Here is a 57,084-nt window from a genome sequence, read left to right as displayed (position 1 = left end):
ACGCGAGGAAGACGCGGGGCCGGAACGCGTCGATTGTATGTCAAAAGGCGCAAGGCGCGCCGGGGTGCGGCGCGCGGCACCAGCGGCTTTCCCCTACAATGGCCCGCGCCGTCCTGGCGCCCTGCCATATAAAGAAACTAGAGAAATACGGAGACACCGAGCCATGCCCTTCCCGTTCGCCCGCGCCGTCCTTGCCACCGGCGTCCTGTTCGCCGCCGCGGCCACCCCCGCCGGCGCCGCCGATGCCTTCCCCGCCAAGCCGATCCGCTTCGTGGTGCCCTACGCCGCCGGCGGCACCACGGACCTCGTCGCCCGCACCGTCGGCCAACGCGTAGCCGAGAAGCTCGGCCAGCCGGTAGTGGTGGAGAACCGCCCCGGCGCAGGCGGCAACATCGGCATGGAAGCCGTGGCCAAGGCGCCTGCCGATGGCTACACCATCGGTTTCGGGGCGATTTCGACGAACGCGCTCAATCCCCATATCTATAAGCACGTGCCGTTCGACCCCCGCAAGGACTTCACGGCGATCAGCCTGCTGGGCACCTCGACCATCGTGCTGGAGGTCAGCGAAAGCCTGCCCGTGAAGACCGTGCCGGAGCTGATTGCCTATGCCAAGGCGCACCCGGGGCTGACTTATGCCACGGCGGGGACCGGCACGTCGATGCATCTGGCCGGCGCGATGTTCTCCCAGATGACCCAGACCGGCCTGACCCACGTGCCTTACAAAGGCAGCAGCCCGGCCATCAACGACCTGCTGGGCGGCCATATCCAGGTGATGTTCGATAACCTGCCCGCCTCGCTGCCCCATATCCAGGCGGGCAAGCTGCGCGCGCTGGCAGTGGCCGGCAAGACCCGCGCGCCGTCGCTGCCCAACGTGCCGACCCTGGCCGAAGCCGGCCTGCCCGGCTACGCCGTGGAGCCGTGGTTCGGCGTCTACGGCCCGGCTAACCTGCCGGCGCCGGTGGTGCAGGCGCTCAACGCGGCCTTCGTGGAGGCGCTGGCCCGCCCCGAGGTGCGCGACAAGCTGCAGCAGGCCGGCTTCAATCCGAAGGGATCGAGCGCGGCCGAACTCCAGACGCTGACGCTGACCGAGTACGAGCGCTTCGGCAAAGTGGCGAAGTCGGCGGCCATCACGGTGGACTAAGGCGGGACGAGWTCAAAGGCGGGGCCCGGCGGCCCSRATGGTGGCGGAGATGGCCGCGTGGAGCGGGGCGGCATCCATTACAATCCCGCTGCATCGGGCGCCGCGCCGGCCTTGCCAKGCCCGCGCGCCCACCACCCTCCGCCGAGCCTGCCGCCGCCATGAAACAAGATCCGCGTTTCCCCAATCTGTTCATCCTCAATCACCCGCTGATCCAGCACAAGCTCTCGCACATGCGCGACAGGGACACGTCCACGCGCACGTTCCGCGAGCTGCTGCGCGAGATCACGCTGCTGATGGGCTACGAGATCACGCGCAACCTGCCGCTGACCACGCGCCGCATCGAGACCCCGCTGGTGCCGCTGGAAGCCCCGGTCATCGCCGGCAAGAAGCTGACCATCGTGCCGGTGCTGCGCGCCGGCGTAGGCATGAGCGATGGCCTGGTCGAGCTGATTCCGTCGGCCCGTATCGGCCATATCGGCGTGTACCGAGACGAACAGCATCGCCCGGTGGAGTACCTGGTGCGCCTGCCGGACGTGGAAGACCGCAGCTTCATCCTCTGCGACCCGATGGTCGCCACGGGCTATTCGGCCGCGCACGCGGTTGATGTGCTCAAGCGGCGCGGCGTGAAGGACGAAGCCATCACCTTCGTGGCACTGGTCGCCGCGCCGGAAGGCGTGGAAGTGTTCCAGAAGGCCCACCCGGGCGTGCGGCTATACGTGGCATCGCTGGACAGCCATCTGGACGAGCACGCCTACATCATCCCGGGCCTGGGCGATGCCGGCGACCGGCTGTTCGGCACCAAGAACTGATGTGAAATGTGAGGCGCTTGATGCGCCTYATRCGCCATATTTAATGAGGATGGGCCGCGCTGAGCGSCCCTACTTCTTTCGCCCGCCGCCGCCCAGCAGGCTGCCCAGCACGCCACGGACCAGTTCCCGGCCGACTTGCGAGGCGAGCGTCCGGCCGGCGGACTTGGCCATCGATTCGAGGATGGAGTCGCCGCGGCCGGTCTTGCCGGTGCCCTTGGTCAGCGAGCCGAAGATTTCGCCGGCCCAGCTGCTACCGCCCTCCTCGGCCTGCGGCTGGGGAGTGCCGGGTTTCTGTGCCTGTGTCTGGCCATTGCCGGCGGTCGCCACGCTACCGCGCAGCTTCTCGTAGGCCGATTCCCGGTCYACGGTCTTYTCGTAGGTGCCRGCCACGAGCGAATTGGCGATCAGGGCCTTGCACTCGTCTGGCGTGGCCGGGCCGATGCGGCTGCCCGGGGGCAGCACCCATGCGCGCTCGGTGACGACTGGCGTCCCCTTGGCGTCCAGGCATGAGACCAACGCCTCGCCCACGCCCAGTTCGCCAATCGCCTGTTCGAGATTGAGCTTCGGATTGGGACGCATGGTCGTGGCGGCCACCTTCACCGCCTTCTGGTCGCGCGGCGTGAACGCGCGCAGCGCGTGCTGCACGCGGTTGCCAAGCTGGCCCAGGACGGTATCGGGAATATCTACGGGGTTCTGCGTCACAAAGTACACGCCGACACCCTTGGACCGCACGAGCCGCACCACCTGTTCGATCTTGTCCAGCAGCGCCTTGGGGGCGTCGTTGAACAGCAGGTGCGCCTCGTCGAAGAAGAAGACCAGCTTGGGCTTGTCGAGGTCACCGGCCTCGGGCAGCCGCTCGAACAGTTCGGACAGCATCCACAGCAGGAAGGTAGCGTACAGCCGGGGCGCATTCATCAGCTTGTCGGCGGCGAGGATGTTGACGACGCCCTGCCCCTTCTCGGTCTGGATGAAGTCCTCCAGGYTCAACATCGGCTCGCCGAAGAACTTGTCCGCGCCCTGCGACTCCAGCGCGATCAGCCCGCGCTGGATCGCGCCAATGGAAGCCGCCGAGATATTGCCGTACTCGGTGGTGAACTGGCTGGCGTTGTCGCCCACGTGCTGGAGCATCGCGCGCAGGTCCTTGGCATCGAGCAGCAGCAGGCCGTTGGCATCGGCAATGCGGAACACGAGGTTCAGCACGCCCTGCTGGGTGTCGTTGAGTTCGAGCATCCGCGACAGCAGCAGCGGCCCCATGTGCGAGACCGTCGCGCGCACCGGATGCCCCTTTTCGCCAAAGACATCCCAGAGCGTGGTCGGGCAGGCGCCCCAGACCGGTTCGGGCAGCCCGTGTTCCGCCAGGCGGGCCTTGAGCTTGTCCGATGGCTTGCCGACCTGGGAGATGCCTGACAGATCACCTTTGACGTCCGCCATGAACACCGGCACCCCCAGCCGCGAGAAGCCCTGCGCCAACGTCTGCAGCGTGACGGTCTTGCCGGTACCCGTGGCGCCGGTGATGAGACCGTGCCGATTCCCCATCTCGGGCAGCAGGACGAGCTCGCAGTCGGCGTTCTTGGCGATGAGGATGGGGTCGGCCATGATGGTCTCGTGGTGATAGCGGCGGTATCCGGGATCGGAAGGCGGGGGCCGCGTGATAAAATCCTGCGCTGATTATAGCCAGCAAATTGGCACATCCATCACATGGCGTGGCCGCCAGAAGCGCCACCCAGCACGCTGCACCACAGCTATTCCGCCTCGGAGAGAATCATGGCCGGTCACTCAAAATGGGCCAATATCAAACACAAGAAAGCCGCCGCTGAYGCCAAGCGGGGCAAGATCTGGACGCGCCTGATCAAGGAAATCACCGTCGCCGCCAAGCTCGGCGGCGGTGATGCCGACTCCAACCCGCGCCTGCGCCTGTCGATCGACAAGGCCATGGACGCGAACATGCCCAAGGACAACATCCAGCGCGCGATCCAGCGCGGCGTGGGTGGCCTGGAAGGCGCGAACTACGAGGAAATCCGCTACGAAGGCTACGGCCTGGCCGGCGCGGCGATCATCGTCGACTGCCTGACCGACAACCGTACCCGTACCGTGGCCGAAGTCCGCCACGCGTTCTCGAAGCACAACGGCAACATGGGCACGGAAGGCTCTGTGGCCTTCATGTTCACCCACTGCGGCCAGTTCCTGTTCGCGCCGGGCACGCCCGAGGACAAGCTGATGGATGCCGCGCTCGAAGCCGGCGCCGATGACGTGCTGACCAACGACGACGGCTCGATCGAAGTGACCTGCCCGCCGAACGACTTTTCGACGGTCAAGTCCGCCCTCGAAGCGGCCGGTTTCAAGGCCGAGCTGGCCGATGTGGTGATGAAGCCGCAGAACGAGGTGAGCTTCACCGGCGACGACGCGGTCAAGATGCAGAAGCTCCTGGACGCCCTGGAAAACCTGGACGACGTACAGGAAGTCTTCACCAACGCGGTGATCGAGGACTAAGTCCTCCGCCGCGCCCCATGGCGGCAGCCCGGCCCCGGCCAGCTGCCGCTTTTCGCATGCGTTTCTTTTCTGGCAGTGGATCATGAAAGTATTGGTTGTCGGTTCGGGCGGACGTGAGCACGCGCTAGCGTGGAAAATGGCCCAGTCCCCCAAGGTGCAAGTGGTGTACGTGGCGCCGGGTAACGGCGGCACGGCGCTCGACAAGCGCCTGCAGAACGTGCCGCTGACCGATCCCGAGGTGCTCGCCGCCTTCGTGGAGCGCGAAGGGGTGGCGTTCACCGTGGTCGGCCCCGAGGCCCCGCTGGCCGCCGGCATCGTCGACGTGTTCCGCGCCCGTGGCCTGCGCATCTTCGGGCCCACCCAGGCCGCCGCCCAGCTGGAGTCCTCCAAGGACTTCGCCAAGGCGTTCATGCATCGCCACAACATCCCCACGGCTGCCTACCAGACGTTTGCCGATGCGGCCGGCGCGCACGCCTATATCGACGCCCAGGGCGCCCCGATCGTGATCAAGGCCGATGGCCTGGCCGCCGGCAAGGGCGTGGTCGTGGCGATGACGCTGGAAGAAGCGCACGACGCCGTCGACATGATGCTGGCCGACAACAAGCTCGGCGATGCCGGCGCGCGCGTGGTCGTCGAGGAATTCCTGGAAGGCGAGGAAGCCAGCTTCATCGTGCTGGTGGACGGCAAGAACGTGCTGGCCCTGGCCACCAGCCAGGACCACAAGCGCCTGCTGGACGCCGATGCCGGCCCCAACACCGGTGGCATGGGCGCTTACTCGCCCGCCCCGGTGGTCACGCCGGCGCTGCACGCCCGCGCGCTGCGCGAGATCATCATGCCGACCGTGCGCGGCATGGAAAAGGATGGCATCACGTACACCGGCTTCCTGTACGCCGGCCTGATGATCGACAAGGACGGCAACCCGAAAACGCTCGAGTTCAACTGCCGCATGGGCGACCCGGAGACGCAGCCGATCATGGCGCGCCTGAAGACCGACCTCGTSGACGTGATGGAAGCGGCCGTGGACGGCAAGCTCGACCAGGTGGAGCTGGACTGGGACCGCCGCACCGCGCTGGGCGTGGTGATGGCTGCCCACAACTACCCGGAAGAGCCCCGCAAGGGCGATGCCATCACCGGCATTCCCGCCGAGACGGCCGAGGCCGTGACGTTCCACGCCGGCACCACGCTCAAGGACGGCACCCTGCTGACCTCGGGCGGCCGCGTACTCTGCGTGGTGGGGCTGGCTGACACCGTCAAGGCCGCGCAGCGCGCCGCCTACGCGGCCGTTGAGCAGATCCGCTTCGACGGCGCGCAGTTCCGCACCGACATTGGCTACCGCGCCATCAAGCGCTGATGCGCGCGCCGGACACCCGCGCGCCACGTTCCAAGGCGCGGCGGGAGTCCAGCCGGTACAATCATGACAGCGCCATGACGGCCGCGCCCTCCGGGCGGCGGCCGTCGCGCTACCGGCCCATCCGATTCCGCCCATCATGATCGACTCCCAGGCAGTCCGCGCCTACCTGCTCGGCTTGCAAGACCGCATCACCGACGCCATCGCCGCCGTGGACGGCCAGCCATTCCTGACCGACGAATGGGAAAAGCCGCCGACCGAGCGCCTGCGCGGCAGTGGCCGCACCCGCATYCTGGAAGGCGGCGCCGTGATGGAGCGCGCCGGCGTGGGCTTCTCCCACGTGCGCGGCGACACCCTGCCCCCCTCGGCCAGCGCCAACCGGCCCGAACTGGCCGGGCGCAGCTTCGAGGCCATGGGCGTCTCGCTGGTGTTCCATCCGCGCAATCCGTACGTGCCGACGGTGCACATGAACGTGCGCTGCTTCGTGGCCGTGAAGCCGGATGCGGACCCGGTCTGGTGGTTCGGCGGCGGCATGGACCTGACGCCGTACTACGGCCATGCCGATGACTGCGCGCACTTCCACCGCACCTGCAAGACCGCGCTGGCACCGTTCGGCGACGACCTGTACCCGCGCTTCAAGCAGTGGTGCGACGAGTATTTCTTCCTGCGCCACCGGGGCGAGGCRCGCGGCATCGGCGGRGTGTTCTTCGACGATTTCGCCGCGCTGGGCTTCGATCGCAGCTTCGCGATGATGCAATCGGTCGGCGACGCCTTCCTCGACGCCTACCTCCCTATCCTCGAAACCCGCAARGACACGCCCTACGGCGCGCGCGAGCGCGACTTCCAGGCCTACCGGCGCGGGCGCTATGTGGAATTCAACCTGGTATTCGACCGCGGCACGCTGTTCGGCCTGCAATCGGGCGGCCGCGCCGAATCCATCCTGATGTCGATGCCGCCGCAGGTAACCTGGCGCTACGACTGGCAACCCGAGCCGGGCAGCGCGGAGGCCGCGCTGTACACCGACTTCCTGCCGGCACGCGAGTGGGCCTGACGGCGAGTGTGATGACTGTTCCCGAAGATTCCCGCGCCACCGACCCCGCCCCGTCCACCGGCCGCCCGTACCGCCTGGGTATCCTGGGCGGCACTTTCGATCCGCCGCATCGCGGCCATGTCTCGCTGGCGCAGCTTTGCATCGACCATCTGGCGCTCGACGAGCTGGTCTGGATTCCGACCGGSGAGTCCTGGCAGAAGGGCGACCATGTGACGCCCGCCGCCGACCGCTTCGCCATGACCGAGCTGGCCGCCGCCACGCTGGACAGCCCGCGCGCCAAGATACGAGTCAGTCGCATGGAGGTGGACCGGGCCGGCCCGAGCTATACCATCGACACGGTGCGCCACCTGCGCGACGAATACGCCCCGGATACCTCCATGGCCTGGCTGATGGGCGCCGACCAATTGCTGCGCCTGCACACCTGGCACGGCTGGGAGGCATTGTTCGAACAAGTGCACCTGTGCATCGCCACCCGCCCCGGTTTCGACCTCGCCGCGCTGGACGGTCCGGTGCTCGCGGCGATGAACCAGCGGCTGGCGGACACGCACCTGATACAATGCACGCCCTCCGGCCGGATGTGGATCGACCAGACCCTTGCCGTCGATCTTTCCTCCACCGGCCTGCGCCAGCGCCTGGCTGAGGGCCAGGCGGCGGATGACCAACTGCCTGCCGGCGTGGCACACTACATCGCGAGTCGCGGGTTATACCGCAATCCCTGACCGGCTCGCCCCTATCCCGAACGAAGCTGAACAAGAAAGACACCATGGATATTCGTAAACTGCAACGCGCCATCGTCGACGGGCTCGAGGATGTCAAAGCGCAGGACATCAAGGTGTTCGACACCACTCACCTGACCGAACTATTCGACCGGGTGGTGATCGCCAGCGGTAGTTCGAACCGCCAGACCAAGGCGCTCGCCGCCTCTGTGCGGGATACGGTGAAGGATGCCGGCGGCCATATCATTGCCGTCGAGGGCCTGGAGACGGGCGAGTGGGTGCTGGTGGACTGCGGCGACGCCGTGGTGCACATCCTCCAGCCGCAACTGCGCCTGTACTACAACCTCGAGGAAATCTGGGGCGACAAGCCGGTGCGCGTGAAGCTGACCGGCGCCAGGAGCCTGGCCAAGGCCAGCGAGCCGATGGACGACGACGAAGCCGAGGCTTCGGCGCCGGCACCGCGCTCGCGCCGTGCCTCGAGCCTGCGCCCGGCGCTGGCCAAGCTGCCGGAAGGCATGAAGGAGCCTTCGCCGCCGATGGGCCACGAGGACACCGATCCGGACGCCATCGCCACGATCCGCAAGCCGGTGCGCAAGACCAGCACCGGCGCCGCCACCAAGACGGCGGCTGCCAAGACGCCGGCCCGCAAGTCCCCGGCCGTGAAGGCGCCGGCCCGCAAGGTGGCGACCAAGACGGCCACCAAGCCGGCGACCAAGACTGCCGCCAAGGCCCCCGCACGCAAGGCGCCGGCCGCCAAGAAGGCTGCGACCAAGACCGCCGCGCCGCGCAAGCGCTCGGCCTGAGTCGACTGCGTCGACTTAAGCCGTTCGCACCGATCCACCCGGTATCGCCAGATCGCCCATGCAACTCGTGATCGTGGCCGTCGGCCACAAGATGCCCGGCTGGATCGAAACCGGCTTCGGCGAGTATGCCAAGCGCATGCCGCCGGAGCTGCGCATCGAACTTCGCGAAGTCAAGCCGGAAGCCCGTTCGTCGAGCAACAACGCCGCCACGGTGATGCAGCGGGAAGCCGCGCGCATCGACGCCGTGCTCGGTTCGCTGTCCAAGCAGTGCCGGATCGTCGCGCTCGATGAACGCGGGCGCGACTTCACCACGGTGCAGCTGGCCGACCAGCTGACCGGCTGGCAGCGCGAAGGCGGCGACGTGGCTTTCCTGATCGGCGGCGCAGACGGGCTCGACCCGGCCCTCAAGGCACGCGCCACCACCCTGATCCGGCTCTCCAGCCTGACGCTGCCCCACGGCATGGTGCGCGTGCTGCTGGCCGAACAGCTCTACCGCGCCTGGTCCGTCACGCAAAACCACCCGTATCACCGGGTCTGAGTTCCCGCCGCCGACGGTTACAATCGCCGCATCGATTTTCCCGATGCGCGCCGTGACCCACGACCTCCTCTACCTCGCCTCCCAAAGCCCGCGCCGCCGCGAATTGCTGACGCAGCTCGGCGTCTCCCATGAACTGCTGCTCGCCGATGACGACGAGGATGCCGAAGCGCTCGAAGCCGTGCTGCCCGGCGAGATGCCCGACGCCTACGTGCAGCGCGTCTGCGCGCTCAAGGCCGAAGCCGCCCTGCGCCGCCGCGAGCGCCGCGCCCTGCCCGACCATCCGATTCTGACCTCCGACACCACGGTATGCCGGGGTGGCGACATCCTGGGCAAGCCGGCCGACCCGGACGATGCCGCCGCGATGCTGGCCGCGCTCGCCGGCACCACCCACCGCGTGCTGACCGCCGTGACCGTGGTTTCCACGCTCGGCCAGCGCCATGCGCTGTCGATCTCGCACGTCACTTTCCGGCCGATGAACGCCGCCGAGATCGCCCGCTACGTGGCCAGCGGCGAGCCGCTCGGCAAGGCTGGCGCGTACGGCATCCAGGGCCGCGCGGCCGAGTTTGTCGAACGAATCGACGGCAGCTATTCGGGTATCATGGGCTTGCCCTTGTTCGAGACCGCGGCCCTGCTGCGCGAGGCCGGGCTGCGCTTCTGAGCGCCCCGTCCCGCAGCCATCCCGCCCGGCGCCGAACGACAACAACAAGCCGCCGACAACACGGCAGCGCGCATCCATCGCTATGACTGAAGACATCCTCGTCAACATCACGCCGCAAGAGACGCGCGTTGCCATCGTGCAGCAGGCCGCCGTGCAGGAACTGCATGTCGAGCGCACGCTGACGCGCGGGCTGGTTGGCAATATCTATCTCGGCAAGGTCGTGCGCGTGCTCCCGGGCATGCAATCCGCATTCATCGACATCGGCCTCGAGCGCGCGGCCTTCCTGCACGTGGCCGACATCTGGCATCCGCGCGACCCCGACAAGAACGGCGCCCCGCCGCTCGCCATCGAAAAGACGCTGTTCGAGGGCCAGGCCCTGATGGTGCAGGTCATCAAGGACCCCATCGGCACCAAGGGGGCGCGGCTGTCCACGCAGATCAGCATCGCCGGCCGGACGCTGGTGTACCTGCCCCAGGACCCGCATATCGGCATCTCGCAGCGCATCGAGGGCGAGGTGGACCGCGAGGCGCTGCGCGCCCGCGTGCAGGGGCTGGTGCCGCGCGACGAGCGTGGCGGCTTTATCGTGCGGACCATCGCCGAGGAAGCCAGCGACGACGAGCTCGGCAACGACATCGCCTACCTGCGCAAGATCTGGGCGTCGATCCGCCTGAACGCGACCACCCAGCCGGCCACCAGCCTGCTGTACCAGGACCTGAACCTGGCCCAGCGCGTGCTGCGCGACTTCATCAACGACGCCACGGGCGTGATCCAGATCGACTCGCGCGAGAACTACCAGAAGCTGGTGGAGTTCGCCCAGGAGTACACCCCGGCCGTRCTGCCCCGGCTCTCGCACTACACCGGCGAGCGGCCGATCTTCGACCTGTTCAACATCGACGCCGAGATCGAGAAGGCGCTGTCGCGGCGGGTGGACCTGAAGTCCGGCGGCTACCTGATGATCGACCAGACCGAGGCGATGACGACGATCGACGTCAACACGGGCGGCTACGTCGGCGCCCGCAACTTCGACGACACGATCTTCAAGACCAACCTCGAGGCCGCGCACACCATCGCCCGGCAACTGCGGCTGCGCAACCTCGGCGGCATCATCATCATCGACTTCATCGACATGGAGAACGTKGAGCATCGCGACGCGGTGCTCTCCGARCTGAAGCGCGCGCTGTCCCGTGACCGCACCCGGATCACCGTGAACAGCTTCTCGCAGCTCGGGCTGGTGGAGATGACCCGCAAGCGCACGCGCGAGTCGCTGGCRCACGTGCTGTGCGAGCAGTGCCCGGTCTGCACGGGCAAGGGCCAGGTCAAGACGCCGCGCACGGTCTGCTACGACATCCTGCGCGAGATCATGCGCGAGTCCCGCCAGTTCAATCCGCGCGAGTTCCGCATCCTGGCCTCCCAGGAAGTGATCGATCTGTTCCTCGAGGAAGAAAGCCAGCATCTGGCGATGCTCAACGACTTTATCGGCAAGCCGATCTCGCTCCAGGTGGAATCCACGTTCCATCAGGAACAGTACGACATCATCCTGATGTAAGTGCATTGGGCGTCACGCGCCCAATGCCTCACCCCGCAGACATTCACCCCTCACTCTCCCGCCCAGCGTCATCGTTCTGTCATCCACTCCCCCCAGAATGCGCCAAGTCATTCAAGCAAGGGAGTCGACATGACGCATGCAATCGAAGTCCGCGGACTCAGCAAATCGTTCCGCGCGGACCGCAAGGCGCTTGACGATGTCACGCTGCACGTCGCGCCGGGAGAAATGGTGGCCCTGCTGGGCGCCTCGGGTTCTGGCAAGTCCACGCTGCTGCGCCATGTGGCCGGTTTCGTGTCCGGCGATGCTGGCGAGATCCTGGTCAATGGCCGATCCATCCAGCGCCATGGCCGCCTGGCTGGCAACGTGCGCAAGGTGCGCGCCGAAATCGGCTTTGTTTTCCAGCAGTTCAATCTGGTGGGCCGCCTGCCGGTGATCACCAACGTCCTCGTCGGCATGCTCACCCGCATCCCGGCCTGGCGCAGCCTGTTCCGCCTGTTCAGGGCCGATGAAGTGCAGGCCGGCCTCGACGCCCTCGCCCAGGTTGGTATAGACGACTATGCGTTTCAGCGTGCCTCCACGCTCTCCGGCGGCCAGCAGCAGCGCGCCGCCATCGCACGGACGCTGGTGCAGAACGCCAAGGTCATCCTGGCCGACGAACCGATCGCCTCGCTCGACCCGGAATCGTCGCGCCGCGTGATGACGCTGCTCTCGCAGATCAACCGCACCCGCAAGGTGGCCGTGGTGGTGTCGCTGCACCAGGTGGACGTGGCCATGCGCTACTGCCCCCGCGTGGTGGCGCTGCGCCAGGGCAAGGTGGTCTACGACGGCCCGTCCGCCGCACTCACCCCGGGCATGCTGCGCGACCTGTACGGCACCGAGGCCGAGGAACTGCTCCACGACTCGGTTCCCGACGAAGCCGACACCGCCAGCGGCATGCCGGCGCCGGCCATGGTCACGATGAATCTCGCGGCCGCCTGATCGCCACCGCGCCCCCCTTTTCGCTTTCCCGCTGTATTGCCGTCATTTGCCGTTATCCACAACGACTCATCCGAAACGGAGTCACACATGCTTCGCAGAACCTTTCTCGCCGTGGTCGCCTCGGGCGTCGTGGCCCTGCCCGCTTACGCCCAGGACGCCAAGACCCTGAACATCGGCTTTATCTCGACGGAATCGTCGTCGAACCTGAAGACCGCCTGGCAGCCGCTGATCGACGACCTGAGCAAGGCGCTCGGCGTGCAGGTCAAGCCGTTCTTCGCCTCCGACTACGCCGGCATCATCGAGGGCATGCGCTTCAACAAGGTGCAGCTCGGCTGGTTCGGCAACAAGTCGGCCATGGAAGCCGTGGACCGCGCCAACGGCGAGGTGTTCGCGTCCGTGATCGACAAGGACGGCAACCCGGGCTACTGGTCGCTGCTGGTCGTGCGCAAGGACAGCGACCTGAAGACGGTGGAAGACGTGATCAAGCGCGGCAAGGAGCTCTCCTACGGCGCCGGCGATCCGAACTCCACCTCGGGCACGGCCGTGCCGGGCTACTACCTGTGGGCCGCCCACAAGGTGGAGCCGAAGACGCTGTTCAAGGCCGTGCGCATCAGCAACCACGAGACCAACCTGCTCTCCGTGCTGAACAAGCAGGTGGACGTGGCCGTGAACAACACCGAGAACTTCGAGCGCTATCGCATCAACACGGGCAAGAACGCCTATGACGAGGTGCGCGTGCTGTGGAAGAGCCCGCTGATCGCCGCCGACCCCATGGTCTACCGCAAGGACCTGCCGGCCGAGACGAAGAAGAAGATCCAGGACTTCTTCGTCAACTACGGCAAGGGTGCCGACGCTGCGCGCGAGAAGCAGATCCTGACCACGCTGACCTACCAGGGCTTCCGCGTCTCGTCGGACGCGCAGCTGCTGCCCATCCGCCAGATCGAGCTGGCCAAGCAGAAGTCCAAGATCGAGACCGACACCACGCTGGCCGCCGCCGACAAGGAAAAGCAGCTGGCTGACGTATCGCGCCGCCTGGCCGAGATCGACAAGGCCATCAGCGCCCAGTAAGCCGTACCCCGCCCAGGGCCGATGGCGCGYTGCCATCGGCCYTGSGCCATCTTCACCGTATTCCATCCGATGCCCCCCATGACCGCCACCGCCAAGCCCGGCCTCCCGCCCCCGTCCCCCGCGCCGCACAGCAACGTCCGCCCGCCGCGCACCTCGCTGTCCATGATGCTGGTCTGGGCGATCGTGCTGGCCTTGCTCGCCATGTCCTGGCAAGGCGCCGACATGCGCCCGATGGACCTGCTGCGCGACTCCGGCAACATGGCGAAGTTCGCCGCCGACTTTTTCCCGCCCAATTTCCGCGACTGGCGCAACTACCTCGACGAGATGCTCGTGACCGTGCAGATCGCGCTCTGGGGTACCGCCATCGCCGTGTTCATGGCCGTGCCGCTCGGCCTGCTGTGCTCCGCCAATATCGTGCCGGTGTGGGTCTACCAGCCGGCGCGCCGCATCATGGACGCCTGCCGCGCCATCAACGAGATGGTCTTCGCGATGCTGTTCATCGTGGCCGTGGGCCTCGGCCCGTTCGCCGGCGTGCTGGCGATCTGGATCCACACCACCGGCGTGCTGGCCAAGCTGTTCGCCGAAGCCGTGGAAGCCATCGACCCGCGTCCCGTGGAAGGCGTGCGCGCCACCGGCGCCGGCCCGATCGAGGAGATCGTCTACGGCGTGATCCCGCAGGTGCTGCCGCTGTGGCTGTCCTTCGCGCTGTACCGATTCGAGTCGAACGTGCGCTCGGCGTCGGTGGTCGGCATCGTCGGCGCCGGCGGCATCGGCACCGTGCTCTGGGAGATCATCCGCAGCTTCCAGTACGCGCAGACCTGCGCGGTGATGATCATCATCATCCTGTTCGTGACCGGCATCGACATCGTGTCCGCCCAGATCCGCAAGGTGCTGGTATGAGCGCGGACCGCCTGACCCTGGCACGCATCGAGACGCTGTTCGCCAACCACGGTAAGGACTGGTATGGCGGCGAGGCGATCAGCCAGACCGCCCACGCGCTGCAGTGCGCGCAGCTGGCCGAGCAGGCCGGCGAGCCGGCGGCGCTGGTGGCTGCCGCGCTGCTGCACGACGTGGGCCATCTGATGCTGGCCGAGAGCAGCACCACCGACATGCGCCACCAGGAGGCCGCCGCGCAGGCGCTGGCCGACCTGTTCGGCGCGAACGTGACCGAGCCCGTGCGCCTGCACGTGGCCGCCAAGCGCTACCTGTGCGCGATGGACCCGGCCTACTTCGCCACACTCTCGCCGGCCTCGGTCCACAGCCTGGCCCTGCAGGGCGGCCCGTACGACGCCGCGCAGGCAGACGCCTTCATCGCCAGCCCGCACGCCGMAGCGGCGGTGCGGCTGCGCCGCTACGACGATCTGGCCAAGGTAGTGGGTTTGCCGACGCCGGCGCTGGCGCACTATCTGGACATCGCCGCCGGCTGCGCACGGCACGCGTAAGCCACGCGCCCAGGGAAAAAGCCCGGGAGTCCCGGGCTTTTTCTTTGCTGTCGACGATCAACAACTCAGTCGTGCCTCACCCCGATCAACCGGGCGAACGACGCCGCCGAGTCATCCAGCGCCCCGCTATTGTCGATCTCGACCAGCTTGCAGCCGGCCGGCACGTCGAACGCCTGCCCCGCGCGCGCCAGMCGTTGCGCGATCGCCGCTTCGGACTCCCGCCCCCGCTGGCGCAGGCGCGCCGCCAGGGCCTCGGGCTTCACGCGCACGTGCACCGCGCACAGGCCCGGATAGCGGGCGACGGCCGTCGGCAGGTACTCGCGCGAGCCATTGACGATGACCTTGAGCCCGCGCGCGAGCCAGTCCTCGATCTCCACGCCGATGCCGTAGTCCAGCCCATGGCTGTGCCAGTGCAGCGCCATGCAGCCGAGCGCCCGGCGGCGCGCGAACTCGTCCGTGGACAGCGCCACCGAGGCCTCGTTGGCATCGGCGGCGCGCGTGATGTAGCGATGGGCCACCACCACGCGGTCCTGCGGGCCCAGCCGCTCGCGCAGCGCGCGCAACAGCGAGTCCTTGCCGCTGCCGGAGGGGCCCATCACGTAGAACAGGCCGTGGCCGTCCGCGTGGGGATCAGTGTGGGGATTGGCGCGGGTATAGATCGTCATGATGCGAGCCAGGCTGCACCGGCGCCATCGCGCGTGCTGCCGTTAAAGCCATAGTGGCGCGCGACGAGGAAGTCGGCGCCGGGCTCGGGCTGCACGAACACGGCGATGCCATCGACATGCATCGGCGCGCTGCAGAGCTGCTGGCTGGCCGGCGCRAGTTGCGCGAKCGCGGCGGCTTCCGCAGCAGCGTCGAGCATGCCGGTGAGCGTGATATGGAAGGTGAAGGTCTCGAACACGTAGGGGTAGCCCCACGCCTCGAGCATGCGCCGCTGGGCGGCGCTCAGTTGGTCCGGCTTGCGCTTGCGCAGCTCCGCCTCGGTGGGCGGCGCGCGGAACGGTTCGAAGGCCAGCACGCAGCCATCGGCCAGCGCGTGCATCTGGCGGGCGCCTTCGTGGCTCTCTGTGCCGTCATCGAGACACCACGCGAGGAAGCCGCGCAGCGCGCGCAGCGTCAGCCGGGCGTGGAAGGCATCGACGCCATGCGCGAAGTCACGCGCGGCGGCATCGAGCATCGGGCCATCCGTGCCCGCCGCCAGCCGGAACGGCGGCTTCAGCGTGGCGTGGAGGCCGTAGTGGGCGGGCGCCGCCACCCAGGCGTCCGGGCGCGGCCCGAGGTTCTTYGGCAGTGGCAGCGGCGCGCCGGTATCGGCATCGCGCCCCAGCCACTGCGCGCCGAACGTGCGGAACGGCTCGGCCGGCGCCAGGTAGATCGCGAAGCGCGGTGCGGCCATCGTCATGCGGCCAGACTGCCTTCGTCGCCGTCCGCCGTGTAGCGGGCCTCGGCGATGTCGATCATCGGCAGCACGCGCGTGGCGTGCTTCAGCTCACCGTTGACAATGGTGCCGCACACGCGTGGCAGGCCCGGCACGCTGTCATCGACSAGGATGGCGTCGGCGCGCAGCCCCGGCGCGAGCACGCCCCGGTCGCGCAGGCCAGCCGCGCGGGCCGGGTTGCGCGAGACGAGGTGCCACGCCTCGGCCAGCGAGACCACGCCAAGCTGCGCGAGCTTGAACGCGGCCTGGATCGGCGCGGGGTAGTAATAGTCAGAGGCCAGCACCGTGCACAGGCCCGCCGCCACCATCTCGGTGGCGTTGGGGGCGCCGGTGTGGCTGGTGCCGCGCACCACGTTGGGCGCGCCGAACACGGTTTCGTCGCCGATCTGGCGGGCGAGCTTTGCGACCTCGATGGTCAGCGGGAACTCGGCGATATGACAGCCCTGGCGGTGATAGTGCTGGCGCGTGGCGAGGTCCGGGTCATCGTGCGAAGCCACCGGCAGGCCCGCCGCGCGGGCGGCCGCGATCAGGCTGGACACGCCCGCCGGCACGTCCTGCGCGTTGCGGCTGGCCGTGCGCAGGCGCGTACGGAAGGTCTCGGGGTCGCACTCGGCGCGCTCGGCGTACTGGGCCAGCTTGCTGTCGTTGGCCATCTTGCGCGCCATCATCGGCAGGTGATCGTTGATGGCGAGCAGGCCGACGCGGCCATCGGCCATCCAGGACAGCGCGGTCTCCACGCCAGCGAGGTGATAGGCCTCGAAGCGCAGGTGCACCTTGTGGGAAGCGCCCAGCACCGGCTGCAAGTGCGCCAGGGCATCGAACATGCGCAGCGCGTAGGCTTCGCCACGCAGGCCGCCTTCCCAGGAGAGCGTCACGCCGTGGAATTCGGTCGTGATGCCGTGCGACAGCAGTTGGCGGTCCACGTCGAGCAGCGCGCCCGCGTACGGGAAGCTCACGCCGGGGCGCGGCATCACGGCACGCTCGAAGGCATCGCCATGGATGTCGACGATGCCGGGCAGCACCAGCAGATCGCCCGCATCGATGCAGGGGCCGCTCTCGGGCGCCTGCTGCGGCGAGGCGACGCTGCCGTGGTCGAAGCCCAGCGTTGCCGGGCCAATGGCGGCCGCGCCCAGCACACGGCGACCCGTGATGCCGGCCAGCCGCGCCGAATGAGTTTGGTTTGTCGTAGGCATGGGCAACACACTACCCCTGGTTGATGACACTCGCATGTCTACACCGGATGTCTAGACCAATGCGATGCAAGCGCCGCACTCGCGGCGCACCCGGATTCAGTCGCTGTCGGAGACGGTGAGYTGCACCCAGTCTCCRGCAAAGCGGGTCATGCTGTATTGCAGCGGTGCGCCGTCGATGTCCACGTTGAGCGCTTCCACCTGGAGCACCGGCCGCGTCTTGGGCTGGTTCAGCAGCCGCGCCACSGGSGCGCTCGGCATGGCGGCGGTGATGCGCGACCACTTGCGCGTGTAGTCGGCAATGCCGAAGTGCGCCAGCGCGCGCGAGATCGACAGCTTGGCGCGCACCTGCTCCTCCATGCCCGGGAAGCGCTTGGGGTCGAAGTAGTGCTCGGCCACGTCGATGGTCCGCTCCTCGGCCTTGCCCACCATCTGCACGTGCAGCACGTCGGCATTGCGCGCCAGACCGAGGTGCTTGGCCACCTCCGGCGCGCGGATCACCTGGCTGCCCAGGATCTCCATATGCCCGCGCATGCCCTGCGCGGCCAGGTTCTGCGAGAACCGCGTGCGGCGCCCAATGGCGTAGTCGATGGCGTGCTCCTGCACGAAGGTGCCGCGCCCCTGCTCGATGCGCACCAGACCGCTCAGCTCCAGCTCACCCATGGCGCGCCGGATGGTGTGGCGGTTCACGGCAAAGCGCGTGGCCAGCTCCGGTTCGGGCGGCAACTGCTCGCCRGGGCCATAGAGCTTGTTGCGGATGTCGTCCGCCAGCGCCTCGCCAATCTGGCGCCACACGGCCACGCCGGAGCCACGTTCGACTTCCCGTTCAGACATCGCTTCCCTCTTTCATCATGCTTTCATCGTCATTCAATACCGTGCGATTGTGCCTCACACGGAGCGCCCGCGTGGCGTGCCCGATCAATCCGCTCCGGGTCGGCCAGCGCGTCATGAAAGCTTCATGTGGCTGTGGTCTAGTATCGCCGTGTTGTGGTATTTTACATCTAAACGTATAGACGTATAGGGGTGATGATGCAAAGCGAAACCAATGCGGCACGCGCCGCATGGCTGCGAACCCTGGCTCTGGCGCGGTCTGACGCGCTGGAAGCGGCCTACGCGCGGCTCGGCGAGGCGGCGGCACTGCCGGCCTACCGCCTGCTGCGCAAGCCGGAGTCGGGCATGGCCATGGTGCGAGGCCGCGCTGGCGGCACGGGCGCCCAGTTCAATCTGGGCGAGATGACCGTCACGCGCTGCGCCGTGGTGATCGAGGATGGCGAAACCGGTGGGACCGCCGGCGTCGCCTATGTACAGGGCCGTGGCACCCGCCACGCCGAGCAGGCCGCCGTGCTGGACGCCCTGCTCCAGTTGCCGGCCTGGCACCAGCGCGTGACGGACCTCGTCCTGGCCCCGCTGGCGCAGGCCTTTGCCGACCGCGCAGCGCAGCAGGCCGCCACCGCCGCGCAGACGCGCGTCGAATTCTTCACGATGGCACGCGGAGAGGACTGACATGCCCACCACGCAATCGAATCTGCCGAACTTCGGCACGCCGGCCGCCTCGCTGCTGCCCGGCTTCGACAATCCGGTCGATGACGCCCAGCAGGTGTTCCGCGCCACGCTGGAAGCCTTCGCCCATCCGGGCCGGCTCGCGTCGCTGCCGGCCACCAGCGGCGTGCCCGAGGGCCTCTCGCCCGCGCTGGCCGCGCTGCTGCTGACGCTGGCCGACCCCGACACGCCGGTCTGGCTGCCCGCTGACGTCTCCGCCCCGGCGCGCGCCTTCCTGCGCTTCCACTGCGGCTGCCCGCTGGTCGATCAACTGGACGCCGCCACCTTCGTCTGCGTGCCGGCCGGCCATGCGATGCCCGCCCTCGCCGACTGCGCCCAGGGCCAGCCGGCCTACCCGGACCGCTCGGCCACGCTGATCGTCGAAGTGGCCTCGCTGACCGAAGGCGACACGCTCACGCTGCGCGGCCCCGGCATCGAGACCACGCAGGCGCTGACCGTCACCGGCCTGCCTGCCGACTTCCAGGCCAGCTGGGCCGCGAACAACGCCGGCTTCCCGCTCGGCGTCGACCTGCTGCTGGCCAGCGGCGACCAATTCTGCGCACTGACGCGCACCACGCACCTGACGCACGGGGAGAACTRACATGTACGTAGCCGTGAAGGGAGGCGAACGCGCCATCCTGAACTCGTACCAGATGCTCGACAGCTATCGCCGTGGCGATACGTCGGTGCCCGAACTCACACTCACCCAGATCCGCGAGCAGATGCCGCTGGCCGTGGCCCGCGTGATGGCCGAAGGCTCGCTCTACGACCCGCACCTCGCCGCCCTCGCCCTCAAGCAGGCCGCCGGCGACCAGATCGAGGCGATCTTCCTGCTGCGCGCCTATCGCACCACGCTGGCGCGCTTCGGCTACACCCAGCCGCTCGATACCGGCACCATGCGCCTGCAACGCCGCATTTCGTCGACGTTCAAGGACGTGCCGGGCGGCCAGGTACTCGGCCCGACCTACGACTACACCCAGCGCCTGCTCGACTTCTCGCTCGAAGCCGGCCGCGACCCGGAACCGCTGCCGCCGTCCGCCCAGCCGCTGGCCGCCGGCATGCCGCGCGTGACGGGCCTGCTGGAAGCCGATGMACTGGTCGAAGCCGACGCCATCCCGCCCGGCGACCCCGCCCCGCCGGACCTGACGCGCGAGCCGCTGACCTTCCCGGCCGACCGCGCCGCCCGCCTGCAGAACCTGGCGCGCGGTGACGAGGGCTTCCTGCTGTCGATGGGTTACTCGACCCAGCGCGGCTACGGCAACTCGCACCCGTTCGCGGCCGAGATCCGCTACGGCACGGCCGAGGTGGAACTGTTCGTCGAGGAACTGGGCTTCGCCGTGACGATCGGCGAGGTCGAGCTGACCGAGTGCCAGATGGTCAGCCAGTTCAGCGGCAACGCCGACGAGGCGCCCCGCTTCACGCGCGGCTACGGGCTGGTGTTCGGCTACAACGAGCGCAAGGCCATGTCGATGGCGCTGGCGGACCGCGCGATGCGCGCGGCGGAGCTGGGCGAAGCTGCCGACGCCCCGGCCAACGACATCGAATTCATGCTCTATCACAGCGACAACGTGGAGGCCTCGGGCTTCGTCCAGCATTTGAAGCTGCCCCACTACGTCGACTTCCAGGCCAACCTGGAACTGCTGCGCCGCCTGCGTGCCGAGCAGGAAGCCGCTGCGCCCAACGCCGCCGCCCCGGCCGCGCCGCATGCCGCCGCGCAAGCCGCTATCCAAGAGGAAACGCTGGCATGACACAGACCATCGCCCATCCGGCCACCGTCGCCCGCGACGATCATTACAACTTCGGCTACCTCGACGAATCCACCAAGCGCATGCTGCGCCGCGCGCTGCTCAAGGCCGTGGCGATTCCGGGCTACCAGGTGCCGTTCGGCAGCCGCGAAATGCCGCTGCCCTATGGCTGGGGCACCGGCGGCATCCAGGTGACGGCCGCCATCATCGGCAAGCAGGACGTGCTGAAGGTGATCGACCAGGGTTCCGACGACACGACGAACGCCATCAACATCCGCCGCTTCTTCGGCCGCGTGACCGGCGTGCAGACGACGGAGCGCACCGCCGAGGCGTCGATCATCCAGACCCGTCACCGCATTCCGGAAACGGCACTGCGCGCAGGCCAGACCATGGTCTACCAGGTGCCCATTCCCGAGCCGCTGCGCTGGCTGGAGCCGAGCGAGACCGAGACGCGCACCATGCACGCGCTGTCCGAGTACGGCGCCATGCACGTGAAGCTTTACGAGGATATTGCCCACCACGGGCATATCGCCACGACCTACGACTATCCCGTGATCGTCAACCAGCGGTACATGATGCGTCCGTCGCCCATTCCGAAGTTCGACAACCCCAAGCTCGACCGCAGCCCCGCGCTGATGCTGTTCGGCGCTGGCCGCGAGAAGCGCGTCTACGCCGTGCCACCGTACACCTCKGTCCGGAGCCTCGATTTCAAGGATCACCCGTTCACGGTGGAGAAGTGGTCGAGCTGCTGCGCCCAGTGCGGCGCCACGGACAGCTACCTCGACGAAATCATTACCGACGACGCCGGCACCCGCATGTTCGTCTGCTCCGACACCGAGTACTGCGCCGACCGCCAGGCCGCGCAGGCCGTGGAAGCCGCGGGAGTGTGCMAATGACCGCCACGCCGCTTCTTTCCGTCCGCCACCTCACRCGCACCTGGGACGGCCTGCACGGCTGCCACGACGTCAGCTTCGACCTCTATCCGGGCGARGTGCTCTGCGTGGTCGGCGAATCCGGCTCGGGCAAGAGCACGCTGCTGCAGGCCCTGTCGATGCAGGCGCCGCCGCAGCGCGGCAGCGTCAGCTATGACATGCGCGAATCGGGCCTGACCGACCTCGCCACGCTCTCCAGCGCCCGTATGCGGCTGCTGGCGCGCACCGACTGGGGCTTCGTGCGCCAGCACGCCCGCGACGGCCTGCGCATGCAGGTCAGCGCCGGTGCCAACATCGCCGAGCGCCTGATGGCCGTGGGCGAGCGCCACTACGGCAACCTGCGCGAAGTGGCCGGCGCCTGGCTCGAGAAGATGGAAATCGATCTGGCCCGGCTGGACGACGTGCCCGGCACGTTCTCGGGCGGCATGCAGCAGCGCCTGCAGATCGCGCGGAACCTCGTCACCCATCCGCGCCTGGTCTTCATGGACGAGCCGACCGCCTCGCTCGACGTCTCCGTACAGGCCCGCCTGCTCGACCTGCTGCGCCGCCTGGTGACCGATCTCGGCCTCGCCGCCGTGCTGGTCACCCACGACCTGGCCGTCGCCCGCCTGCTGGCCCACCGCACGCTGGTCATGCAGGGCGGCCGCGTGGTCGAACAGGGCCTGACCGAYCAGATCCTCGACGACCCCCAGCACCCCTACACCCAGCTGCTGGTCTCCTCCATCCTGCAAGGCTGACGACGATGTCCACCGACAACCTCCACACCCCTGCCGAGCGACTGATCGAGGTGCGCGGCCTTGGGAAGATGTTCACGCTGCACAACCAGGGCGGCATCCGCCTGCCCGTGCTGCGCGCGATCGACTTCGACGCCGCGCGCGGCGAATGCCTCGTGCTGTCCGGCCGCTCCGGTACCGGCAAGAGCACGCTGCTGCGCTGCCTCTACGGCAACTATCTGGCCACCGAAGGCACCATCCGCCTGCGTGATACCAGCGCCGAAGGCGCGCCGTGGGTCGAGCTGACGCAGGCCCCGGAGCAACGCATCCTGCACCTGCGCCGCCATGTGATTGGCTACGTCAGCCAGTTCCTGCGCGCCATTCCGCGCGTCTCGGCGCTCGACGTAGTGGCGGAGCCGCTCGAACAGCGTGGCACCTCGCACGAGGCAGCCCGCGCCCGCGCCGCCGTGCTCCTCGAACGGCTGAACCTGCCGCGCCGCCTCTGGGACCTGCCGCCGGCCACCTTCTCGGGCGGCGAGCAGCAGCGCGTGAACATCGCACGCGGGCTGATCGGCGGCCATCCGATCCTGCTGCTGGACGAGCCCACCGCTTCGCTCGACGCCGACAACCGCGCCGTGGTGATCGACCTGATCCGCGAAGCCCAGGCCGAAGGCCGCGCGCTGATCGGCATCTTCCACGACGAAGCCGTGCGCGACGCCGTGGCCACGCGCCTGCTGCCGCTGCAACCCGCTACCGCCATCGCCTGACGGACGACCGCCCCCATGACCACCACCTACCTGACCCACGCCACGCTGGTCCTGCCGGACCGCGTGCTGCAAGACAGCGCCCTGCTGATCGAGGATGGCCGCATCGCCGCCATCGAACCCGCGCCGGCTGCCGTGCCGGCCCACGCCACCGTGATCGACCTGCGCGGCCACGCGGTCATGCCGGGCCTGATCGATGTGCACTGCGACGCCATCGAGAAGGAAGCCGAGCCGCGCGCCAATGTGCTGTTCCCGCTGGACTTCGCCGTTGCGCAGGTGGACCGCCGCAACGCCGCCGCCGGCATCACCACGCCGTACCACGCGCTCTCGTTCGCCAGCAACCAGTTCGGCGTGCGCAACAACGAGACGGCCGCCACGCTGGTGCGCACCGTGGCCGCGTACCGTGCGAGTAGCCTGGTCGACAACCGCATCCACTGCCGCTACGAGGTGACCGACGCCGCCGCCGTGCCCGTGCTCGAAATGCTGATGGCCGAAGGCGTGGTGGACCTGCTCTCCGTGATGGATCACTCCCCGGGCCAGGGCCAGTTCAAGACGCTGGACGCCTATCTCTCGTACATGATGGGCAACCACGGCATGAGCCGCGAGGAAGCCGCCGACGCCGCCGCCAAGAAGACGGCCGAACTGGACGGCGCGCACGAGCGCGTGAACCGGCTGGTGGCCCGGGCGCACGAGCTGGGCATTCCCACGGCCAGCCACGACGACGACAGCCCCCAGCGCATTGCCGCGATGCAGGCACTCGGCGTGCGGATGAGCGAGTTCCCGATCAACCTGGAAACCGCCCGCGCGGCGAACACGCATGCGCTGCCGACCATCCTCGGCGCCCCCAACGTGCTGCGCGGCAAGAGCCAGAGCGGGTCGATGCGCGCCATCGACGCCATCCAAGCCGGGGTGGGCAACATCCTCTGCTCGGACTACCAGCCGTCCACGCTGATCGCCTCGGCCTACGCCGCGGCGCGGCAGGCCGATCTGCCGCTCAACGAGGCGCTGGCGCTGGTCACCGCCAACCCCGCCGACGCCTGCCTGCTCGACGACCGGGGCCGCCTGGTGCCGGGCCTGCGCGCGGACCTGATCGCCGTGGCTACCGTGGCCGGGCAGCCGATGGTCACGCACACGTGGTCGGCGGGCCGGCTGGTGTTCTCGGCCGGCTACCCGGCTGGCGCGGTGCAGCATGCCGTGCCGCGCGAAGCCATGCGCGAGGTCGCCTGATGGGGACCGGACTTCCCGCCGGGTTAGCCGCCGGACTGGCGCAGGTGGTGGGGGTCAGCCGCAGCCCCGTGCACGGCTTCAGCAAGCCGCGCGAGACGTCCATCCGGCTGCTGCCCGGCATCGGCGTGGAAGGCGACGCCCATGCCGGCACCACGGTCAAGCATCGCTCGCGCGTGGCCGTGGACCCGACCCAGCCGAACCTGCGTCAGGTCCACCTGATCCACGCCGAGCTACACGCGGCGCTGGCGGCGGCCGGGTTCGACATCGGTTATGGGGAACTTGGCGAGAACATCACCACGGCCGGCATCGACCTGCTCGGGCTGCCGGTCGGCACTCGCCTGCGGATTGGCGATGCGCAGATCGAGATCACCGGGCTGCGCAACCCGTGTGCGCAGATCGAGCAATTCCGTGAAGGGCTGCTGAGTCAGGTGGTGTATAAGGACGCGCACGGCGAGATCGTGCGCAAGGCTGGCGTGATGGGCGTGGTGGTGGCGGGCGGCGTGGTGCGGCCCGGTCAGGGTATCGAGACCACCCTGCCGCCGCTGCCGCACAGGCGGCTGGAGCGAGTCTGACAAGTACGAGACCCGGCACGTGCCGGGCATTCTCTCACTATAGATTGCCGGAGCCGGCGCGCTCCTCAGGACTTGTCCCGATCCCCTCCCGCTCGCGTTCCGGCGGCCGTCCTCTATATATATAAGGGAGGCGGGCCGCCATGCATGACGGCCGGATCGCACCGAGGAGCCAGCATGCCGTTCAAACCCACACTGCCAGCCATGCTGGCTGTTTTTTTGTGCGCGGCGTGCACGCCGCCGATGCTGGCCGACCGCTCGGCGCCCATGCAGGGCCCCACCGCCCCCAAGCCCTACCCACCGCCGCCTGAAAGCCGCGCCACGCCCATCGCGGCGCGCGTGATCAACCTGTCTGGCAGTTGCAAGCGCACCGAGGAGGATGGCTTCCGCGAAGACGCGTTGGTCAAGGTCACGGGCAATGCCGTGCAGACGCTGAAATGGAAGCTCTGGGTGTCCCGGAAGGGTTCGTGCACGTTCGATCTGGAGGATTTCAAGCAGGTACAGCAGACGCCACACATAGAACTGCATGCAATTGACGGCAGCGGCTGCAAGCTGATGGTGTGGCAGGACCCGCGCCGGGTGACGCTGGCCCATGCCCGCTGCGAGAAGCACTGCACGCCGGGTATCTACGAGCAGGCGTGGCCGGTGCTGTTCGACCCGAAAAGCGGCGCTTGCGCGGAGATCCGGTAAATCTGACCGGCGCCGCCCCTCGGGTGATCGGAGGAAGTTACTGCTGGGTGGCGAACTGGATGCGGTGCAGGCCCGCGTAGAGCCCGTTGGCGGCGAGSAGTTCGGCATGGCTGCCATGCTCGGCCACGCGGCCCTGCTCCAGCACGACGATGCGGTCRGCGTTCTCGATCGTGGACAGCCGGTGGGCGATCACGAGCGTGGTCCGCCCCACCATCAGCGACTCCAGCGCCGCCTGCACCTGCCGCTCCGATTCCGAATCGAGCGCGGAAGTCGCCTCGTCCAGGATCAGGATCGGCGCGTCCTTGTAGATCGCGCGCGCAATGGCCAGCCGCTGGCGCTGGCCGCCGGACAGCTTCATGCCGTTGTCGCCAATATTGGTTTCCAGCCCCTCCGGCAGCCCCTTGACCGTATCGGTCAGGTAGGCCGCTGCAAGTGCACGCTCCACGCGTGCCATATCGATCGCTTCTCGCGGATGCACGCCGTAGGCCACATTGGCCGCCACGGTGTCGTTGAACAGCACGACATCCTGGCTCACGAACGCAATCTGGCGGCGCAGGTCGGTCAGCGCGAACTGGGCGATGGGCTGGCCATCGAGCAGGATCCGGCCGTCGGTCGGATCGAAGAAGCGGGGTACGAGGTTGACCAGCGTGGTCTTGCCGCTGCCGGACGGACCGACCAGCGCCACCACCTCGCCCGGGGCCACCCGGAAATTGACATGCTGGAGCGCCGGCCGGCCGGCGTCGCCATAGCGGAAACCGACGTCCTCGAACACCAGATCGCCCTTGGCACGTTCCAGCCGCAGGCCTTCGGTCTGCGGCTCGATCGGCTCGTCGATGAGCCGGAAGATCATCTCGGCGGCGGTCAGSCCGCGTTGCAGCGGCTGGTTCAGGTCGGTCAGGTGCTTGAGCGGCGAAATCAGCAGCAGCATCGCCATGACGAAGCCGGTGAAGCCGCCGACCGTAGTCTGGTTGCCCTGGGCCTGGATCATCGCGATGGTCAGGATCACGGACAGCGCCAGCGACGCCAGGAACGCCGTCACCGGCTGGTTCAGCCCGCCCGCCACGGCCATGCGCATCGAATAGCCGCGCAGGCGCTCGGCCATGGCCTCGAAGCGCGACTGCTCGTAGGTCTCCCCGCCATGCAGCTTGACCACCTTGTAGCCGCCGGCGGCTTCCTCGACCACGTACGCGGCCTCGTTGGTCAGCGTCTGGTGGTCACGGTTCAGCCGGCGCAGGCGCCGGTTCACCTTCGACATGACGAAGCCGATCACGGGCAGCAGCACCGCCACCACCAGCGTGAGCCGCCAGTTGGTATAGAACAGGTAGATCAGCAGCGCCAGCACGGTCAGCGAGTCACGCACCAGCGTGATCAACACCCCGGTCAGGATCTGCATCACCTGGTTGACCTCGAAGATCACGGCATTGATCAGCGACGCGGCGGTGTTGCGGTGGAAGAACARCGCGGGCGCCTGCAGCATCCGGCCGAACATCTGCATGCGCATCTTGAACAGCACGCGGTTCGAGATCTGGGCCAGCAGGTAGCCGGACGCGAACTGCGCCACGCCACGGACCAGCGCCACGCCGGTCAGCAGCGCGGGCACATGCCAGAGCTTGCCGGCGTAGTCGCCGCCAAACCCCTTGTCGAGCAGGTCGTTGACAACCTTGGGGATAATCCCCTCGCTGGCGGCCACCAGCGCCATGGCGAGGATGGCCAGCGCGAACACGCGCATCTCGGGCTTCAGGTAAGCCCAGACCCGCTTGAGGGTGTCGGCTTCCTGGGGCGTTTGTTTATTGTTTTCGTTCACGATGACTCCGCCCCGCTCGCACGGGGGGTTGTGCCTGCCAAGACTGCGACTACCGCTAGAATGGCGTTCCAAAAGGGGAACCTTGCAAGCATCTCTATGAAAATCTCTGTCGTACTGATTACGAAAAACGAGGCACACAATATCCGGGAGTGCCTCGAAAGCGTCTCCTGGTGCGACCGCGCGATTATAGTGGATTCGGGCAGCACGGACGGCACCGTGGAGGCCGCCCGCGCCATGGGTGCAGAGGTCTACGAGACCGCCACGTGGCCCGGTTTCGGCCCCCAGAAAAACCTTGCCCTCTCCAAGGCCCAGAGTGAGTGGGTCCTGTCCATCGACGCCGACGAGCGTGTCACGCCCGCGCTGCGCGACGAGATCCTGGCTGCCATCAGCTCCGGCCAGGCCGATGCCTACGACATGCCCCGGCTCTCGCGGTTCTGCGGCCGGTTTATCCGCCACGGCGGCTGGTATCCGGACCGCCTCACCCGCCTGTTCCGGCTGGGCAAGGCCCGCTTCACCGATGACCTCGTCCACGAGAACGTGGTCACCGATGCCCCGGTGGCGCACCTGCGCTCACCGCTGCTGCACTACACCTACGACGACTTCTCGCAGGTGCTGCGCAAGATCGATCAATATTCAACGCTCGGCGCCAAACAGGCCTTCGCACGCGGCAAGACCGCCTCGCCGGCCAGCGCCCTGCTGCATGGCAGCTGGGCCTTCCTGCGGACCTACCTGTTCCGGYGCGGCTTCCTCGACGGCCCGCAGGGGCTCGGCGTGGCGCTGATGAACGGGCAGGCCAGTTACTACAAGTACGTCAAGCTGTGGCTGCTGCACCGGCAGGCAACGGAGACACCCCCGCCATCAACCGATTTGCCACCACGCTGAACTCCCGCGCGGTGGGCCCGAAGCCCATCTGCTCGATATGGACCGCCGCGTGTGCCAGCAGCGCGGCACGCAGCGAGGCATCTCGCAGGCCGCGCCCGATTGCATCCGCCAGCGCCGGCGCATCGCCGACGGGCACCAGCAGTCCCGCCCGGCCCTCGTCGAGAATCTCGCGCGGCCCGGTCGGGCAGTCGGTACTGACCACGACCTGACCCACCGCCAGCGCCTCCAGCAGGACGTTCGGCAGCCCTTCCATCTTCGAACTGAACGCCATCAGGCGCGCGCGCCGGATCCAGGCGTACGGATTCGACTGGAAACCCTGGAACGTGACGCGGTCGGCAATGCCGAGCGACCCGGCCAGCGCCTCAAGCTGCGGGCGGGAGGCGCCATCGCCGACGATGACCAGCCGGTCCTCGATGCCATCCGCCACCAGCCGCGCGTAGGCGTGCAGCAGCGTGGTGAAGTCCTTCTGGCTTTCCTCAAGCCGCCCCACCGACACCACGAAGGGCCCGGCCGGCGCATCGACCGGCGCCTGGGCCTTCTCGCGGATACTGTCCAGATCGATCGGGTTGTAGAGCCGCACGAAGCGGTCCGCAGCCTCGGGAATCAGCGCCTGCGCATCGCGCAGCATGATGTCGTTGAGCACGACCACGGCGTCGTAGTGCTCGCGGCACTGGCGCCGCAGCTTGCGGAGCTTGCGGSCATGCCCGCGYGCAAGGTGSGCCACGCTGAAATGCTGGTAGCCCATCATCGGCACGGGCAGCTTGCCCGTCAGCCGTGACACGGACATGTCGTAGTCCACCACCAGGTCATAGCCCTGCAGAATCTTGCGGAAGCGCCGATTCATCAGCGGCTTGCGCACCGGTGGCAGTAGCAGTTCCTCGTAGATCTTGCCGAGCGGCCCGAGCTTGCGCTTCTTCTTGAGCTGCCGGCAGTGCGACAGCCAGGCCTCGGGCGCCAGAACGTGGACCTTCACGTCCTTCGGCAATCTCTCAAGAAAATGCGAGGCCAGCTCGTCCGACGGATAGGTGATCGTCAGCCCGATCTCGAACTGGCCGCGGTCCAGCGAGTTCAGCAGCGAGACCAGCGCGGTCTCGATACCCCCATGCAGCAGATGGGTGACGTGGAACAGGATGCGCCGCTTGCCGCCCTGCGTCATCGATCGCACCGCCGCCTCAGCCATAGATCATCCGGACGCTGTCGCCCAGCGCATTGCGGAAGGTGGTCAGGGCGTCGTCCGACGGGGTGACCTGCCATTGGTCGCCCAACGTGGCCTCGCACTGCGCGGTCTTGTTGACGTAGCGGATACGCACCGGCACGCCCGGCGTACGCGCCGTGTTGGCGAGGTACGGCGTCAGCAGTTCGCGCAGCCGCTCGGTGGAGGCGTTGCCGTTGAAGCCCAGGCAGACCGCGTCGGCATACTTGGCGCGCGCGGCCACGAGGTCCATCACCGACTCGGCCGTGAACCGCACGCCGCCGGTGAAGGTATCGTGACGGGCATTGCCCTGCGCGATCAGCAGTTCATCCTCGCGGAACATGTGCCGGTTCGCGTCGAACAGTTCGTTGAACACGGTCATCTCGATCTGGCCCGTGCCGTCGTCGAGCAGCACGATCAGCATCTTGCCGCGCTGGGTCATCTGCGTGCGGATGCCGGTGATGACACCCGCCACGATCTTGCCCCGCACGTCGCGGCCATAGCCGCCGCCGTTGCCCTGTACTTCCTTTTCGAGCCCGGCCAGCGTGCCCTTGACGAAGCGGCGTACCTCGTCGCGCCACGCATCGAACAGATGGCCGGAGAAATAGTAGCCGAGCGCCTGCTTTTCCTCCTGCAGCGTGCGCTTGGCCGTCCAGCGCGGCTCGTCGAGCAGCTCCGGGCGGTGGGCATCGCCGGCGTCGCCCATCAGGTCGAACAGCGACACCTGGTTGGCCGACTCCGCCTTCTGCTCGGCCGCCTCCATGGCGATGGACACCGAGGCCAGCAACTGGGCACGGTTGTCATTAAGGCTGTCGAACGCGCCGGCGCGGATCAGCGCCTCGATCGTGCGGCGATTGACCTGCCGGCGGTCCACGCGCTCACAGAAATCGAACAGGTCCGCGAACGGCTTTTCCTCGCGGGCGCGCAAGATGTCCTCGATGGCGCCCTGCCCCGAGCCCTTGATGCCGCCCAGACCATAGCGGATGGTCTTGGCATCGGTCGGGGCGAAGCGGTATTCGCTGGCGTTGACATCGGGCGGCAGCACGGCGATGCCGTTCAGTCGGCAATCCTCGTAGAGGATCTTGACCTTGTCCGTATCGTCCATGGCCAGCGACATATTGGCCGCCATGAATTCGGCCGGATGGTGCGCCTTGAGCCACGCCGTGTAGTACGCCAGCAGCGCGTAGGCGGCCGCGTGCGACTTGTTGAAGCCGTAGCCCGCGAACTTCTCCATCAGGTCGAAGATGTCGTCGGCCTGCTGTGACGACAGCCCGTTCTTGTCAGCACCCTCGCGGAACAGCTCGCGGTGCTTGGCCATCTCCTCGGCCTTCTTCTTGCCCATGGCGCGGCGCAGCAAGTCGGCGCCACCGAGCGAGTAGCCGCCGATGATCTGCGCCATCTGCATCACCTGCTCCTGGTAGACCATGATGCCGTAGGTCTCCTTGAGCACCGGTTCCACGCGCGGATCGGGGTACTCGACCTTCTCGCGGCCGTGCTTACGGGCGCAGAAGCTCGGGATCAGGTCCATCGGACCCGGGCGATACAGGGCCACGAGGGCGATGATGTCCTCGAAGCGGTCAGGCTTGGCGTCCTTCAGCATGCCCTGCATGCCCCGGCTTTCCAGCTGGAACACCGCCACCGTGTTGGCGGTCTTCAGGATGTCGAACGCGGGGCCATCGGCCAGCGGGATCTGGCTGCAGTTCCAGTCGGCCTTGCTCGGATCCAGCCGGCGGATGTAGCGCTCGGCCCAGTCGAGGATGGTCAGCGTGGTCAGGCCCAAGAAGTCGAACTTGACCAGGCCGGCGGCTTCCACGTCGTCCTTGTCGTACTGGCTCACCACGCCGCTCATGCCGTCGTTCTGGCCACCCTGGGTGTAGAGTGGGCAGAAATCGGTGAGCCGGCCCGGCGCGATCAGCACGCCGCCGGCGTGCATGCCCACGTTCCGGGTCATGCCTTCCACRCGCTGCGCCAGCTCCAGCAACTGGCGCACCTCTTCCTCGTTGTTCTCGCGCTCGGCCAGGACCGGCTCTTCCTTCTTGGCTTCCTCGATCGTGACGAGCTTGCCCGGCTTGAACGGAATCAGCTTGGCCACGCCGTCGACAAAGCCATAGCCGAGGTCCAGCACGCGGCCCACGTCGCGCACAGCCGCCTTGGCGGCCATGGTGCCGAACGTGGCGATCTGCGACACGGCGTCCTTGCCGTACTTCTCCTTCACGTACGTGATCACGCGGTCACGGCCGTGCTGGCAGAAGTCGATGTCGAAGTCGGGCATCGAGACCCGTTCGGGATTCAGGAAACGCTCGAACAGCAGCGCGTACTTGAGCGGGTCCAGGTCGGTAATGCCCAGCGCGTATGCCACCAGCGAGCCAGCGCCCGAGCCCCGGCCCGGCCCCACCGGCACGCCGTTGTTCTTGGCCCAGTTGATGAAGTCCGCCACGATCAGGAAGTAGCCCGGGAAGCCCATCTTGATGATGGTRCCGGTCTCGAACTCCAGCCGCGCGTAGTACTCGGGCCGCTGCGCCTCGCGCGTGGCTTCGTCCGGGAACAGCACGGCCAGACGCTTCTCGAGGCCCTCGCGCGCCATGTGGATCAGGTAGTCGTCGAGCGACATGCCGTCCGGCGTGGGGAACAGCGGCAGGCGCGGCTTCCCCAGTTCCAGCGTCAGGTTGCAGCGCCGCGCGATCTCGACGGCATTCTGCAACGCGGAAGGAATGTCCGCGAACAACGCGCACATCTCGTCCTGCGTCTTGAAATACTGGTCGGTCGTGAACTTGCGCGTGCGGCGCGGATTGGCCAGCAGTTCGCCCTCGGCGATGCAGACGCGGGCCTCATGCGCGGTGAAGTCGTCCGGCGTCATGAACTGCACCGGGTGCGTGGCCACCACCGGCAGCTGCATTGCGGCGGCCAGTTGCACGGCCTGCTGGACGTAGGCATCGGTGCCGGGGTGCCCGGCCCGTTGCAGTTCGATATAGAACCGCTGCGGGAACACGCGCGCCCAGTGCTCGGCGGCCCGGCGGGCGCCGTCCTCGTTGCCATTGGCCAGCGCCTGGCCGATATCGCCGCCCATGGCGCCGGACAGCGCGATCATGCCGGTGGCCAGCGGCAGGCCTTCCTCGCCCGGTTCGTCGAACCAGCCCGGCTCGATCTCGGCGCGCCCCTTGTGCTGGTTGCCCAGCCACGCGCGCGACAGCAGCATGCACAGGTTCAGGTAGCCACGGCGGTCCTGCACCAGCAGCAGCATGCGCGCGGGCTTGTCGCGGTCATCGGCGTTGGTCAGCCAGACGTCTGCGCCCACTACCGGCTTCACGCCGTCTCCGCGCGCTTCCTTGTAGAAGCGGATCAGGCCGAAGGCGTTGGCGAGGTCGGTCAGGGCGAGCGCGCCCATGCCATCCTTGGCGGCGGCCTTGACGGCATCCTCCAGGCGGACAATGCCGTCCACGACGGAGTATTCGGAATGCAGGCGGAGGTGTACGAAGCGGGGTGCAGACATAGGGCGCCATTGTACCGGCTCCCCCCGCCTGAAAACTTGAGACTTTTCGGAAAATGAGGGGCTGGGACGACGCCTGGCCCGGTCCGGAGTGCCTGGAAACAGGGTGTCGGCCAGGCCCGCAAGCGGCTATAATTTCGCCTTTCCAATCAGGCAGTTATCGCGCGGCCCGCCGCGCGGTCCGGCAGCACCCATCCCATGCAGATCGTCAATATTTCCGCTTACAAATTCGTCACGCTGGACGACATCGAGACCCTGCGTCCGGAAATGCGCGCGCGCTGCGAGGCGGCCGACCTCAAGGGCACGATCCTGCTGGCGCCCGAGGGCATCAACATGTTCCTGGCCGGCCCGCGCGACGCCATCGACACCTTCATGGCCTGGCTCCACGCCGACGCCCGCTTTGCGGACATCGCGCCCAAGGAGAGCCTGTCGGACAACCAGCCGTTCAAGCGGATGCTGGTGCGCGCCAAGAAGGAAATCATCACGATGAAGATGCCGCTGATCCGCCCCGAAGCGGGCCGGGCGCCGTCCGTGCGGCCCGTGGATCTCAAGCGCTGGCTCGACCAGGGCCACGACGACGCCGGCCGCCCCGTGGTGATGCTCGATACACGCAATGCGTTCGAGGTGGCCGTGGGCACCTTCGAGAACGCGGTGGAATACGACATTGCGAAATTCAGCGATTTCCCGCCCGCCATCGCCGCCCACAAGGCCGAGCTGGAGGGCAAGACGGTGGTGTCATTCTGCACAGGCGGCATCCGCTGCGAGAAGGCCGCCATCCACATGCAGGAAGTGGGGATGGCGCACATCTACCAGCTCGAAGGCGGCATCCTGAAGTACTTYGAGGAAGTGGGCGGTAGCCACTACAAGGGCGACTGCTTCGTGTTCGACTACCGAACCGCCCTGAACCCCAATCTCGAGCCGGCCGGCCCGGTGCAGTGCTTTGCCTGCCGCGCGGTGGTTACGCCTGAGGAACAGCARCAGCCCAGCTATGCGGTGGGCAAGCAATGCCCGCATTGCGCGACGCAGGCCGGTCAGGCAGCCGCCTGACGCCTGCGTCCCGCCTGGTAATACGCCGAGTTCTTACGCGGCGAGCAGGTGATAGAGGTTGCGCAGCATGCCCGCGGTGGCGCCCCAGATGAAGCGGTGGCCGCCTTCCTCGCGCGGGTACGGCATCGAATAAAACTGACGTTCGCCGTCCGCCCAGCGCAGCAGCCGCCGCTCGTGGCGTGAGGGGTCCATCAGGAAGGCGAGCGGCACCTCGAAGATGTCCGCCACTTCGCCGGCATCGGCCTCGAGCGCGAAACCGGTGCGCACCAGCCCCACAATGGGGCTGACGTGRTAGCCGGTGCCCGTGATGTARTCAGGGAGCGAGCCGAGCACCTCGATATAGTCCCGATCCAGCCCGATTTCTTCCTTCGTCTCACGCAGCGCYGTGGCGATGCGGTCCGCATCGTAGGTCTCCTGCCGGCCGCCCGGAAAGCTGATCTGGCCCGCGTGGGCGTTGAGGTTGGCGTTGCGTTCGGTCAGCAGCACGGTCAGGCCGTCGGCGCGGTCCACCAACGGCACCAGCACGGCGGCTTCGCGCAGGCCGCGGCTCCGGTCGTAGACGCGCGACTCATCGGTCAGCTCGGGTTCCCAGGCTGGCGGCGATAGCAGGCGGTGGCGGATAAAGTCCGGGCGCATCCGGGGCGCCGAGAGCGGCGCGCGTTGGGCGTCGGTGCCGATGACCGGCAAGGTTTCTGGGTCGAATTTGGGGCGCATGACACCATTGAGTATGACAGAAGCGCGCCATGTCGCGCTGCAGCACACATATAAGCAAAAAGGACACCCGAAGGTGTCCTTTCCGAATCCGATACGGCACCGGTTGCCCGGCGCCGGACGGCATCGCCTTACTCGGCGGCAGCAGCCTTCGCAGCCTTCGAGACCAGCTTTTCCTTGATACGTGCCGACTTGCCCGAACGCTCGCGCAGGTAGTACAGCTTTGCACGGCGCACGTCGCCACGACGCTTCACTTCGATGCCGGCGATCAGCGGCGAGTACAGCTGGAACGTACGTTCCACGCCTTCACCCGACGAGATCTTGCGCACGATGAAGGACGAGTTCAGGCCACGGTTACGCTTGGCGATCACGACGCCTTCGTAGGCCTGCACGCGCTTGCGGGTGCCTTCCACGACGTTCACGTTGACGATCACGGTGTCACCCGGGGCGAACGCGGGAATGGTCTTGTTCGCGGTCAGGCGCGCAATCTCTTCCTGCTCGATTTGCTCGATGATGTTCATCGTTTTTTCTCCATTACCATCATGCCAGCGTTGTATGCCCCAGGACTTGTCCCGGGCCCCGGCAGAGGATGGGGTTTTCATTTGGCGGGAGCGAACTCCCGCCCTGCTTTCGCCGTCCACTCCGACAGAAATTTCTCATCGGCCTTGGACAACAACCCTTGACCACGCGCCGCCTCGATCAAATCGGGACGCTTGCGCGCGGTGTTGGCCAGCGCCTGCTGGCGCCGCCATTTCTCGATCTCGGCATGATGGCCCCCGAGCAAGATATCGGGCACCCGCACACCTTCATATTCTTCCGGCCGCGTGTAGTGCGGACAATCGAGCAGGCCGTTGACGAAACTGTCCTGCACGGCCGACTGCGCATCGCCCAGCACGCCGGGCAGATGCCGCACTACCGCGTCGATCAGCGCCATGGCCGGCAGTTCACCGCCGGACAGCACGAAATCGCCGAGGCTGATTTCCTCGTCCACGCGACGCTCGATCAATCGCTGATCGATCGCCTCGTAGCGACCGCACAACAGCACCAGGCCAGGCCGCTGCGACAGCGACATCACCTTCTCATGCGTGAGCGGGGCGCCCTGCGGCGACATCAGCACCACATGCGGGACTGCCACACCGGCTTCCGCCTGCGCCGCGGCCGCCGCGTCGATCGCGTCGTCCAGCGGCTTGGCCAGCATCACCATGCCAGGACCACCGCCGTAAGGCCGGTCGTCGATGGTGCGGTAATTGTCGACCGTAAAGTCGCGCGGATTCCAGGTGCGCAGCGCGTAACGCTGCTGCTTGGCCGCCCGGCTGGTAATGCCCCAGTCGGTCAGCGCCCGAAACATCTCGGGAAACAGCGTGATTACATCGAACTGCATCCGCGGCCCCTTGGTGTGCTTCGGTACTTCAGTAGTCGAGCCCCCAGTCCACCACGATGCGCCGGGTGGTGGTATCCACCGTGCGCAGGAACGCGTCCACGAACGGCACCAGCCGCTCGCCGGGCTTGCCATCCGGCAGCGTGTACGCCACCTGGAGGATCTGGTGGGCACCATTGTCGATCAGGCCGGATACCTCGCCCAGGGTTTCGCCCTGTTCGTTGAGCACGGCGCAACCGATCAGGTCGACCCAGTAAAACTCATTCTCTTCCGGCGGCGGAAAATCCGCGCGCCGGATCCAGACGCGACGCCCTTTCAGGGCTTCGGCAACATTGCGTTCCGCTACGCCGGTGGCCTGGGCCACCACGGTGCCGCTATGCTCGCGCGACTGGGCAATCTTGACGCAGAGCGCCTCGTCCGGCTGTGCCGGCGCCACCACCACGCCGGCCTGCGGCGCACGAAGCAGCCACCAGCGGCGGGCGTGGAGCAATGCGGAGGCGTCGTCCGCGTGCGGCTGGACCTTGATCCAGCCACGGATGCCATAGGCGGCGCCCACATAGCCCACTTCGACGAGATCGTCGGGCAGGCTGTCGGTGAACAGCAGCGCTGCGGGCAGCTTGCGGGGCTTGGGCGGCTGGCCCGATACCTCGGCCTGCGCCGCGGTACCTTGCCGATTTAACGGCTTGCGGCCGGGGGCGTTGCCAGTCACTGAGACGATGCGTCCGATGCGTCAGGCACGCGCCACAACGGGCCGCGCGCCTTGGCGGCAATCAGGCAGCGGCCTTGGCGGCTTGCTTGACCAGACGGGCAACCGTCGGCGACAGCTGGGCGCCAACGCCTTGCCAGTACGTCAGGCGGTCTTGCACCAGGCGCAGGGTTTCTTCCTTGCCGGAGGCGAGCGGGTTGTAGAAACCAACGCGCTCGATGAAACGGCCATCGCGACGGTTGCGCGAGTCAGCGGCAACGATATTGAAGAAGGGGCGCTTCTTGCTGCCGCCGCGAGCCAGACGGATTACGACCATGGGGTTATTCCTCGAAAAAACGGGGGTGTGCGAACACGAAACGCAAGAGTATAGCCCAGTTCCCAATGCCAAACAAACACTTAGCGCGCAATTCGCGCCGGGCGCSGCCACCGGTGCGCCGTTGGCGCAACATGGCCTGCAGGCACCGTCGCGTAAACCGCGAATCCCGCGCRAACCCCGCCACCGGCGCGACGTTATAAAGCTGGCAAAAATGTCGAAACAATCGGTTACACGGGTAACGGGATTGGCATAGGCGGTCACACGGCGCCTGCGTACCATGAACCCATCTTCCTGACTCTTTCCCTGCTAAGGATCTTGGGATCTCSCATGCTTACCCGCCCCCACCTGCGTCTCCTGGTGGCTGGTACCTTGGCCCTCTCGGGCCTGATCGGCAGTATTGCCGCCAGCCACGCGCAAGTTGCCTTCTGGCACACCGCCCGGGCCGAACAGTCGGCGCGCGTCAACCGCGTTGCCGGCGGATGGGAAATGGCGAGCGTACGTGCCGAAAGCCGGGATCATGTGCGGGCACAGATCGAACGCATGGAGCAGCGGGCGCGCAATGACGACCGCCTGAGCGGGCGCCCGCCCGGTGCGCCGGGCCGCGACGAGGATCGTCCGGTACGGCAGACGTCCGACCGCAGCAGCGTGAATGATAACCCGGGGCGCAGCAACGACATGCGTCCATCCGGCATGGGCCCGGGCTGGCAGGCGCGCAGCCGCGATGGCGGGCGCTGAGTCCCGCGCCTCTCCCCTTCTCCCCTTTCTCGAACGGCCGGAACTCCGGCCGTTTTGCTTGGTCTTTCAAGATGTGCGGGCCTCGTGCCCGCACAGGCTGCCGCCCGGTGCAGTCGGCGATTCCAGACGGGGTTCAACCCCGGCGCCCTCGCAGCGTGCCGTTGTTGCGCAGACGGCAATCGAACTGACCTGCCTCTGCCCGGCACCCACTGGTCCGGCTCCGGCCACTCCGGTCTTGTCCCGATATCCTCACCGGGCGCAGCCTCCACGTACAATGTGACGATTGTCAGCCTCCGTGCCTGCCACATCGCCTCCACAATGCCTACCACCGCAAGCCAAGCCCCTGCCCTCRGCGCCGATGCGCGYCGCCCGGCCCGGGGCAAGTCCAAGCTGATCACCGTCGCCCTGGCCTTCCTGTTCGGCAGCCTGGGAGCACATCGCTTCTATCTGAAGGGCTTCGGCGACAAGTTCGGCTGGGCACACCTGCTGGCCACGCTGGCGGGGGCGATCGGAATTGCGTCGCTGGTGACGGGCGCCGGGTCCACCGCGTTGAACTGGACGTTCGCGGTGGCGGGCGGCACCTCGGTGATTGCGGCATTCCTGACCGCCATCGTGTTCGGGCTACGCCCCGACGACCGCTGGGATGCGCGCTATAACGCACACGGCAMGCCCACGCGCTCCGGCTGGCCCGTGGTGATCCTGGTCATCCTGTCGCTSCTGATCGGCACCGGCCTGCTCATGGCCGGGCTCGCCATCAGCTTCCAGACGTTCTTCGAGTCGCAGGTGGAGGCGGCCAAGGCGCTTTCCCAATAGTCAGCGCGCACTTTCGCTGCAACCTGACAATGGGATGACATTGGTCAAACGCGCTTCTGCAAATCACCCATACTGGTAAGTCCGAGTACGCACGGAATGGAGCATGGCCCGCCATGGCGGGACGATGCAAAGGAGTGCCCGATGGAACATCCCACGTATGAAGAAGGACGCCTGGCTGCTATCGCAGTCAGGCTGGCCCTGTCGTCGGGCCTGCCGACGACCAGTGCGAAGGCCGCGCTGGAGCTGGCCTGCCGCATGATCGAGGATCAGCAGGCGGCGCCTCAGAACAGCGAACCCTGCCGGTCGTCGGTACCGCGCGGACGCCCGTTGGGCCGGGTCGGCCTGGGCGGGGGCCTGAAGCGCGACGTATCGAGTTCGAACCGGTTGTAACGGAAGCCTAGCCGCTCGGCGGTCTTGTAGAACCGCTGACGCATCAGATCGGCCCAAATCCCCGTGCCGCGCATGCGCGAGGCGAAGTCGGCATCGTAATCCTTGCCGCCCCGCATCTCGCGCACGCGGTTCATGACCCGCTCGGCACGATCCGGGAAATGCGCTTCGAGCCACTCCTGGAACAGCGGACTCACCTCCCACGGCAGACGCAGCACGATGTAGTTGGCGTAGACCGCCCCGGCCTCCCGGGCGGCTTCCAGCACGCGCTCGAGGTCCGGTTCGGTGACGAACGGGATAATCGGCGCCACGCTCACCCCTACCGGAATCCCCGCATCGGTCAGTTCACGAATCGTGCGCAGCCGCCGCGCCGGCGTGGCTGCGCGCGGTTCCAGCGTGCGGGCGATGCCGGCGTCGAGTGTCGTGATCGTCACAGCCCCCACCGCGAGCCGCTTGGCGGCCATGGGCGCCAGCAGGTCGATATCCCGTTCGATCAGTGACGACTTCGTGATCAGCGCCACCGGGTGGTCGGTCTCGTGCAGTACCTCCAGCAGGCTGCGCGTGATGCGCTGCTCGCGCTCGATGGGCTGGTAGGCGTCGGTGTTCACGCCCAGCGCGATGGTCTCGCACCGATACGACGGCTTGGACAATTCTTCGCGCAGGCGCTCGGCCGCATTGGTCTTGGCATAAAGCTTCGTCTCGAAATCGAGCCCCGGTGACAGGTCCAGATAGGCGTGCGTCGGCCGGGCGAAGCAGTAGATGCAGCCGTGCTCGCAGCCCCGGTAAGGATTGAGCGAGACATCGAACGGGATGTCGGGCGAGGCGTTGCGCGACAGGATCGAGCGGGCCTGCTCGAGCGTGACCCGGGTGACGAGCTTGGGCGGCAGCGCGTCATCGGCGGGGGCCGGGTCGTCATCGGCCGGCGCCCAGCCGTCGTCGAACGCCTCGCGCTGGTCGCGCTCGAAGCGTCCCTGGAGGTTGCTGACGGCGCCGCGCCCCTTGCGGGCCACGGGCGGACGGCGGGCGCCCTCGCCCTCCCCGTCACCGCCGAGGTCGTGTTCGTCACCCATCTTGCATCGAACGGCCTTACTCGCGCTCTTCCACCGAGATGGCCAATGTCTCCTTGATTTCTTCCATCACCACGTAGCTTTTAGATTGGGCTGCGCCCGGCAACTGCAACAGAATGTCGCCGAGCAGACGGCGGTACTCGCTGATCTCGCGAATCCGCGCCTTGATCAGGTAGTCGAAGTCGCCCGAGACGAGGTGACATTCCAGCACCTCGGGAATCCGCAGCACCTCGCGCCGGAACTGCTCGAACATATTGCCCGATTTGTTGCCCAGCGAAATCTCCACGAATACCAGCAGCGCACTGCCGAGCAGCCCCGGATTCAGCCGGGCGTAGTAGCCCATGATGACACCGTCGCGCTCCAGCCGCTTCACGCGCTCGATGCAGGGCGTGATGGTCAGCCCCACCCGCTCTGCCAGGTCTTTCATCGACACCCGCCCGTCGTCCTGGAGCACCGTGAGAATCTTCCGATCCAGCCGATCGAGGCCGCGCACCGGCTGACGTGTCGTTCTCATGACTTTTTCCTGTTTTTCTAATTTAATCGGTAACTAACACTGCTTTGAAGTCAATAGTATAGATACGAATCCTTCTATTCCATTCTTTCGCAGGTCCGGAGTCATCGAGATGCGTGTTCTAGTGCTTGGCAGTGGCGTTATTGGCGTGACCAGCGCGTGGTACCTGGCCCGTGCCGGTCATGAAGTGACCGTCGTGGATCGCGAGTCCGCGCCCGCGCTCGGCACCAGCTTTGCCAACGCCGGCCAGATCTCGCCGGGCTACGCGTCGCCGTGGGCCGCGCCGGGCGTGCCGCTCAAGGCCATCAAGTGGATGTTCCAGGAGCACGCGCCGCTGAGCATCAAGCCTGACGGCACGCTGTTCCAGCTCCAGTGGATGTGGCAGATGCTGCGCAATTGCACGCCGGCACGCTATGCCGTGAACAAGGAACGCATGGTGCGACTGGCCGAGTACAGCCGCGATTGCATCCGCACGCTGCGGGCCGAGACCGGTATTGCCTACGAAGGCCGCCAGCAAGGCACGCTCCAGGTGTTTCGCACGGACGCGCAGCTCGAAGCCGCCGCGCGCGACATCGCCGTGCTCGAGGAAGCGGGCGTGCCCTATCAATTGCTTTCGCGCGAGGAACTCGGCGCGAGCGAACCGGCGCTGGCCGCCGCAGGCCACAAGCTGGCCGGCGGCCTGCGCCTGCCGAACGATGAAACCGGGGATTGCCAGCTGTTTACCCAACGGCTGGCAGCCATGGCCGAATCGCTCGGCGTGCAGTTCCTCTACAACCGCTCGATCGACGGCCTGATGACCCAGGGCGATGCCGTGACCGGTGCCGTGGTYGGCGGCCAGCCGATGTATGCCGAGGCCGTGGTGGTGGCGCTCGGGAGCTGGTCCACGCCGTTCGTCCGCAATGTGCTGCCGGGGCTGTCGAACCTGCCGGTGTACCCGCTCAAGGGCTTCTCGATCACGGTGCCGATGACCGATGCCGCGCGCAGCCCGGTATCCACGGTGCTCGACGAGACCTACAAGGTGGCGATCACGCGCTTCGACGACCGCATCCGCGTGGGCGGCATGGCGCAGATCGTCGGCTACGACCGTTCGCTCGATCCGGCCAAGCGCCGCACGCTCGAACACGTGGTGACGGACCTGTTCCCCGGCGCCGGGGATGTCAGCCGCGCCACGTTCTGGACTGGCCTGCGTCCGATGACGCCGGACGGCACGCCCGTGGTCGGCCCCGCCGGGATTCGCGGCCTGTGGCTCAACACCGGCCACGGCACGCTCGGCTGGACCATGGCCTGCGGCTCGGGCAAGCTGCTGTCCGACCTGGTCTCGGGCACGCAGCCAGCGATTCGCGCCGACGACCTGTCGGTGGACCGCTACCGCCAGCCCGCGCGCACGCACGGCGTGCCGCGTCCGGTGCCGGCCTGATCGTTCCTGATCTCGGACTTCGACGAAAAAAAGGCGACCTTCGGGTCGCCTTTTTTCATCCCCAACGCAAGTTGCGCGTCAGAACTGGTCCACCGACATCGCCTTGACCGGCTCGGCGCCGGCCACGATGGCGTCGCGCAGCGACGACGCCTGCGACAGGATGTGCTCGCCGAAGAAATGCGCCGTGGCGATCTTGGCMTCRTAAAACGCCGGGTCTTCGCTACGCTTGGCATCCGCCGCCAGCATCGCGCGGCCCAGTTGCCAGCCCGAGAACACGATGCCGCACAGCTTCAGGTACGGCACGCTGCCCGCGAACACCGCGTTCGGATCGCCCTTGGCGTTCTCCACGACGAAGCCCACCACGGCCTCGAGCGCCTCGCGACCCCGCTTCAACTGGCCCTGCACCGCCTGGAACGAGGCGCAGCTGTGCTGGCCGAGCGCGGCCTCGGTCTCGGCGATCTTCGCGCAGATCGCGCGCGCCACGGCACCGCCATCGCGCACGGTCTTGCGGCCGACGAGGTCATTGGCCTGGATGGCCGTGGTGCCCTCGTAGATCGGCAGGATCCGCGCGTCGCGGTAGTACTGGGCCGCGCCGGTTTCCTCGATGAAGCCCATGCCGCCGTGCACCTGCACGCCGAGGCTGGTCACGTCGATCGACAGCTCGGTGCTCCAGCCCTTGATCACGGGCACCATGAACTCGTAGAACGCCTGGTTTTCGCGGCGCGTCGCCTCGTCCGGATGCTGGTGGGCGGCATCGCTGGCCGCGGCGGCCACGTAGGCCACGGCACGTGCGCCTTCGATCAGTGCGCGCATCGTCATCAGCATGCGCTTGACGTCGGGGTGATGGATGATCGTCACGGCCTCGCGCGCCGAGCCATCGACCGGCCGGCTCTGCACGCGCTCCCGCGCATAGGCCACGGCGTGCTGGTAGGCGCGCTCGGACACCGCGATGCCCTGCATGCCCACCGCGAAGCGCGCCGCATTCATCATGATGAACATGTATTCGAGGCCGCGATTCTCCTCGCCCACCAGCGTGCCGACGGCGCCGCCGTGATCGCCGAACTGGAGCACCGCCGTCGGGCTGGCCTTGATGCCGAGCTTGTGCTCGATCGACACGCAGTGCACGTCGTTGCGCGCACCGGTCGTGCCGTCCGGGTTGACCAGGAACTTCGGCACGACGAACAGCGAGATGCCCTTGACGCCCTCGGGCGCGGTCGGCGTGCGGGCCAGCACCAGATGGACGATGTTCTTCGCCATGTCGTGCTCGCCGTACGTGATGAAAATCTTGGTGCCGAACAGCTTGAAYGTGCCGTCGCCCTGCGGCTCGGCGCGCGTGCGCACGGCGGCCAGGTCCGAGCCGGCCTGCGGCTCGGTCAGGTTCATCGTGCCGGTCCATTCGCCCGCAATCAGCTTGGGCAGGATGACCGTCTTCTGTTCGTCGGTGCCGGCAGTCAGCAGGGCTTCGATGGCGCCATCGGTCAGCAGCGGGCACAGCGCGAACGACAGGTTGGCGCTGTTCAGCATCTCGATGCACGGCGTGCCGACGAGCTTGGGCAAGCCCTGGCCGCCAAAATCGCTCGGATGCAGCACGCCCTGCCAGCCGCCCTCGCCGAACTGGCGGAACGCGTCGCGGAACCCGGGCGTGGTGGTGACCACGCCGTCCTTCCAGCTGCTGGGGTCGAGATCGCCCGCGCGGTTCAGCGGGGCCACCACTTCCTCGTTGAACCGGGCCGCTTCCTCAAGCACGGCCTGCGCCGTGTCCGGGGTGGCTTCCTCATAGCCCGGCATCTGGCTGACGGCGTTCAGGTCCGCCAGTTCGTTCATGACGAACAGCATGTCCTTGAGCGGTGCGCGATAGGTCATCGAAGTCTCCTGGATCTTGTAAAAAAGCCGCTCGCGGGACGCTCCCGGAACGGCTTCATTCTTCTTGTTGGGGCGCCGGCGCCCGTACCAGACAGTACGCGGGCCGGCGCGGGGCCAGACCTCAGCCCAGTGCTGCCACCAGCTCAGGCACCACGGTGTTCAGGTCGCCCACCAGGCCGTAGTCCGCCACCGAGAAGATCGGGGCTTCGGCGTCCTTGTTGATCGCGACGATCACCTTGGAGTCCTTCATGCCGGCCAAATGCTGGATCGCGCCCGAAATACCGACCGCGATGTACAGCTGCGGCGCGACGATCTTGCCGGTCTGGCCGACCTGATAGTCGTTCGGCACGAAGCCGGCATCCACGGCCGCGCGCGAGGCGCCCAGCGCGGCGCCCAGCTTGTCGGCCAGCGGCGTCAGCACCTTGGTGTAGTTCTCGCCCGAACCCACGCCACGGCCACCGGAAACGATGATCTTGGCAGCGGTCAGTTCCGGACGGTCGCTCTTGGCCACTTCGCGCGAGACGAATTGCGAGATGCCCAGGTCGGCCACGGCCGGCAGGGTCTCGACAGCAGCCGAGCCACCTTCGGCGGCAGCCGCGTCGAACGCCGTGCCGCGCACCGTGATGACCTTGATCTTGTCGGCCGACTTCACGGTGGCAATGGCGTTACCAGCGTAGATCGGGCGCTCGAAGGTATCCGGTGCGTCGACCTTGGAGATTTCCGAGATCTGGGCCACGTCCAGGCGGGCGGCCACGCGCGGCAGGATGTTCTTGCCGTAGGGCGTTGCCGGCGCCAGGATATGGCTGTAGTCGTTGGCGATGGCCAGGGCCTGCTCGGCCACGTTCTCGGCCAGGCCGTCGCCGAAATAGGCGGCATCGGCCAGCAGGACCTTGGTCACACCGGCGATCTTGGCAGCGGCATCGGCGGCAGCCTTGGCATTGGCGCCGGCTACCAGCACGTGGACGTCGCCACCGCACTGGGCGGCAGCCGTCACGGTGTTCAGCGTGGCGGCCTTGATCGATTGATTGTCGTGTTCAGCAATGACGAGTGCAGTCATGTTTTCTCTCCCCGCGCTCAGATAACCTTGGCTTCAGACTTCAGCTTTTGCACCAGCGTGGCCACATCGGGCACCATCACGCCTGCGCTGCGCTTGGCCGGCTCCACGACCTTCACGGTCGACAGACGCGGGGCCACATCCACACCGAGGTCTTCGGGCTTCACGGTTTCCAGCGGCTTCTTCTTGGCCTTCATGATGTTCGGCAGCGTCACGTAGCGCGGCTCGTTCAGGCGCAGGTCCGTGGTCACCACGGCCGGCAGCTTGACCGACAGCGTTTCCAGACCGCCATCCACTTCACGGGTCACCGATGCCTTGCCATCCGCCACCACCACCTTCGAGGCGAACGTGGCTTGCGGCAGGCCGGCCAGCGCGGCCACCATCTGGCCGGTCTGGTTCGAGTCATCGTCGATGGCCTGCTTGCCCAGGATCACCAGTTGCGGCTGTTCCTTGTCGATCAGTGCCTTGATCAGCTTGGCCACGGCCAGCGGCTGCAGGTCTTCGTTCGATTCCACCAGGATGCCGCGATCGGCGCCGATGGCCATCGCRGTGCGCAGGGTCTCCTGGCATTGCGTGACGCCGCACGACACGGCGATCACTTCGGTGACGACGCCAGCTTCTTTCAGGCGCACGGCCTCTTCCACGGCGATTTCGTCGAACGGGTTCATGCTCATTTTGACGTTGGCCAGGTCGACGCCCGAGCCATCCGACTTCACGCGGACCTTGACGTTGTAGTCCACCACCCGCTTGACTGCGACGAGTACTTTCATGCGCTCACTCCACTGATAGCTGATAGTCCAAAGATTTGAATCGCTCGCCATTATAACCACCGGGGTGGCGCAGCTTTAGTTTTTCGAACGATCGTACTATTTTATAGACAAAGAATTGCCGGGGCTAGCCCGGCAACTGAAGAAATCTGCGCCCATTGTGCCGCAGGATGCCCCGCGTGCACAGGGTTTGGACGATTTCCTCGAAAATCGTCCCGGACCGGCGCCCGATTGATGATTACCAGGCGGTGATCACCGACTCCTTGTAGGTGTTGGCGATGTACTGCTTCACCTCGGCCGAGTGGTAGGCCTTCACCAGCTTGGCCACCCACGGCTTGTCCTTGTCCGCCGCGCGGATGGCGATCAGGTTCGCGTACGGACCCTTCGGGCCTTCTGTGGCGATTGCATCACGCGTGGGGGACAGGCCGGCGGACTCGGCATAGTTGCCGTTGATCGCGGCGGCGTCCAGGTCGTCGAGCGAGCGCGGCAGCTGGGCAGCGTCGAGTTCGACGATCTTGATCTTCTTCGGATTTTCCACGATGTCCAGCGGCGTGGCCTTCAGACCGGCGTCCGGACGCAGCTTGATCAGGCCCTTGGCCTGCAGCAGCAACAGGCCGCGACCGCCGTTGGTCGGATCGTTCGGCACGCCCACGCGGGCGCCCTGCTTGATCTGGTCCAGCGACTTCACCTTCTTCGAGTACACACCCATCGGGAACGTGACCGTGAAGCCCACGTGCGTGAACTTGTAGCCGCGATCCTTGATCTGGGCTTCCAGGTACGGCAGATGCTGGTAGCTGTTGGCSTCGAGGTCGCCAGCGGCCAGCGCGGCGTTCGGCTGGATGTAGTCGCTGAACTCCACCACCTGGATGTTCAGGCCGTCCTTGGCCGCCACCTTCTTCACCTGCTCCATGATCTGCGCGTGCGGGCCGCCCGTCACGCCAACCTTGATCGGCTTTTCCTGCGCCAGCGCGCCCGTGGAAACGGCCAGGCCCAGCGCCACCGCTGCGGCAGTCTTCAGCAAATTACGACGTTGCATTTTTGATTTACCCCTAGTTTCCCTGCGAATTGAAACCCATCAGCGATGGCTGATGCGGCGCACGAGCCAGTCGCCAAAGCTCTGCACGGCCTGTACGAAGACGATCAGGATCACCACCACGGCGACCATGACCTCGGTGATATAGCGCTGGTAGCCGTAGCGGATGCCCAGGTCGCCCAGCCCGCCGCCGCCGATGGCGCCGGCCATGGCCGAATAGCCGACCAGGCTCACGAAGGTGATGGTCAGGCCGGCCACGATGCCGGGCATCGCCTCGGGCAGCAGCACCTTCCAGACGATCTGGCGCGTGGTGGCACCCATCGATTGCGCGGCTTCCACCAGGCCCTTGTCCACCTCGCGCAGCGCCGCCTCGACCAGCCGGGCGATGAACGGCACCGCCGCGATCGTCAGCGGCACCACAGCCGCCGTCGTGCCGATCGACGAACCGACGATAAAGCGCGTGAACGGGATCACCACCACCAGCAGGATGATGAACGGTATCGACCGCACCGCGTTCACGACCACGCCGATGGAGCGGTTGAACAGCGGATGCGACAGCACGCCGCCCCGGTTGGTCAGGTGCAGCAGCACGCCCAGCGGCACGCCGAACAGCGCGCCCACCACGCCCGAGATCGACACCATCAACAGTGTCTCGCCGAACGACGCCAGGAACAGGTCAAACATTTCAGACCACATGTTCGATCTCCTCCACCACGACGCCCTGCGTCTGCAAATACTCCATCGCCGCGCGCACCGCGGCCGGCTCGCCCGTGGCCATGATCGCCAGCGAGCCGAACGCCTGCCCCTGGATCTCGTCGATATGGCCGTGCAGGATGTTGAAGTCCAGTCCGTGCTGGCGGATCGCCTGGGCCAGCACCGGCTGGTCGACGTTCTCGCCCGTGAAGGCCAGCCGGTAGACGTGGTCGCGGCCGTTGCCGAGCCGGCTTTCCACGCGCTTGAGCACGCTGGCCGGCAGTTCCTGGGCAATCACGTCGCCGATCATCGCGCGCGTGACCTCGTGCTGCGGGCGCAGGAAGACGTCGATCACACGGCCGCTTTCCACCACCTGACCGGCCTCGAGCACGGCCACGCGGTCGCAGACCTGCTTGATGACCTCCATCTGGTGCGTGATCATGACGATGGTCAGGCCCAGCTCGCGATTGATCTGTTTGAGCAGGTCGAGGATTGAGCGCGTGGTCTCGGGATCCAGCGCGGAGGTGGCTTCGTCGGACAGCAGCACCTTCGGCTTGCTCGCCAGCGCGCGCGCAATGCCCACGCGCTGCTTCTGGCCGCCGCTGATCTGCGCGGGATGGCGGTCGCGCAGCGCCGACAGACCCACGAGGTCCAGCAGCGGCAGCACCGTCGCGGCAATCTCGGCCTTGGTCTTGCCGGCCAGCTCCAGCGGCAGCGCCACGTTGTCATAGACCGTGCGCGACGACAGCAGGTTGAAATGCTGGAAGATCATGCCGATTTCGCGGCGCGCCGCGCGCAGGCGGCTGGCATCCATCGCAGTCAAATCGTGGCCGTCGACGATCACCCGGCCGGCGCTGGGCCGGTTCAGCAGATTGATGGCACGCACCAGCGTGCTCTTGCCGGCCCCGCTTCGGCCGATGATGCCGAAGACTTCACCGGGCGCGATGGAGAGGCTGACATCGCGCAGCGCATGCACTTCCCCCGACCCGCCGGGGAATCGCTGCGAGAGTCCTTGCAGTTCGATCATGGAAAGAGAAAAGAAAACGGCAACAGCGTGGGGTCTCCAGCGTTGTTGCCGCGCATTATTTTTCTGAAGCTCGCATTTTATGCGATCCGCTTCATACCTCAAACGAGATTTTTTCGATCGCCTTATGCGCTGGGAGCATATAGAAGCACCGTCAATCGCATTTTTGCGAATTACGGGTCACTTGSATCGATGATCTTTGAGCGTATTCACCCTTCCATCATCACCTTCAGGTGCGCGAGCACGCTCCGCCCCAGCGCGCTGAGGTTGTAGCCCCCCTCCAGGCAGCTCACGATGCGGCCCTTGGCGTGCACGCGCGCCACTTCCATCAGCCGTTCGGTCATCCAGGCGTAGTCCTGCTCGACCAGGCCCATCTGGCCGAGGTCGTCCTCACGGTGGGCATCGAAACCGGCCGAGATGAACAGCATCTGGGGCCGGAACTCGTTCAGGCGTGGCAGCCAGATCGTCTCCACCACCTCGCGCACGGCCATGCCGTTGGTATAGGCGGGCAGCGGGATATTCGACATGTTCGGCGCAATGTGCTCCGTGCCGCTATACGGATAGAACGGGTGCTGGAAGAAGCTGCACATCAGCACCTGGGGGTCGTTGCGGAATGCCGCCTCGGTGCCGTTGCCGTGGTGGACATCGAAATCGATCACGGCCACGCGCTCCAGACCATGCGCGACCAGCGCGTGACGGGCGGCAATCGCCACGTTGTTATAGAAGCAGAAGCCCATGGCGCGGTCCGGCTCGGCGTGGTGGCCCGGCGGGCGCACGCAGCAAAACGCGTTTTCCAGTTCGCCGGCCATCACGGCGTCGGTGGCGGCCACGGCGGCGCCGGCCGCGTGCGTGGCGGCGGTCAGCGTGTGGCGGTTCATCGTGGTATCGGGATCGATCGCGTGGTAGCCGCTCGCGGGGCTCACGGACGCCAGCTGGGAGACGTAGTCGGGCCGGTGCACGCGCTCGATCTGCTCCTCGGTGGCGGCCGGCGCGTCGCGGCGGTCCAGCAGCCCGTCCAGCCCGTGCGAGATCAGGTGATCCTCGATCGCCTGCAGCCGTTCCGGGCATTCCGGATGGAAATGTCCCATCTCGTGCAGCTGGAATGCGGGATGTGTGTAATAGCCCGTTGGCATTGTCGTTTCCGGGTCAAGTTTGTCTCCAATCGATACGTTAGCACATGACGTGCCACATCATCCGTGGRCCGGCGGGGTCGCTGGCGCCGGGAGGCATCCGCTATACTCGGTGCGACTTGCAAAGGACAACATGACCGACAAACAGCGCTCCATGCGCCGCCCGCTGCTGGGCGCCGCACTCACCGCTGCCGCATTGGGCCTGTGCGGCGTTTCTCCTCGACTGATGGCTGCCGGCAAGCGTCGCGTGGCCGTCCGGGAAGAAGAAATCGAACCGGGCCGCTATCGAAATCATCCGCAAACCCGTGCGTTCATCGACGACATGGTGGCCCGCCACGGCTTCCCGCGCGCGGAGCTGGACACGTATTTCAGTCAGGCCGTGTATTCGGCCACGGTGTCGCGGCTGATCATGCCGCCGAGCACGCCGGGCCGGAAGAGCTGGCGGACGTACCGCTCGCGCTTTATCGAGCCGATCCGCATCAACGCCGGCGTGCGCTTCTGGCAGGAAAACCGCGACACGCTGCGCCGCGCCGAGGCCGAATTCGGCGTGCCGGCGTCGGTCATCGTCGGCATCATCGGCGTGGAAACCATCTACGGGCGCGATATGGGCACGTTCCGCGTGCTGGATTCGCTCTCCACGCTGGCCTTCGACTATCCGGACACCCCGAACCGCGACGCACGCACCCGGCTGTTCCGCGAGCAGTTGGCGGACTACCTGCTCTGGTGCCGCGAGACCCGCACCGATGTCTATTCGGTACTCGGCTCGTACGCGGGCGCGGTGGGCATTCCGCAGTTCATGCCGACCAGCCTGCGCGAGTACGCGATCGACTATGACAAGGACGGGCACGTCGACCTGCGCAACAGCGCCGTCGATGCCATTGGTAGCGTGGGCCGCTTCCTGCAGTTGCACGGCTGGGAACAGGGCCGGCCCGTGATCTGGAGCATTGCCGGCGACGAAGGCAGCCGGGGCATTGCCGGGGCTGCGGCAGACGGCGAGCCGTGGCCCACGCGCACGCTGAACCAGCTCACCCGCGCCGGGTTGCGCGTGGACGAGCCGATCGACCTCCAGCGCGAAGGCGAGACCGGCGTGCTGGTGGTGGACTTGCCCACGCCGGACCAGCCCACCGAGTACCTGATCGGCCTGCGCAATTTCTACGTGCTCACGCGCTACAACCGTAGCTTTTTCTACGCGCTGGCGGTGTACCAACTCGGCGAGGCAGTCAAAGCGGCGATGGGCTGATCGCCACCCCCCATTCGCCGACCCCAAATCCCCGTCCAGGCTCTGTCTTGCCGGGGATTTTCTTTTGGCCTATAGTTACCCATATGGCTAACTATCAAGCGACAGTCAGCGAGGTATTTCACGCGCTCGCCGACCCCACCCGCTGTGCGATTGTCAGCGCACTGGGCGGCGGCGCGCAGTCGGTGTCCACGCTGGCGGCGCCRTTCGACATGGCGCTGCCGTCGTTCATGAAGCACCTGACCGTGCTCGAGCGTAGCGGCCTGATCCGCACGCACAAGCTCGGGCGCACCCGCACGTGTGAGTTGTTGCCGGAGCGGCTCTCGCAGGCTGAGCAGTGGATCGCCGAGCAGCGCGCCGTCTGGGAGGCCAGGTCCGATCGCATGGCCCAATTCGTCGAACGTCTACATCAGGAGGAGCAAGCCCATGTCAAACAGCCCAGCCGACAACGCTGAATCCCGCGACCTCGTCATCTCCCGCGTGCTGCGCGCGCCGCGCTCGGCACTGTGGCGCGCCTGGTCGGATCCGGCATTGCTCAAGGAATGGTGGTGCCCCAAGCCCTGGACGACCGAGGTGCTGGCCTTCGACCTCCAGCCCGGCGGCGCCTTCCATACCATCATGCGCGGCCCCGACGGTGGCGTGAGCGACAACCCTGGCAGCTTTCTCGAAGTGGTGCCGCAATCGCGCCTTGTCATGACGTCGATGCTGACSGGCGGCTGGCGTCCGGCCAAGCCGTGGCTCGGCTTCACGGCMATCATCACCATGGCCGACGAAGGCACGGGCAGCCGCTACACCGCCACGGTGATGCACCCCGATGACGAAACGCGGGACCAGCACGAGAAGCTGGGCTTCTTCGACGGCTGGAACACCTGCATCACCCAGCTCGACGACTTCGCGCTGAACTTGCGCTAGATAGAAAAAGGCCCCGGCAAACGCGCGGGGCCTTTACTCGTACGAGAAACGCGGGACCGATCAGGCCGGGAATACGCCGGTCGACAGGTAGCGGTCACCACGGTCGCAGACCACGAACACGATCGTCGCGTTTTCCACTTCCTCGGCCACGCGCAGCGCCACGCACAGCGCGCCGGCGGCGGAAATGCCGCAGAAGATGCCTTCCTCGCGCGCCATGCGGCGGGCCATGTGCTCGGCGTCGGCCTGCGACACCGGCTCCTGGCGGTCTACGTACTTCGGATCGTAGATCTTCGGCAGRTAGGCTTCCGGCCACTTGCGGATGCCGGGGATGCGCGAGCCTTCGGCCGGCTGCGCGCCGACGATCTGAATCGCCGGGTTCTTTTCCTTGAGGAAGCGCGAGACGCCGGTAATCGTGCCCGTGGTGCCCATGGCGGACACAAAGTGCGTGATACGGCCCTCGGTTTCCGCCCAGAGTTCCGGGCCCGTGGTCTCGTAGTGCGCCAGCGGATTGTCCGGATTGGCGAACTGGTCGAGGATCACACCCTTGCCTTCGCGCTCCATGGCTTCGGCGAGGTCACGCGCGTACTCCATGCCGCCCTTGACCGGCGTGAGGATGATCTCCGCGCCATAGGCCGACATGCTCTGCCGGCGCTCGAGGCTCAGGTCCTCCGGCATGATCAACACCATGCGGTAGCCGCGGATGGCCGCAGCCATGGCCAGCGCGATGCCGGTATTGCCCGAGGTCGCCTCGATCAGCGTGTCGCCCGGCTTGATGCGGCCGCGCGCCTCGGCACCACGGATCATCGACAGCGCGGGACGGTCCTTGACGGAACCGGCCGGGTTATTGCCTTCGAGCTTGCCGAGAATCACATTGCCGCGCGCCTCGATGGCGGCGCCGGGGATGCGCTGGAGTCTGACCAGCGGCGTATTGCCGATGGTGTCTTCGATCGTCTTGTAGGCCATGGTGCAGGGGAATGTCGCGGGAGGGGGTGTCGCCAATGTCTTTGTTGTCGCGGGTCATTGTAATGCACCCACCTTACCCGCACCGGCAGGGCGGGCATTCCCCCACCCCAGCCGGCCCCGCCATGCCGCCGAATCAGTGCGGCAGCGCGGTTTCTTCGTCGCGGCCCTTGCCCAGCAGGTGATACAGCAGGATGGCGCCGAACGTGGCCGTGCCGATGCCACCGAGCGTCATGCCACCGAGCTTCAGCGTCAGGTCRCCAGCGGCCACGGTCAGCGTGGCCCCCACCGTGATCAAGTTGCGCGAGCTGGAGAAATCCACGCCGTTCTGCACCCAGATCCGCCCGGCCGTGGCCGAGATCAGGCCAAACACGACGATGGTCAGGCCGCCGATGACCGGGCCCGGAATCGTCAGGATCAGCGCGCCGAACTTCGGCGAGAAGCCGAGCAGAATGGCCACCGCCGCCGCTACCACGAAGATCAGCGTCGAGTAGATGCGCGTCACCGCCATCACACCCATGTTCTCCGCGTACGTGGTCACGCCCGTGCCGCCGCCCGAGGCGGACAGCATCGTGGCCACGCCATCGCCGATGAACGCGCGACCGATATACGGGTCCAGGTTGCGGCCCGTCATCACGCCGATGGCCTTGATGTGGCCGAGGTTCTCCGCCACAAGCACGATCGCCACCGGGGCGATCAGCAGCATCGCGCTCGGCTCGAACACCGGCGCCGTGAACGCGGGCAGGCCGAACCAGCCGGCCGCAATCACGCCTGAGAAGTCGATGGCCTTGCCCATGCCCATCACATTGGTGGCGATGTAATACGCGAGGTAGCCAGCCAGCCCGCCCAGCAGCACCGGCAGGCGCCCCACCATGCCCGGCGCGCGCACGGCGATCAGACCCACGGCCAGCACGGTCAGCAGTCCGATCCAGGTATCGAGCGGCGCGGCGCTGACGGCCTTGACGGCCACCGGCGCCAGGTTCAGGCCAATCGCTGCAACGATGGCGCCGGTCACCACCGGCGGCATCAGCTTCTCCACCCAGGCGTAGCCGACCGCCTGCACGATCAGGCCGATCAATGTGTAGACCGCCCCCGCCGCGATGATGCCGCCGAGCGCCACCGGGATATTCAGGTTCGGCCCGCTGCCGGCATAGCCGGTGGCCGCGATGACCACGGCGATGAACGCGAAGCTCGATCCCAGATAGCTCGGCACGCGCCCGCGTACGAACAGGAAGAAAATCAGCGTGCCGATGCCCGAGAACAGGATGGCGATATTCGGATTGAAGCCCATCAGGATCGGCGCGATGGCCGTGGAGCCGAACATCGCCACTACGTGCTGGATGCCCGCCAGAATCGTCTGCCCCGCGGGCAGCCGCTCGTCCGGGCCGATCACGCCCGATGTCTTCAGCCGCCATTTCGGCAGGAAGCCCGTGTCCTCGCCATTCGCCATGTTGTTTTCTCCCTGTTATCGACGTCGCGCATGATACTCCGCGCCGCCCTGGCCGCGAAGCGACCGGGCCGGCGCCGGCCGACAAGGAAGCACAACGCATACCAGCCCCGGGCTGTTGACGCCCCGGGCCTGGTCTGCCGCATGGCGTCAGCGGGCCGCCTTCTGCGTCGATGGTGCCGCGCTGGCCTTTGCCTTGGGATCCTTGCGAGGGGGCGGCGCAGCCTTGCCGAACGTCAGCCCGGCGGCCTCGAGGTTGGCCACCGACTTCGGCCCCACGCCGGGCACCCGGTCCGCGAGGTCGCCGGCATCCTTGAAGGCGCCATGCTTCTCGCGCTCATCGAGGATCCGCTTGGCGGTAGCCGGCCCGATGCCCTTCACGCCGGTCAGCGCGRCTTCGTCCGCCACGTTGACGTCCACGTTGGCATAGGCCGCGCCGCCGAACGCGAGCGACACCAGCAGCGCCACGAACATCCGGCGCATGCACTGGATCAGGGAAACATCGAAGGGATTGCGCATCAGAAAACTCCTTTCCTTATTGGACTCAAGGCTCCGTGCCGGGATGGCGACGGAGCCTTGTCAGGATAGGAGCGGGTGACGGCTAGACGCGTAGTCGGCCACAATCGTTCACAACATCCGCGCGGATGTGTGGCCAACTGCAACGAGGATGTTGCAATCGGCGGTCGGAAACATCCGAAACGGTCAGCCGTTACGCTCGAGCAGCCACTTGCAGTAGCGCGAGACGCCTTCCTGCACCGTGAGGAACGGGGCGGTATAGCCCGCCGACCGCAGGCGCGACACATCGGACTGCGTGAAGCACTGGTACTTGCCGCGCAGCGCGTCGGGGAATTTCACGTATTCGACCAGCCCTTCCTGCACCATCTCCTCCAGCGAGAGCGGCGGCTTGTCCTCGATCTCGCGCAGCGTGTTGACCACGCTGGCGGCGATGTCGTTGAACGGCTGCGAGCGGCCGGTGCCAAGGTTGAAGATGCCGGACTTTTCCGGATGATCGAGGAAGTACAGGTTGACCTTGACCACGTCCTCCACGGACACGAAGTCGCGGCTCTGCGTACCCGGCGCGTAGCCGTTGTACTCGCCGAACAGCTTCACCGAGCCCTCGGCGCGGAACTGGTTGAAGTGGTGGAACGCCACCGAGGCCATGCGGCCCTTGTGGTACTCGCGCGGGCCGTACACGTTGAAGTAGCGGAAGCCGACGATCTGCGAGTGGGCCGCCGGCAGCCGGCGCCGCACCACCTGGTCGAACAGGAACTTCGAATAGCCGTACACGTTCAGCGGGCGCTCGTACTCGCGGTCCTCGCGGAACATCGTCGACGCCCCGTAGGTGGCCGCCGACGAGGCGTAGAGGAACTGCGTGCCCTGCTCCAGGCAGGCTTCCATCAGCGCCAGCGTGTAGCGGTAGTTGTTCTCCATCATGTAGCGGCCGTCGGTCTCCATGGTGTCGGAGCACGCGCCCTCGTGGAACACCGCGCGGACCTTGCCGAAGTCCCCCCGCGCAAAGCGCTGGACGAATTCCGACTTGTCGAGGTAGTCGGCGATCTCGCAGTCCACGAGGTTGCCGAACTTCTCGGCACGGGTCAGGTTGTCGACCGCGACAATATTGGTCTCGCCGCGCTCGTTCAAGCCCTTGACGAGGTTGCTGCCGATAAAGCCGGCGGCGCCGGTCACGATGATGGTCATGGTAGTTTCAGACTCGAATTTCGGACTTTTACGACACGCGCCTCAGGCGCCGAACAGTTCGGGATACGTGACAACGGCGGTACCCAGCTTGCCGACCACGATGGCGCCGGCCCGGTTGGCGTGCTGCACGGCTTCCTTGAGCGGCACGCCGGCACCGATCATCGTGGCCAGCGTGGCGATCACGGTATCGCCGGCCCCCGATACATCATAGACTTCGCGCGCCTGGGCCGAGACATGAAGCACCTCGGCCTCGGTGTAGAGCGTCATGCCCTCCTCCGAGCGCGTCAGCAGCAGCGCTTCAAGCTGGAGCGAGCGGCGCAGGTTCTGGGCGCGGATKGTCAGGTCCGCCTCGGTCTTCCAGGCGCCCACCACGGCACGCATCTCGGCACGGTTCGGCGTGATCAGCGTGGCACCCCGGTAGCGCGAGTAGTCGTCGCCCTTGGGGTCCACCAGCACGGTGCGGCCGGCCGCACGGCCCGCCTCCACCATGCGGCCGACGTGCGCCAGACCGCCCTTGCCGTAGTCGGACAAGACCAGCACCTGATAGTCGGCCACCAGAGTATTGAAGCGCTCCTGTACCGAAGCCAGCACTTCGTTGGCCGGCGCGCTCTCGAAATCGACGCGCAGCAACTGCTGCTGATGGGCCAGCACGCGCAGCTTGATCGTCGTATTGAGGGTGGGATCGCGTTGCAGGTAGGGCTGCACGTGGCTCTCGGCCAGCAGCGCCTCGAGCGTGCGGCCCGGCTCGTCATCGCCGATCACGCCGAGCATGCCYACCCGGGCGCCCAGCGCCGCGGCATTGCGGGCCACGTTGGCGGCGCCGCCCAGGCGCTCGTCACTGCGCTTGACCTGCACCACGGGCACCGGCGCCTCCGGGGAAATGCGCTCCACGTCGCCAAACCAGTAACGGTCCAGCATCATGTCGCCCACCACCAGCACCTGCGATTGTCGAATCTGGTCCTGCGAAATCTGATTCTTGCTCATAGGGTCTYAGCGCATCGAGGCAGAGCGCCCGATCGCGTGGTATTCGATGCCGGCTGTCGCCATGGCATCGGGTTCGTAGAGATTGCGGCCGTCGATAATGACCGGGGTCTTCAGCTTGGCGCGGATGGCACTGAAATCCGGGCTCCGGAAGACCTTCCACTCGGTCACGATCACGAGCGCGTCGGCGTCCTCGAGGACATCCATCTGCGCCTCGCAGAAGTGTACTCGCCCCGCGCCGCCTTCGATGTCCGCAAGATCCGTCTCGATCACACGGCGCGCTTCGGGCATCGCCACCGGGTCGTGCACGCGCAGCGCGGCGCCGCGCGACACCAGCTCGCGCGCCAGCACCCGCGACGGCGCTTCCCGCATGTCATCGGTATTCGGCTTGAAGGCGAGGCCCCAGATTGCGAAGGTCTTGCCCGTCAGGTCTTCCC

At 66.9% G+C, this 57,084-nt stretch carries 59 protein-coding genes; 31 read left to right on the top strand and 28 right to left on the bottom strand.

The features are described 5' to 3' along the window. Positions 1–163: 163 nt before the first annotated feature. Both AB4Z27_RS19830 and upp read left to right on the top strand, forming a co-directional pair. Positions 164–1,141 (top strand): Bug family tripartite tricarboxylate transporter substrate binding protein, encoded by a 978-nt coding sequence (locus AB4Z27_RS19830; RefSeq protein WP_092292197.1) that lies wholly within the window; start codon positions 164–166, stop codon positions 1,139–1,141. A 158-nt stretch (positions 1,142–1,299) separates the two neighbouring features. Then, positions 1,300–1,950, top strand: coding sequence for a uracil phosphoribosyltransferase (upp, locus tag AB4Z27_RS19825; RefSeq protein WP_092292195.1), 651 nt, complete (start codon positions 1,300–1,302; stop codon positions 1,948–1,950). A 69-nt stretch (positions 1,951–2,019) separates the two neighbouring features. On the opposite strand, the gene AB4Z27_RS19820 is transcribed toward upp, so the two are convergent. Continuing rightward, positions 2,020–3,546: a helicase HerA-like C-terminal domain-containing protein gene (locus AB4Z27_RS19820; RefSeq protein WP_441645060.1), complete on the bottom strand. Its 1,527-nt coding sequence runs from the start codon at positions 3,544–3,546 to the stop codon at positions 2,020–2,022. A gap of 168 nt (positions 3,547–3,714) precedes the next feature. On the opposite strand from AB4Z27_RS19820, the gene AB4Z27_RS19815 reads away from it, so the two are divergent. The 12 genes from AB4Z27_RS19815 to AB4Z27_RS19760 all read left to right on the top strand — a co-directional run bounded on the left by AB4Z27_RS19815 (position 3,715) and on the right by AB4Z27_RS19760 (position 14,588). Continuing rightward, on the top strand, positions 3,715–4,440 hold the full coding sequence (locus AB4Z27_RS19815) for a YebC/PmpR family DNA-binding transcriptional regulator (RefSeq protein WP_092292191.1): 726 nt from the start codon (positions 3,715–3,717) through the stop codon (positions 4,438–4,440). Positions 4,441–4,522: 82 nt separating this feature from the next. After that, entirely contained in the window at positions 4,523–5,791 is a 1,269-nt protein-coding gene (gene purD, locus AB4Z27_RS19810; RefSeq protein WP_441645059.1) for a phosphoribosylamine--glycine ligase, read from the top strand. 136 nt (positions 5,792–5,927) lie between these two features. Further along, complete coding sequence (gene hemF, locus AB4Z27_RS19805) at positions 5,928–6,839, top strand: oxygen-dependent coproporphyrinogen oxidase (RefSeq protein ID WP_250025105.1); 912 nt, start codon at positions 5,928–5,930, stop codon at positions 6,837–6,839. Between the two features lie 11 nt (positions 6,840–6,850). Next, entirely contained in the window at positions 6,851–7,558 is a 708-nt protein-coding gene (locus AB4Z27_RS19800) for a nicotinate-nucleotide adenylyltransferase (protein WP_441593621.1), read from the top strand. A gap of 44 nt (positions 7,559–7,602) precedes the next feature. Beyond that, complete coding sequence (gene rsfS, locus AB4Z27_RS19795; RefSeq protein ID WP_092292183.1) at positions 7,603–8,358, top strand: ribosome silencing factor; 756 nt, start codon at positions 7,603–7,605, stop codon at positions 8,356–8,358. 58 nt (positions 8,359–8,416) lie between these two features. After that, positions 8,417–8,896 carry a 23S rRNA (pseudouridine(1915)-N(3))-methyltransferase RlmH gene (gene rlmH / locus AB4Z27_RS19790; RefSeq protein ID WP_092292181.1) on the top strand — a complete coding sequence of 160 codons (480 nt, stop codon included), beginning with the start codon at positions 8,417–8,419 and terminating at the stop codon, positions 8,894–8,896. Positions 8,897–8,939: 43 nt separating this feature from the next. After that, positions 8,940–9,554 carry a Maf family protein gene (locus tag AB4Z27_RS19785; RefSeq protein ID WP_092292179.1) on the top strand — a complete coding sequence of 205 codons (615 nt, stop codon included), beginning with the start codon at positions 8,940–8,942 and terminating at the stop codon, positions 9,552–9,554. Between the two features lie 82 nt (positions 9,555–9,636). Then, the gene (gene rng / locus AB4Z27_RS19780) at positions 9,637–11,100 is read left to right on the top strand and encodes a ribonuclease G (protein ID WP_092292175.1); all 1,464 of its coding nucleotides are present in this window, start codon (positions 9,637–9,639) and stop codon (positions 11,098–11,100) included. 129 nt (positions 11,101–11,229) lie between these two features. Next, positions 11,230–12,078 carry a phosphonate ABC transporter ATP-binding protein gene (gene phnC, locus AB4Z27_RS19775; protein ID WP_441593618.1) on the top strand — a complete coding sequence of 283 codons (849 nt, stop codon included), beginning with the start codon at positions 11,230–11,232 and terminating at the stop codon, positions 12,076–12,078. Between the two features lie 87 nt (positions 12,079–12,165). After that, complete coding sequence (phnD, locus tag AB4Z27_RS19770; protein WP_092292171.1) at positions 12,166–13,146, top strand: phosphonate ABC transporter substrate-binding protein; 981 nt, start codon at positions 12,166–12,168, stop codon at positions 13,144–13,146. Positions 13,147–13,224: 78 nt separating this feature from the next. Continuing rightward, positions 13,225–14,046: a phosphonate ABC transporter, permease protein PhnE gene (gene phnE / locus AB4Z27_RS19765; protein ID WP_092292169.1), complete on the top strand. Its 822-nt coding sequence runs from the start codon at positions 13,225–13,227 to the stop codon at positions 14,044–14,046. Next, complete coding sequence (locus AB4Z27_RS19760; protein WP_441645058.1) at positions 14,043–14,588, top strand: phosphonate degradation HD-domain oxygenase; 546 nt, start codon at positions 14,043–14,045, stop codon at positions 14,586–14,588. Before phnE ends, AB4Z27_RS19760 begins: the two co-directional genes overlap by 4 nt. 65 nt (positions 14,589–14,653) lie before the next feature. Here the strand turns inward: AB4Z27_RS19760 and phnN are convergent, their stop codons facing one another. The 4 genes from phnN to phnF all read right to left on the bottom strand — a co-directional run bounded on the left by phnN (position 14,654) and on the right by phnF (position 18,050). After that, entirely contained in the window at positions 14,654–15,253 is a 600-nt protein-coding gene (gene phnN, locus AB4Z27_RS19755) for a phosphonate metabolism protein/1,5-bisphosphokinase (PRPP-forming) PhnN (protein ID WP_092301998.1), read from the bottom strand. Beyond that, positions 15,250–15,990 (bottom strand): DUF1045 domain-containing protein, encoded by a 741-nt coding sequence (locus tag AB4Z27_RS19750; protein WP_441645057.1) that lies wholly within the window; start codon positions 15,988–15,990, stop codon positions 15,250–15,252. The genes phnN and AB4Z27_RS19750 overlap by 4 nt, the downstream gene beginning before the upstream one ends. After that, the gene (locus AB4Z27_RS19745) at positions 15,987–17,219 is read right to left on the bottom strand and encodes an alpha-D-ribose 1-methylphosphonate 5-triphosphate diphosphatase (RefSeq protein WP_092301992.1); all 1,233 of its coding nucleotides are present in this window, start codon (positions 17,217–17,219) and stop codon (positions 15,987–15,989) included. The genes AB4Z27_RS19750 and AB4Z27_RS19745 overlap by 4 nt, the downstream gene beginning before the upstream one ends. 96 nt (positions 17,220–17,315) lie before the next feature. Continuing rightward, complete coding sequence (gene phnF, locus AB4Z27_RS19740; RefSeq protein ID WP_092301989.1) at positions 17,316–18,050, bottom strand: phosphonate metabolism transcriptional regulator PhnF; 735 nt, start codon at positions 18,048–18,050, stop codon at positions 17,316–17,318. Positions 18,051–18,242: 192 nt separating this feature from the next. Between phnF and phnG the strand changes: the two genes are divergently transcribed. From phnG to AB4Z27_RS19695, 9 genes are all read left to right on the top strand, one after another. Next, positions 18,243–18,719 (top strand): phosphonate C-P lyase system protein PhnG, encoded by a 477-nt coding sequence (phnG, locus tag AB4Z27_RS19735; RefSeq protein WP_092301986.1) that lies wholly within the window; start codon positions 18,243–18,245, stop codon positions 18,717–18,719. 1 nt (position 18,720) lies between these two features. Beyond that, positions 18,721–19,356, top strand: coding sequence for a phosphonate C-P lyase system protein PhnH (gene phnH / locus AB4Z27_RS19730; protein WP_092301983.1), 636 nt, complete (start codon positions 18,721–18,723; stop codon positions 19,354–19,356). Between the two features lies 1 nt (position 19,357). Further along, on the top strand, positions 19,358–20,503 hold the full coding sequence (locus AB4Z27_RS19725; protein ID WP_441645056.1) for a carbon-phosphorus lyase complex subunit PhnI: 1,146 nt from the start codon (positions 19,358–19,360) through the stop codon (positions 20,501–20,503). Then, entirely contained in the window at positions 20,500–21,396 is an 897-nt protein-coding gene (locus AB4Z27_RS19720) for an alpha-D-ribose 1-methylphosphonate 5-phosphate C-P-lyase PhnJ (protein WP_441645055.1), read from the top strand. The genes AB4Z27_RS19725 and AB4Z27_RS19720 overlap by 4 nt, the downstream gene beginning before the upstream one ends. Then, positions 21,393–22,169 (top strand): phosphonate C-P lyase system protein PhnK, encoded by a 777-nt coding sequence (gene phnK / locus AB4Z27_RS19715; protein WP_092301977.1) that lies wholly within the window; start codon positions 21,393–21,395, stop codon positions 22,167–22,169. The genes AB4Z27_RS19720 and phnK overlap by 4 nt, the downstream gene beginning before the upstream one ends. A 5-nt stretch (positions 22,170–22,174) precedes the next feature. Continuing rightward, entirely contained in the window at positions 22,175–22,912 is a 738-nt protein-coding gene (gene phnL / locus AB4Z27_RS19710; RefSeq protein ID WP_441593613.1) for a phosphonate C-P lyase system protein PhnL, read from the top strand. Positions 22,913–22,927: 15 nt separating this feature from the next. Beyond that, a complete protein-coding gene (locus tag AB4Z27_RS19705) occupies positions 22,928–24,136 on the top strand; it encodes an alpha-D-ribose 1-methylphosphonate 5-triphosphate diphosphatase (RefSeq protein ID WP_092301971.1) in 1,209 nt (402 codons plus the stop codon). Beyond that, entirely contained in the window at positions 24,136–24,708 is a 573-nt protein-coding gene (locus AB4Z27_RS19700) for an MOSC domain-containing protein (protein WP_441645054.1), read from the top strand. The genes AB4Z27_RS19705 and AB4Z27_RS19700 overlap by 1 nt, the downstream gene beginning before the upstream one ends. A 174-nt stretch (positions 24,709–24,882) precedes the next feature. Beyond that, positions 24,883–25,395, top strand: coding sequence for a hypothetical protein (locus tag AB4Z27_RS19695; protein ID WP_092301965.1), 513 nt, complete (start codon positions 24,883–24,885; stop codon positions 25,393–25,395). A gap of 37 nt (positions 25,396–25,432) precedes the next feature. Here the strand turns inward: AB4Z27_RS19695 and msbA are convergent, their stop codons facing one another. Continuing rightward, positions 25,433–27,199 (bottom strand): lipid A export permease/ATP-binding protein MsbA, encoded by a 1,767-nt coding sequence (msbA, locus tag AB4Z27_RS19690; protein ID WP_092301962.1) that lies wholly within the window; start codon positions 27,197–27,199, stop codon positions 25,433–25,435. Between the two features lie 96 nt (positions 27,200–27,295). Between msbA and AB4Z27_RS19685 the strand changes: the two genes are divergently transcribed. Beyond that, entirely contained in the window at positions 27,296–28,081 is a 786-nt protein-coding gene (locus AB4Z27_RS19685; RefSeq protein WP_441645053.1) for a glycosyltransferase family 2 protein, read from the top strand. Here AB4Z27_RS19685 and AB4Z27_RS19680 read toward each other — a convergent pair. Then, positions 28,011–29,261 carry a glycosyltransferase gene (locus AB4Z27_RS19680; RefSeq protein ID WP_441645052.1) on the bottom strand — a complete coding sequence of 417 codons (1,251 nt, stop codon included), beginning with the start codon at positions 29,259–29,261 and terminating at the stop codon, positions 28,011–28,013. The two genes, AB4Z27_RS19685 and AB4Z27_RS19680, sit on opposite strands and share 71 nt — an antisense overlap. Then, complete coding sequence (gene dnaE, locus AB4Z27_RS19675; protein WP_092301956.1) at positions 29,254–32,763, bottom strand: DNA polymerase III subunit alpha; 3,510 nt, start codon at positions 32,761–32,763, stop codon at positions 29,254–29,256. The genes AB4Z27_RS19680 and dnaE overlap by 8 nt, the downstream gene beginning before the upstream one ends. Positions 32,764–32,958: 195 nt before the next feature. Between dnaE and AB4Z27_RS19670 the strand changes: the two genes are divergently transcribed. Further along, entirely contained in the window at positions 32,959–33,807 is an 849-nt protein-coding gene (locus AB4Z27_RS19670; RefSeq protein ID WP_441593610.1) for a sulfurtransferase, read from the top strand. Between the two features lie 33 nt (positions 33,808–33,840). Here AB4Z27_RS19670 and AB4Z27_RS19665 read toward each other — a convergent pair whose 3' ends face one another. The 5 genes from AB4Z27_RS19665 to rpsP all read right to left on the bottom strand — a co-directional run bounded on the left by AB4Z27_RS19665 (position 33,841) and on the right by rpsP (position 36,918). Beyond that, a complete protein-coding gene (locus tag AB4Z27_RS19665) occupies positions 33,841–34,521 on the bottom strand; it encodes a CoA pyrophosphatase (RefSeq protein ID WP_092301950.1) in 681 nt (226 codons plus the stop codon). Between the two features lie 128 nt (positions 34,522–34,649). Then, a complete protein-coding gene (rplS, locus tag AB4Z27_RS19660; RefSeq protein ID WP_092301947.1) occupies positions 34,650–35,039 on the bottom strand; it encodes a 50S ribosomal protein L19 in 390 nt (129 codons plus the stop codon). 77 nt (positions 35,040–35,116) lie between these two features. Then, the gene (gene trmD / locus AB4Z27_RS19655) at positions 35,117–35,899 is read right to left on the bottom strand and encodes a tRNA (guanosine(37)-N1)-methyltransferase TrmD (protein WP_092301944.1); all 783 of its coding nucleotides are present in this window, start codon (positions 35,897–35,899) and stop codon (positions 35,117–35,119) included. A 28-nt stretch (positions 35,900–35,927) separates the two neighbouring features. Continuing rightward, on the bottom strand, positions 35,928–36,605 hold the full coding sequence (gene rimM / locus AB4Z27_RS19650) for a ribosome maturation factor RimM (RefSeq protein ID WP_092301941.1): 678 nt from the start codon (positions 36,603–36,605) through the stop codon (positions 35,928–35,930). A gap of 61 nt (positions 36,606–36,666) precedes the next feature. Then, positions 36,667–36,918 carry a 30S ribosomal protein S16 gene (gene rpsP, locus AB4Z27_RS19645; RefSeq protein ID WP_092301938.1) on the bottom strand — a complete coding sequence of 84 codons (252 nt, stop codon included), beginning with the start codon at positions 36,916–36,918 and terminating at the stop codon, positions 36,667–36,669. Positions 36,919–37,245: 327 nt separating this feature from the next. Here rpsP and AB4Z27_RS19640 point away from each other — a divergent pair, with 327 nt between their 5' ends. After that, positions 37,246–37,653: a hypothetical protein gene (locus AB4Z27_RS19640; protein WP_441645051.1), complete on the top strand. Its 408-nt coding sequence runs from the start codon at positions 37,246–37,248 to the stop codon at positions 37,651–37,653. 318 nt (positions 37,654–37,971) lie between these two features. Continuing rightward, positions 37,972–38,466, top strand: a complete 495-nt coding sequence (locus tag AB4Z27_RS19635) for an NINE protein (RefSeq protein ID WP_441645050.1) — start codon at positions 37,972–37,974, stop codon at positions 38,464–38,466. Positions 38,467–38,747: 281 nt separating this feature from the next. Here AB4Z27_RS19635 and AB4Z27_RS19630 read toward each other — a convergent pair whose 3' ends face one another. Together AB4Z27_RS19630 and AB4Z27_RS19625 are read right to left on the bottom strand one after the other, a co-directional pair. Next, a complete protein-coding gene (locus AB4Z27_RS19630) occupies positions 38,748–39,923 on the bottom strand; it encodes a PA0069 family radical SAM protein (protein WP_441645049.1) in 1,176 nt (391 codons plus the stop codon). A 16-nt stretch (positions 39,924–39,939) separates the two neighbouring features. Continuing rightward, positions 39,940–40,434 (bottom strand): Lrp/AsnC ligand binding domain-containing protein, encoded by a 495-nt coding sequence (locus tag AB4Z27_RS19625; RefSeq protein ID WP_092301927.1) that lies wholly within the window; start codon positions 40,432–40,434, stop codon positions 39,940–39,942. Between the two features lie 109 nt (positions 40,435–40,543). Here AB4Z27_RS19625 and AB4Z27_RS19620 point away from each other — a divergent pair, with 109 nt between their 5' ends. Continuing rightward, a complete protein-coding gene (locus AB4Z27_RS19620; protein ID WP_092301924.1) occupies positions 40,544–41,848 on the top strand; it encodes a D-amino acid dehydrogenase in 1,305 nt (434 codons plus the stop codon). Positions 41,849–41,926: 78 nt separating this feature from the next. On the opposite strand, the gene AB4Z27_RS19615 is transcribed toward AB4Z27_RS19620, so the two are convergent. The 7 genes from AB4Z27_RS19615 to AB4Z27_RS19585 all read right to left on the bottom strand — a co-directional run bounded on the left by AB4Z27_RS19615 (position 41,927) and on the right by AB4Z27_RS19585 (position 49,415). After that, positions 41,927–43,711, bottom strand: coding sequence for an acyl-CoA dehydrogenase (locus AB4Z27_RS19615; protein WP_441645048.1), 1,785 nt, complete (start codon positions 43,709–43,711; stop codon positions 41,927–41,929). A gap of 121 nt (positions 43,712–43,832) precedes the next feature. After that, entirely contained in the window at positions 43,833–44,768 is a 936-nt protein-coding gene (locus AB4Z27_RS19610; RefSeq protein ID WP_092301918.1) for an electron transfer flavoprotein subunit alpha/FixB family protein, read from the bottom strand. Between the two features lie 17 nt (positions 44,769–44,785). Then, on the bottom strand, positions 44,786–45,535 hold the full coding sequence (locus AB4Z27_RS19605; RefSeq protein WP_092301915.1) for an electron transfer flavoprotein subunit beta/FixA family protein: 750 nt from the start codon (positions 45,533–45,535) through the stop codon (positions 44,786–44,788). A gap of 235 nt (positions 45,536–45,770) precedes the next feature. Then, positions 45,771–46,568 carry a MetQ/NlpA family ABC transporter substrate-binding protein gene (locus AB4Z27_RS19600; RefSeq protein ID WP_441645047.1) on the bottom strand — a complete coding sequence of 266 codons (798 nt, stop codon included), beginning with the start codon at positions 46,566–46,568 and terminating at the stop codon, positions 45,771–45,773. A gap of 39 nt (positions 46,569–46,607) precedes the next feature. Then, complete coding sequence (locus tag AB4Z27_RS19595; protein ID WP_092301909.1) at positions 46,608–47,261, bottom strand: methionine ABC transporter permease; 654 nt, start codon at positions 47,259–47,261, stop codon at positions 46,608–46,610. Then, the gene (locus AB4Z27_RS19590; RefSeq protein WP_092301906.1) at positions 47,251–48,285 is read right to left on the bottom strand and encodes a methionine ABC transporter ATP-binding protein; all 1,035 of its coding nucleotides are present in this window, start codon (positions 48,283–48,285) and stop codon (positions 47,251–47,253) included. Before AB4Z27_RS19590 ends, AB4Z27_RS19595 begins: the two co-directional genes overlap by 11 nt. A 206-nt stretch (positions 48,286–48,491) precedes the next feature. Then, a complete protein-coding gene (locus tag AB4Z27_RS19585) occupies positions 48,492–49,415 on the bottom strand; it encodes a histone deacetylase family protein (protein WP_092301903.1) in 924 nt (307 codons plus the stop codon). Positions 49,416–49,545: 130 nt separating this feature from the next. Here AB4Z27_RS19585 and mltB point away from each other — a divergent pair, with 130 nt between their 5' ends. The 3 genes from mltB to AB4Z27_RS19570 all read left to right on the top strand — a co-directional run bounded on the left by mltB (position 49,546) and on the right by AB4Z27_RS19570 (position 51,561). Next, positions 49,546–50,652: a lytic murein transglycosylase B gene (gene mltB, locus AB4Z27_RS19580; protein ID WP_441645046.1), complete on the top strand. Its 1,107-nt coding sequence runs from the start codon at positions 49,546–49,548 to the stop codon at positions 50,650–50,652. A gap of 83 nt (positions 50,653–50,735) precedes the next feature. Further along, entirely contained in the window at positions 50,736–51,104 is a 369-nt protein-coding gene (locus tag AB4Z27_RS19575; RefSeq protein ID WP_092301898.1) for an ArsR/SmtB family transcription factor, read from the top strand. Beyond that, positions 51,076–51,561, top strand: coding sequence for an SRPBCC family protein (locus tag AB4Z27_RS19570; protein ID WP_441593608.1), 486 nt, complete (start codon positions 51,076–51,078; stop codon positions 51,559–51,561). The genes AB4Z27_RS19575 and AB4Z27_RS19570 overlap by 29 nt, the downstream gene beginning before the upstream one ends. A 60-nt stretch (positions 51,562–51,621) precedes the next feature. On the opposite strand, the gene cysM is transcribed toward AB4Z27_RS19570, so the two are convergent. The 6 genes from cysM to AB4Z27_RS19540 all read right to left on the bottom strand — a co-directional run. Continuing rightward, positions 51,622–52,524 (bottom strand): cysteine synthase CysM, encoded by a 903-nt coding sequence (cysM, locus tag AB4Z27_RS19565; RefSeq protein WP_092302019.1) that lies wholly within the window; start codon positions 52,522–52,524, stop codon positions 51,622–51,624. Between the two features lie 133 nt (positions 52,525–52,657). Then, positions 52,658–53,971 (bottom strand): solute carrier family 23 protein, encoded by a 1,314-nt coding sequence (locus tag AB4Z27_RS19560; RefSeq protein ID WP_441593607.1) that lies wholly within the window; start codon positions 53,969–53,971, stop codon positions 52,658–52,660. A gap of 147 nt (positions 53,972–54,118) precedes the next feature. Continuing rightward, on the bottom strand, positions 54,119–54,487 hold the full coding sequence (locus AB4Z27_RS19555; RefSeq protein WP_441645045.1) for a ComEA family DNA-binding protein: 369 nt from the start codon (positions 54,485–54,487) through the stop codon (positions 54,119–54,121). A 183-nt stretch (positions 54,488–54,670) separates the two neighbouring features. Beyond that, positions 54,671–55,666: an ADP-glyceromanno-heptose 6-epimerase gene (rfaD, locus tag AB4Z27_RS19550; protein ID WP_092302010.1), complete on the bottom strand. Its 996-nt coding sequence runs from the start codon at positions 55,664–55,666 to the stop codon at positions 54,671–54,673. 42 nt (positions 55,667–55,708) lie between these two features. After that, complete coding sequence (gene rfaE1 / locus AB4Z27_RS19545; RefSeq protein ID WP_092302007.1) at positions 55,709–56,650, bottom strand: D-glycero-beta-D-manno-heptose-7-phosphate kinase; 942 nt, start codon at positions 56,648–56,650, stop codon at positions 55,709–55,711. 6 nt (positions 56,651–56,656) lie between these two features. Further along, positions 56,657–57,084, bottom strand: a 428-nt coding sequence (locus AB4Z27_RS19540; protein WP_441645064.1) for a UDP binding domain-containing protein, incomplete at its 5' end; no start/stop codon positions are given.

Source organism: Cupriavidus sp. KB_39, from assembly GCF_052114485.1.
Classification (GTDB): Bacteria; Pseudomonadota; Gammaproteobacteria; order Burkholderiales; family Burkholderiaceae; genus Cupriavidus.
Note: the sequence above shows the minus strand (reverse complement) of the source record. Positions and strands in the feature narration are given on the sequence as shown.

What these genes read in the sequence shown, in the direction of transcription:
- AB4Z27_RS19830 (WP_092292197.1), top strand. Translation starts at nt 164, where the DNA reads ATGCCCTTCCCGTTCGCCCGCGCCGTCCTTGCCACCGGCGTCCTGTTC.
- upp (WP_092292195.1), top strand. Translation starts at nt 1,300, where the DNA reads ATGAAACAAGATCCGCGTTTCCCCAATCTGTTCATCCTCAATCACCCG.
- rsfS (WP_092292183.1), top strand. Translation starts at nt 7,603, where the DNA reads ATGGATATTCGTAAACTGCAACGCGCCATCGTCGACGGGCTCGAGGAT.
- rlmH (WP_092292181.1), top strand. Translation starts at nt 8,417, where the DNA reads ATGCAACTCGTGATCGTGGCCGTCGGCCACAAGATGCCCGGCTGGATC.
- AB4Z27_RS19785 (WP_092292179.1), top strand. Translation starts at nt 8,940, where the DNA reads ATGCGCGCCGTGACCCACGACCTCCTCTACCTCGCCTCCCAAAGCCCG.
- phnC (WP_441593618.1), top strand. Translation starts at nt 11,230, where the DNA reads ATGACGCATGCAATCGAAGTCCGCGGACTCAGCAAATCGTTCCGCGCG.
- phnD (WP_092292171.1), top strand. Translation starts at nt 12,166, where the DNA reads ATGCTTCGCAGAACCTTTCTCGCCGTGGTCGCCTCGGGCGTCGTGGCC.
- phnE (WP_092292169.1), top strand. Translation starts at nt 13,225, where the DNA reads ATGACCGCCACCGCCAAGCCCGGCCTCCCGCCCCCGTCCCCCGCGCCG.
- phnG (WP_092301986.1), top strand. Translation starts at nt 18,243, where the DNA reads ATGATGCAAAGCGAAACCAATGCGGCACGCGCCGCATGGCTGCGAACC.
- phnL (WP_441593613.1), top strand. Translation starts at nt 22,175, where the DNA reads ATGTCCACCGACAACCTCCACACCCCTGCCGAGCGACTGATCGAGGTG.
- AB4Z27_RS19705 (WP_092301971.1), top strand. Translation starts at nt 22,928, where the DNA reads ATGACCACCACCTACCTGACCCACGCCACGCTGGTCCTGCCGGACCGC.
- AB4Z27_RS19700 (WP_441645054.1), top strand. Translation starts at nt 24,136, where the DNA reads ATGGGGACCGGACTTCCCGCCGGGTTAGCCGCCGGACTGGCGCAGGTG.
- AB4Z27_RS19695 (WP_092301965.1), top strand. Translation starts at nt 24,883, where the DNA reads ATGCCGTTCAAACCCACACTGCCAGCCATGCTGGCTGTTTTTTTGTGC.
- rplS (WP_092301947.1), bottom strand. Translation starts at nt 35,039, where the DNA reads ATGAACATCATCGAGCAAATCGAGCAGGAAGAGATTGCGCGCCTGACC.
- trmD (WP_092301944.1), bottom strand. Translation starts at nt 35,899, where the DNA reads ATGCAGTTCGATGTAATCACGCTGTTTCCCGAGATGTTTCGGGCGCTG.
- rpsP (WP_092301938.1), bottom strand. Translation starts at nt 36,918, where the DNA reads ATGGTCGTAATCCGTCTGGCTCGCGGCGGCAGCAAGAAGCGCCCCTTC.
- AB4Z27_RS19640 (WP_441645051.1), top strand. Translation starts at nt 37,246, where the DNA reads ATGCTTACCCGCCCCCACCTGCGTCTCCTGGTGGCTGGTACCTTGGCC.
- AB4Z27_RS19630 (WP_441645049.1), bottom strand. Translation starts at nt 39,923, where the DNA reads ATGGGTGACGAACACGACCTCGGCGGTGACGGGGAGGGCGAGGGCGCC.
- AB4Z27_RS19625 (WP_092301927.1), bottom strand. Translation starts at nt 40,434, where the DNA reads ATGAGAACGACACGTCAGCCGGTGCGCGGCCTCGATCGGCTGGATCGG.
- AB4Z27_RS19610 (WP_092301918.1), bottom strand. Translation starts at nt 44,768, where the DNA reads ATGACTGCACTCGTCATTGCTGAACACGACAATCAATCGATCAAGGCC.
- AB4Z27_RS19595 (WP_092301909.1), bottom strand. Translation starts at nt 47,261, where the DNA reads ATGTGGTCTGAAATGTTTGACCTGTTCCTGGCGTCGTTCGGCGAGACA.
- AB4Z27_RS19590 (WP_092301906.1), bottom strand. Translation starts at nt 48,285, where the DNA reads ATGATCGAACTGCAAGGACTCTCGCAGCGATTCCCCGGCGGGTCGGGG.
- AB4Z27_RS19585 (WP_092301903.1), bottom strand. Translation starts at nt 49,415, where the DNA reads ATGCCAACGGGCTATTACACACATCCCGCATTCCAGCTGCACGAGATG.
- mltB (WP_441645046.1), top strand. Translation starts at nt 49,546, where the DNA reads ATGACCGACAAACAGCGCTCCATGCGCCGCCCGCTGCTGGGCGCCGCA.
- rfaD (WP_092302010.1), bottom strand. Translation starts at nt 55,666, where the DNA reads ATGACCATCATCGTGACCGGCGCCGCCGGCTTTATCGGCAGCAACCTC.